Annotated in this window: 21 protein-coding genes (1 of these 21 only partly in view); 5 read left to right on the top strand and 16 right to left on the bottom strand. The window is 69.3% G+C overall.

What is annotated here, in order from left to right:
* Positions 1-67: 67 nt before the first annotated feature.
* On the top strand, positions 68-670 hold the full coding sequence (locus NGK70_RS03095; RefSeq protein WP_251971915.1) for a flavin reductase family protein: 603 nt from the start codon (positions 68-70) through the stop codon (positions 668-670).
* 42 nt (positions 671-712) lie between these two features.
* Here NGK70_RS03095 and NGK70_RS03090 read toward each other — a convergent pair whose 3' ends face one another.
* Entirely contained in the window at positions 713-991 is a 279-nt protein-coding gene (locus NGK70_RS03090; RefSeq protein ID WP_251971914.1) for a hypothetical protein, read from the bottom strand.
* Between the two features lie 198 nt (positions 992-1,189).
* Between NGK70_RS03090 and NGK70_RS03085 the strand changes: the two genes are divergently transcribed.
* Positions 1,190-1,969, top strand: a complete 780-nt coding sequence (locus tag NGK70_RS03085; protein ID WP_251971913.1) for a DUF481 domain-containing protein — start codon at positions 1,190-1,192, stop codon at positions 1,967-1,969.
* 9 nt (positions 1,970-1,978) lie between these two features.
* Here the strand turns inward: NGK70_RS03085 and NGK70_RS03080 are convergent, their stop codons facing one another.
* From NGK70_RS03080 to NGK70_RS03065, 4 genes are all read right to left on the bottom strand, one after another.
* On the bottom strand, positions 1,979-2,419 hold the full coding sequence (locus tag NGK70_RS03080; RefSeq protein ID WP_251971912.1) for an HIT family protein: 441 nt from the start codon (positions 2,417-2,419) through the stop codon (positions 1,979-1,981).
* A gap of 71 nt (positions 2,420-2,490) precedes the next feature.
* Positions 2,491-2,856: a hypothetical protein gene (locus tag NGK70_RS03075; protein WP_251971911.1), complete on the bottom strand. Its 366-nt coding sequence runs from the start codon at positions 2,854-2,856 to the stop codon at positions 2,491-2,493.
* Between the two features lie 70 nt (positions 2,857-2,926).
* Positions 2,927-3,169, bottom strand: a complete 243-nt coding sequence (locus NGK70_RS03070) for a hypothetical protein (RefSeq protein WP_251971910.1) — start codon at positions 3,167-3,169, stop codon at positions 2,927-2,929.
* Positions 3,170-3,344: 175 nt separating this feature from the next.
* On the bottom strand, positions 3,345-3,989 hold the full coding sequence (locus NGK70_RS03065) for a response regulator (protein ID WP_251971909.1): 645 nt from the start codon (positions 3,987-3,989) through the stop codon (positions 3,345-3,347).
* Between the two features lie 260 nt (positions 3,990-4,249).
* On the opposite strand from NGK70_RS03065, the gene NGK70_RS03060 reads away from it, so the two are divergent.
* Positions 4,250-4,816 (top strand): phasin family protein, encoded by a 567-nt coding sequence (locus NGK70_RS03060; RefSeq protein WP_251971908.1) that lies wholly within the window; start codon positions 4,250-4,252, stop codon positions 4,814-4,816.
* 140 nt (positions 4,817-4,956) lie between these two features.
* Here the strand turns inward: NGK70_RS03060 and NGK70_RS03055 are convergent, their stop codons facing one another.
* Positions 4,957-5,511, bottom strand: coding sequence for a peroxiredoxin (locus tag NGK70_RS03055; protein ID WP_251971907.1), 555 nt, complete (start codon positions 5,509-5,511; stop codon positions 4,957-4,959).
* Between the two features lie 154 nt (positions 5,512-5,665).
* On the opposite strand from NGK70_RS03055, the gene NGK70_RS03050 reads away from it, so the two are divergent.
* Positions 5,666-6,952: a DUF445 domain-containing protein gene (locus NGK70_RS03050; protein ID WP_251971906.1), complete on the top strand. Its 1,287-nt coding sequence runs from the start codon at positions 5,666-5,668 to the stop codon at positions 6,950-6,952.
* A 26-nt stretch (positions 6,953-6,978) separates the two neighbouring features.
* Here NGK70_RS03050 and NGK70_RS03045 read toward each other — a convergent pair whose 3' ends face one another.
* The 10 genes from NGK70_RS03045 to NGK70_RS02995 form a co-directional block, all read right to left on the bottom strand.
* A complete protein-coding gene (locus NGK70_RS03045) occupies positions 6,979-8,235 on the bottom strand; it encodes a glycosyltransferase (RefSeq protein ID WP_251971905.1) in 1,257 nt (418 codons plus the stop codon).
* A gap of 31 nt (positions 8,236-8,266) precedes the next feature.
* Complete coding sequence (locus tag NGK70_RS03040) at positions 8,267-9,934, bottom strand: glycosyltransferase family 4 protein (RefSeq protein ID WP_251971904.1); 1,668 nt, start codon at positions 9,932-9,934, stop codon at positions 8,267-8,269.
* Complete coding sequence (locus NGK70_RS03035; RefSeq protein WP_251971903.1) at positions 9,934-11,340, bottom strand: TolC family protein; 1,407 nt, start codon at positions 11,338-11,340, stop codon at positions 9,934-9,936. Before NGK70_RS03035 ends, NGK70_RS03040 begins: the two co-directional genes overlap by 1 nt.
* 40 nt (positions 11,341-11,380) lie before the next feature.
* Entirely contained in the window at positions 11,381-12,679 is a 1,299-nt protein-coding gene (locus NGK70_RS03030; RefSeq protein ID WP_251971902.1) for an HlyD family type I secretion periplasmic adaptor subunit, read from the bottom strand.
* Positions 12,680-12,684: 5 nt separating this feature from the next.
* The gene (locus NGK70_RS03025; RefSeq protein WP_251971901.1) at positions 12,685-14,589 is read right to left on the bottom strand and encodes a peptidase domain-containing ABC transporter; all 1,905 of its coding nucleotides are present in this window, start codon (positions 14,587-14,589) and stop codon (positions 12,685-12,687) included.
* Between the two features lie 5 nt (positions 14,590-14,594).
* Positions 14,595-51,074 carry an Ig-like domain-containing protein gene (locus NGK70_RS03015; RefSeq protein WP_310742575.1) on the bottom strand — a complete coding sequence of 12,160 codons (36,480 nt, stop codon included), beginning with the start codon at positions 51,072-51,074 and terminating at the stop codon, positions 14,595-14,597.
* Positions 51,075-51,471: 397 nt separating this feature from the next.
* Complete coding sequence (locus NGK70_RS03010; RefSeq protein WP_251971900.1) at positions 51,472-52,176, bottom strand: response regulator transcription factor; 705 nt, start codon at positions 52,174-52,176, stop codon at positions 51,472-51,474.
* Positions 52,177-52,191: 15 nt separating this feature from the next.
* The gene (locus NGK70_RS03005; RefSeq protein WP_251971899.1) at positions 52,192-54,237 is read right to left on the bottom strand and encodes a sensor histidine kinase; all 2,046 of its coding nucleotides are present in this window, start codon (positions 54,235-54,237) and stop codon (positions 52,192-52,194) included.
* A gap of 254 nt (positions 54,238-54,491) precedes the next feature.
* Positions 54,492-55,700: an alanine transaminase gene (gene alaC, locus NGK70_RS03000; protein ID WP_251971898.1), complete on the bottom strand. Its 1,209-nt coding sequence runs from the start codon at positions 55,698-55,700 to the stop codon at positions 54,492-54,494.
* A 108-nt stretch (positions 55,701-55,808) separates the two neighbouring features.
* The gene (locus tag NGK70_RS02995) at positions 55,809-56,435 is read right to left on the bottom strand and encodes a hypothetical protein (protein ID WP_251971897.1); all 627 of its coding nucleotides are present in this window, start codon (positions 56,433-56,435) and stop codon (positions 55,809-55,811) included.
* A 248-nt stretch (positions 56,436-56,683) separates the two neighbouring features.
* On the opposite strand from NGK70_RS02995, the gene mgrA reads away from it, so the two are divergent.
* Positions 56,684-57,671: the 5' portion of an L-glyceraldehyde 3-phosphate reductase gene (mgrA, locus tag NGK70_RS02990; RefSeq protein ID WP_251971896.1), read on the top strand. Its footprint extends 62 nt past the window's final position; the window shows 988 of its 1,050 coding nt (coding positions 1-988); its start codon is at positions 56,684-56,686; its stop codon lies off the right edge, out of view.

Here is a 57,671-nt window from a genome sequence, read left to right as displayed (position 1 = left end):
GCCAGCGCCGGTTGAAACACGGCTGAAACCGCCCGACCCGGGGCCCAGCGACGGCATCATCCAGTCCATGAGCCAAGCCGCCATCCAACCGATCGCCCCGATCCGCCCCGTCCCCCTCGACCGCGCCTACCGCCTGCTCAACCACGGGCCGACGGTGCTCGTCAGCGCCGAGCATGACGGCCACGCCAACGTCATGGCCGCCGCCTGGGCGATGCCGCTGGACTTCGCACCGCCCAAGGTGGCGGTGGTGGTCGACAAGGCCACCTTCACCCGCGGGCTGATCGAGGCCAGCAGTCGCTTTGTCCTCAACCTGCCCTGCGCCGCCCAGGCCGCGCTGACGCTGGGCGTTGGCAGCGACAGCGCACGGACCCGGCCGGACAAGCTGGCCGCCCACGGCGTGCAGCTCTTCAGCCCGGCGGATGAGACGCTCCCGCTGGTGGCCGGCTGTGTCGGCTGGCTGGCCTGCCGCGTGCTGCCCGAGCCGCACAACCAGCAGGCCTACGACCTCTTCCTCGGCGAAGTCACTGCCGCCTGGGCCGACGCGCGGGTGTTCTGCGACGGCCGCTGGCACTTCGACGACGCGCCGGCCGAGCTGCGCACGCTGCACTACGTGGCCGGCGGGCAGTTCTATGCGACGGGGGCGTCGGTGGTGGTACCTGGCGCGGCCTGATCCGAACGGGTAGAGCCGTTCCAGCTGCTTCCAAGGGACGAATCAGACCCGCAGGTTCGCCTGACCGGACTGCAACGCCAGGTACTGCGCCCCCAGCCGGTCGGCATGGCGGGCGAACTCGGCGCTGCGCGCCCGGGCATCGCCCAGCGAACGGGCGAGCTGGTCGATCTCGGCCTCTCGGCGGGCCACCTCGGTGCGGCACTCGTCGACCTCGTCGCGCAGGACCTCGCAGTGGTGCCGGCTGACCAGCGCGCCGATCAGGTAGCCCAGGACGGTGGCCAGGGCGAGCCAGGGCAGGGCGTCGAGGAGGAAGGCGAGCATGGCAGGGAACTCCGGTGGGCGGTGCGGTGGCCAAGAAGCCACACCGCCATGCTGGACCGGGCTCGCGCCCCCGGCTTCCGCCGTCGGATGGGGCCAGGCCCATACCATGGTCTGGGATCGTGATAAATATCACGAACAACAATGACGCCAGCCGGTCGCCAAGGCGGCCAGGTTCCATCCCCAACCGGAGAAAGCCCCATGCGTTCCACCCCCTCCTTCGTCCTCATCGGCACCCTCGGCGCCCTGCTCGCCGGCAGCGCCCTGGCGCAAAGCCAGCCTGATGGCGTGCTGCGCGGCTCGCTGGGCCTGGGCGCCAGCCTGGCCAGCGGCAACACCAAGGCCAGCAGCCTATCGCTGAACGCCGACGCGGTACGCGAGACCGCCGGCGACAAGATCACCGCCTACGGCCGCGCGCTGCGCACCAGCGCCAAGAACCAGGCCACGGGCCAGAGCGAGACCACCGGCGACCAGCTGCGCGCTGGCGGCCGCTACGACCTGAACTTCACGCCCACGGTGTTCGGCTTCGGTGGCCTGGACCTGGAACGCAACAAGTTCGCCAACCTGAAGCTGCGCGGCCTGGCCAGCGTGGGCGCGGGCTACCACCTGATCAAGACGCCCTCGCAGAGCCTGGACGTGTTCGGCGGCCTGGCCTACACGGCGGACCGCTACGTCGCCGGCACCGTGGTCGGCGACAGCGCCACCCCACGCACCAGCTACAGCTACGCCTCGCTGCTGCTGGGCGAGGAGTACGCCCAGGCGCTGACGCCCACCACCGCGCTGAAGCAGCGCCTGGTGGTGTTGCCCAACCTGAAGGACCGCGGCGAGTACCGCGCCAACCTGGACCTGGGCCTGGCGGTGGCGATGACGCAGGCACTCAGCCTGAACGTCGGCCTGGGCGTGGCCTACAACTCCGACCCGGGCGCCGGCATCAAGAGCACCGACAGCCTGTTCACCACCGGCGTGACGATGAAGTTCTGACCGTGAAGGTCAGGGCGGCGCCGGCTGCGATCCCGGCTGCGGTTCCATCAGGGGCTGCAGCTGGGCCGCCAGCTCGCGCAGCCGGTCGATGCCGGGCTCCTTGCGCGGCCAGCCCAGCTCGACGCCGTCGCCGGCCCAGCGCGGCAGCACATGCAGGTGCAGGTGCGGCACGGTCTGCCAGCCGGCCGGCCGGTTGGCCTGCAGCACGGTGATGCCCTCGGGCTGGAACACCGCCTGAACGGCACGGGCGATGCGTTGGGCAGCGCGCATCAGCGCCGCGGCCTCGGCCTCGCTGGCGTCCAGCAGGGTTTCGCAGGGGCGGCGGGTGGCGACGATGACGTGGCCATCGTTGACCTGGCCAGCGTCCATGAAGGCGAAGACGAGTTCGTCCTCGTAGACCTTGGCACAGGGCCACTCGCCCGACAGCAGGCGCTCGAACACGGTGGGCATGGGCTTCCTCCACGAGGCGCCGCCGGGTGGCCGCGCCGAGGAGGCGATTCTTGCGCGCCGAGGGCCTGACGTCAGCGCAGCCGCAGCGGGTTGCTGAACAGGCGGCCCGGCACACGCGCAGGGCTGCGGAGCTTGGCGGCGCCTGAGGTGCCCGCCTCACGCAGCGGCACCTGGGCGCGGTAGTCGGTCGATGCATCGAAACCGGCCGGCTGGGTGTCGGGCCAGTCGTCATCGTTGCCGTGGCCCGATCCGGGTGGGGCGCTCTCCAGGCGGAAATCCCCCTGCGCGGCGGCGTCACGCATCAGGCGCACCAGCGCGGCAGCGTCCTCGCTGCTGAGCCACAGGCCGCTCCAGCCATGCTGGCGGTCGGCGATGGAGCGGCCCTCCAGCAGCGTGGCCCACCAACGCAGGCGATCGAAAACCGATTGGCGGATCATGGCAATCGTTCCTCGGGCAAGTACAGGCAGGGTCGGGAAGCAGGGGCGGGGCCGGAACCGTCGCCGAGGCTCAGCGGATGTGGCGGCGCAGCAGGGCGCCAGGCAGGGAGGGCAGGCTCTGCAGCGCACGACAGGCCGGCTCGCGCAGCGCGAACGGCGCCTGGCGGGCGTCGAGCGGGCAGGCCGCCGGGCGCAGCACCGAGGCAGGCAGCGGCTGACGCGCCTGGTCATCCAGCGCCTGGGCCCACAGCGGGCTCGATGCACAGGCCAGCAGGACGGCCAGGATGGCAGCGGGATGGGCAGATGCAGGCACGGCGGAACTCCTCGGGCTGAAAACGGCGCCAGCGACCTTCGTCGACGCAGGGTTTCAGCTTAGGCAACCGTGGTCCGCTGCGCCCGACCCGCCAGTCGGGGTGTGACCCCTACCCAGGTAGGGGGCGCGAGCCCCTGGCCCCGTGCGCGGGGCGCTCGCCGGATGCCCGCCGCCGTCAGCGCGCCGGCACGAGCCGGTGCTTGAGCGCCAGGATCACCGCCTCGGTGCGGTTTTCCACCTGCAGCTTGGCGAGGATGTTGGTGATGTGGAACTTCACCGTCGGCAGTGCGATGGCCAGGCGCTGGCCGATCTCCTGGTTGTTCAGGCCCTCGGCCATCAGCGCCAGCAGCTCGCGCTCGCGCTGGGTCAGGTCACCGCCGGGGGAGCGCTGCTGCTGCGCACCGACCAGGGCGTCGGTGACCTCGGCATCGAGCACGCGCCGCCCGGCATGGACCGCCTGGATGACATGGACCAGCTCATGCGCCGAGGCGTTCTTCATCAGGTAGCCACTGGCCCCGGCGTCGATGGCACGGCGCACTTCAGCGGGGTCGAGCAGGCTGGTCAGGATCACGAAGCGGGTGGCCGGCAGCAGCGGGCGCAGCCGCGCGATCGCGGAGATGCCATCCAGCCGGGGCATCATCAGGTCCATCAGCGCCACGTCGGGCGCGATGGCGGGCATCCGCTGCACCGCCTCCTCGCCATGGGTGGCCTCGCCGACGAAGCTGAAGGCCGCCTCGGCGTCGATCATGGCGCGCAGGCCGGCTCGGATCATCGGGTGGTCGTCGGCGACGAACACGCGGATCGGTGAAGGGTTGCTCATCGCTGGGTCCTGGATGATGCGGTGCGGTGTGGCGCGGGGGAACGGGGCCTGGGTCGGGATGCGGTCGATTGTTACAGATCGGGCCGGCTCCCCGTGCCAACGGGGCGCCGTAGAGTCTCATCCCTAATCAATGCTGCACTGCAGCAAAAGTGCTTGCATTTCGGGTTCGCATCGCCAATACTCCGTTCCATGCTGCAGTGCAGCAAAAGTCTCCCGCAAGGGATCACCACACGGCCGCAAGGCCACACTGGAGTTCTGCCATGACCATCACCCCCGAGCAAATCGCCGCCGCCAACAAGGCCAACCTCGACGCGCTGGTCGGTTTCGCCCAGCAAGCCTTCAAGGGCATCGAGCAGCTGGTCGAGCTGAACATGGCCGCCGCCCGCAGCACGCTGGACGACGCCGCCGAGAAGACCAAGGCCGCCCTGTCCGCCAAGGACCCGCAGGAATTCATGAGCCTGCAAGCCAACCTGCTGCAACCCGCGCAGGAAAAGGCCGTTGCCTACGGCAAGCAGGTCGCCGACATCGCCGCCGCCACCCAAGCTGAAGTGACCAAGTTCGCCGAAGCCCAGGTCGCCCAGGCCCAGGCCCAGTTCCAGTCGATGGTCGAAGCCGCCGCCAAGAACGCCCCGGCCGGCAGCGAAAGCGCCGTCGCCGCCGTCAAGAACGCCATGGCCAACGCCACCAGCGCCTTCGACGCCGTGCAAAAGGCCGCCAAGCAGGCCGCCAGCGTCGCCGAAGCCAACTTCAAGACCCTGAGCGCTTCCGCCGAGTCGACCGCCCAAGCGGCCGCCGACGTGGTCAAGAAGACCACCAAGCGCGCCTGATCGCATTCGGTCGCGGGCCTCGCCCTGCGACCAGCGTCTCTCGTCTCCTAGGTTCCCCTGCCCGGTGGCACGCCGGACGAGGATTCCTTTCAAGCCCGGCCCTCATCAGGTCCGGGCTTTTTTTCGTGCGCGGCGGGCTCTCAGCGCCCGGCCGCGGCCTTCCAGCGCTCGACCGCCTTGAGCGTGTTCTCGACGTGGCCGTTGGCGCTCAGGTTGGCGTAGACGTAGAGCACCTTGCCGTCGGGGCCGATGACGTAGGAGATGCGGTCGGCCGTGTTGGGCATCAGCGTCAGCGTGGCGTCGTAGGCCTTCATCACCTTGGCGCCGGCATCGGCCGCCACCGCGAACTTGTTGCGGCAGGCCTCGACGGAGAACTTCTGCAGGGTGCCAATGTCGTCGTTGGACATGCCCACCACCGTCGCGCCCAGCGCCTTGAAGCGGTCGGCGGCCTCGGCGAACTGGTGCGCCTCCACGGTGCAGCCGCTCGTGAAGGCCTTGGGGTAGAAGTACAGCACCACCGGCCCCTGCGCCAGCGTCTTCGACAGCGAGAAGCTGAAGGTCCGGCCGCCCACCGCCGCCTCGGCGGTGAAGTCCGGGGCCGTCGCCCCCACGGGCAATGCGGCCTGCGCCGCGCCCGCCAAGGCCAGGCCCGCGGGCAGGAGGATGCGGCGTCGAAGGGGGCTCAGGTCGAACATGGTCAGCTCCAGGTCGGTGGGGAAATGATTATCGGCAGCGCCTGATGGCCCTGCCGGGGCAGGGCAGCCCGTGGCCGCACCGGGGCCTGCAGCCGCCGTGCTAAGGTCGATCGAACCCCTTGCGCGCCCCCCGGGCCGCCTGCTGGAGCCGACCATGAACGCCGCCCCCGCCCTCGCCAATCCTGCCGATTCCCCCGAAGCCCGCCTGCGCCGCATGCAGCGCGGCGCCACGGCGCTGCTTGGCGCTGCCGCGGCCCTGCTGGCGGCGTCCCATGTCTGGCGCGACGCCCACCCCGCCTGGGCCTGGCTGGGCGCCTTCGCCGAGGCCGCCCTGGTGGGCGGGCTGGCCGACTGGTTCGCCGTCGTGGCGCTGTTCCGCCGCCCGCTGGGGCTGCCGATCTGGCACACCGCGATCATCCCGGCGCGCAAGGACGACATCGCCCGCAACCTGGGCGAGTTCGTCGAGACCCACCTGCTCACGCCCGAGGCGCTGCGCAAGGAGGTGGCCGAGGGCGACCTGGCCGAGCGCCTGGCCGAGGCACTGCAGCAGCCTGAAACCGCCGACGCCCTGGCCGGCTGGCTGCTGCAGGCCACGCCGCAGCTGCTCGCCTCGCTCGACGACGAGCGCCTCGCCGTCTGGCTGGCCGAGGCGGTGCATGCCGAGCTGATGCGGCTGGACCTGCCCGAGCTGTCCGGTCGGGCGGCCACGCGACTGGCCAACGCCGGCCAGCACCAGCGCGTGCTCGATGCGGTGGCCGGCGCCCTGCAGCGCTACGTCGCGGACCCGGAGCACCTGGGCGCGATCGCGGAGTTCCTGGCGCGCGCGCTGAACCTCGACAACGCGATCTACAAGACGATGATCAAGGCCGCCGCGCCGCGCGCCACGCAGGCGCTGGCGCACATGCTCGGCGAGCTGCGCGCCGCCGAGGAGCACCCCTGGCGCACGCAGCTGGACACCTGGGTACAGGAGTGGGTGCAGGCGCTGCCGCAGTCCGAAGGCTGGCGCGCCCACCTGGGCGAGTGGCAGACCGAGGCGCTAGCAAGCCCCAGCGCCCAGGCCTGGCTGCACGGCCTGTGGCCACGCCTGAAGGCGCGGCTGCTGGCGGCGCAGGGGAATCCGCAGCCCGGCGCGACCTCACCCGCCCCCCTGTCAGCCAGCCTGAGCGGCCTGGTCCGGCAACTGGGCCACCGCCTGCACCAGGACCCCGCCCTGCGCGCCAGCATCAACCAGGCCCTGGCCGACACCCTGGCCGGCCTGGTGCAGCGTCACCGCGGTGCGTCGGCGCGCTTCCTGGAAGCCCAGCTGGCGCGCTGGTCACCCGCGGAGATGAGCGACAAGGTGGAACTGGCCATCGGCCGCGACCTGCAGTTCATCCGCATCAACGGCACGCTGGTGGGCGGGCTGGTGGGGCTGGTGTTGCACGCGCTGCGCCAGCTCTGAGCCAGCAGGGGGCAAAGCCAGGCGGGTCAAAGCGCGGCACCGTCCGGTCGTTCCCCACGGGCGACCGACTGCACCAGCGCCAACTGCGCGGGCAGGCAGACGCTGCGCAGGTCATAGCGCCGGATGGCGTCCTCGCGGGCCGTCGCTCGCAGGGGCAGCTGGCCGGCCGGGTCGGCCAGGCAGGTCAGCATCCGCTCGGCCAGGGCCTCGGCGTCGAAGAAGTCCACCAGCCAACCGTTGCGGCCATGCTCGATGGCCTCGCGCACTGGCGGCGTGTCGGAGGCGATGATCGGCGCCCCCAGGCTCATGGCCTCGATCAGCGACCAGGACAGCACGAACGGGTAGGTCAGGTAGACGTGCGCGCTGCTCACCCGCAGCGCGGCCAGGTAGGTGGCGTAGGGCACCTTACCCAGGAAGTGCACGCGCTGCGCATCGATGCGGCCGGCCACCTCGTCGAGGTAGATCTGCTTCCAACTGCCGGCCGGAGGTGCCGCGCCGTAGGACACGCCGTCACCACCGATCAGCAGCACCCGCACCTGCGGGTCACGCGCCAGCAGGGTCGGCAGCGACCGCATGAAGGCGTGGTAGCCCCGGCTGGGCTCCAGGTTGCGGTTGACGAACGTGACGACCCGGTCGGCGCGCGTCAGGCGCAGCGGCCGCCCCTGGTCGTCCGTCACTTCCAGCACCGCCGCCTCGTCGGGGCAGAGTGCCGCGGTGTCGATGCCGTCGTGGATCACGCTGATGCGACCCTGCTGCGCCGCGGGCAAGGTGGCGCGCTGCCACTGCGTGGGGCTGATGCCCCAGTCCATCAGGCCCAGGTTGAGCAGGTTGTTGGTGTTCTTGATGGACAGCCGGCAGCCGGCCTCGAAGGCGTCGGTGAGCGGAAACTCGGGGTCAAACCCGACATCGCGCCCCTGCGTCCCGTAGAAGAACTCGACGTAGTGCAGCTGCCGCGCCTCCGGCCAGACCTCGCGCAGCAGCAGCGCCTCGCCCCACCCGGGATGAACGCAGATCAGGTCGGGCACGAAGCCGCTCTCCCGCAGCCGCCGTGCCGCCTGGGCACAGGCCTCGCCGCGGATCACCTTGGCCTCGAAGTCCACCACCCAGGGGTGCAGGCCCTTGGTGCTGGCGCGCCGCGTACCGTAGCGCTGGTACTGCACACCAGGCAGGTCCACCCGCTCGGTCATGCCCAGGGCACGGACCTCATGCCCTTGTGCAGCCAGGGCGGGCGCCAGGTGCTTGTACTGGCCGGGGAAGTTCTGGTGGACGAAGAGGAGTTTCATCGGAAAGGGGATCGGATGGGGTCGGGCCGGCTCAGACGCGCCGCACCCAGCCCGTCTTGAGCAGCCACACCAGACCCCGCCGCAGCAGGCGGTCCTGCTCCGGTGTCAGGCCCGCCAGCAGGTCAGCCACCGTGCGCACCGGCGCCTCGCCCCAGCGGCGCCACAGCGGGGCGGCCTGGTCATGGCTGGGCAGCACGCGCCGTGCGAAGCGGTGGCAGGCCAGTTCACGCACCCGGTCGTAGTCGGCGCGCGCGGGCAGGGCCGGCAGGTGCAGCCGGTCGGCATCGCCCAGCACGTGGGTGGCGTAGCCGCCGAACATGCGGAATGGGTCCATGCGATCGGGCGCCTGCGCCATCGGCAATGCACCATGCAGGTCGAGCGCATGCTGGCGCTGCTCGGCCAGCCGGGCCCAGAGGTCACGGTACTGGCGCATCACCACGGTCCAGTCGTACACGCTGCGGGCGCGCTCGCGACCGGCCGCGCCCATGCGCTGGCGCAGGGCGGGGTCGTCCAGCAATTGGGCGAAGGCCCGCTCGGCGGCGTCGACGTCCACCGCCACCAGTTCGCAGACCTGACCGCAGTAAATGTCGTAGTTGTCCTGGCCGCTGTCGTAGCGGGCGGCGAGGTCCACCCCCGCGCCCGCCGGGGGCAGCGTGGTGGGCACGCGAAATCCGTCGATGCCGTCGCGCACGGTGTCCTTGTAGCCATCCCAGTCGCTGACCACGCAGGGCAGGCCGGTGGCCAGGGCCTCGATCGGCGTGAGGCCGAAGGTCTCCTGGATGTTGTCGGACAAGGACGTGAAGACGTCGGCCGCCGCCCAGGCAGTGCGCCAGGCCGTGGCGTCGCCGCCATCGGCATGGTGGTGCTGCACGGCGGGCGCGAGCAGATCCTGCGCGTCCTCGAAGGCGCGGCGGATGGCGTCGTTGGCGTACTGGCCGCACATCACCAAGTGGATGCGCCGCTGCGGCCGGGCCTGCGCGCAGCGCTGCAGCGCCACCAGCAGCGGGTGCGGGTGCGCCTTGGCGTGGAAGGACAGGCGCCCGGCAAACAGCACCACGGGCTCGTCGGCGGCGATCCCCAGCCGCGTCCGCGCCTGGGCCCGCTCGTCGGGCGTGAACCTGAAATCGGCCGTGTGCACGCCCAGCGGAATGACGGGCAGCTGGGGCAGCTCGAAGCGCGTGGCCCCCAGGCGCCAGCGCAGATAGTCGGCCTGCGCCTGCAGCACCTCATTGACGGCGGTACGCCCGGCATGCGAGGTGCAGATCAGCGCATCCCAGGGCCGCACCGGTGCGGTCAGCAGCTCGGTGAGCGAGGTCATCACCGCATGCGTGGCGATGGTGTGCGTGACCCCGCAGACGCTGAAGCGGCGTTCGCCCACGGCGGCCCGGCGCCAGGCCATCTCGGCGAGCCCGGGCATGGGCAGGTACAGGCAGCCGGACTCGGCCACGCGGCCCAGGCCATCCATGCCCAGCAGGTCGACCGGACCGTCGTGGCCCGCCTCGGCCAGCGCAGCACGCGCCGCAGGCGCCTGCGTTGGGCTGGTCAGCAGGGTCTGCACGGGGCCGGCGCCGGCGGACTGGACAAAGGCCCGCAGGAAGCCCGCACCGGCAGACTGCCGGCCCATGAGCTTGGCACCGCGGGTGCTGTAGCCGTCGCTGCTGAACAGGAAGGCAGCCGCCCCCGCAGAGCCCTGCGCCATCAGTGCAAGCCCTGCCCGGCGATCGCCTGCAGGTCCACCTTGAGAGGCTGCACGGGCAACTTGAACCCGTTGCCCAGTCCCACCGCCTCGGGCGTGAGCCCGCCGACGGCGGCCATCAGGCGGTAGGCGCCGATGCGGGTGTCATACATCGCGTTGATCTTGTTGGCAAGCACACCGAAATACTCTACCTCAGCGTCCAGCGCGCTCAGCGCGGTTTCCTTGCCGGCGTCACGCAGACGCTTGCGGTTGAGCATCACGTCACGCGCAATGCCCGCGGCACTGTCGAGCAGCTCCAGGCGCTCGCGGCCGTTGACCAGCTGGTTCCACGACACGCGGATGGCTTCGCGCACCTTGTTGCGCTGCGCGACGTCGCGCTCCATCAGCTCGTCCTTGTCCTTCAGCGCGGCGCTGACACGGTGGTCGTTCTCGTTGCCGGCCGAGAAGCTCCAGTTCAGGCGCAGCAGCATCGAGTAGTCGTCGCGCTTGGCGGTGGCGTTGGCGCCGCGGTCGTAGTTGCGCGCACCCACCAGGTCCACCACCGGACCGCCGCCGGCCCGCGCGGCCAGGATCTGGTCGCCGGCCTTGCTGATCTGCATGGCAGACAACTTCAGCCGCGGACTCTGGTTCAACCCCAGGTTCAGGGCCTCGGGCAGCGAGGCCGGCAGGCCAGCCTGGAAGATGCCCAGGTCCTGCAACTGGGCGATGTCGGGCGCCCGGCCGAAGGTCTGTTCGTAGTTGGCCATCGCGTCACGCAGGGCCTGTTCGTAGAACACGCGGCGCTCCTTCACGATCTGGAGTCGGGTGCGGGCCTGCATCACGTCCACGGCAATGCCGCCGCCGCCCTCGACCCGCTTGCTCTCCAGCTCCAGCTGGTTGCGGGTGGTGTCCTCGTTGAGCCGGCTCAGGCCGATCAGCGTCTGGTAGCGCCCCACCTGCAGGTAGGCCGTGAGGGCCTCCAGCAACAGGTCCTGTGTGAGCGACTGCAGGTTCAGGCCCTGCATGCTCACATCGGCCGTCGCCAGGTCCACGGCGGCACGGTTGCGGCCACCGTCATAGACCACCTGCTCCACCGACACCCCCACCTTGCGGCGGATCAGATCGCTGGAGGTGCCCGGCGTGACAACGCCATCGCTGCCCAGTTCCATGGTCTGGCTGGGCCGGTAGCTGGTGGAGCGGATCGACTCGAGGCCGCCGTCGCCGGTCAGCGACAGGCGGGGAAGGTTGGCCGCCTCCGCGGCACCGACGCGCTCCCTGGCCGCATCGGTGGCGTGCCGGTTGGCGCGGATTAGCGGGTGATCCGTCAGGACGTTCAACAACTCGTCCTGCAGGGGCTTGCCCTGGGTCTGGACACACACCAGGACGGGCAGCAGAGCCGCCCACAGCTTGTTGATCTTCATGATGGCCATGGCTTGTTCTCCGGATGCGGTTCAGTCGCGGTGAGGGGAATCAGACCTCTCGCAAGGCTTCTTGCTTGAGCTTGAGGATGGGGCGCAGCAGCGCCCAGAAGACGGAATTGGTGGCCACGCGCACGTCAACATCGGCCGTCATGCCCGGCGAAATGGGCATCGCCGCGGCGCTGTCGCCAACATAGGCACGGTCGGTCTTGACGACGACGCGGTAGAACTGTTCGTCGTTGCGACCCACATCGGTGTCCGCCGCGATCGACTGCACCTGCCCGGTCAGGCCACCGAAGCGGTAGTAGTCGTAGGCCGAGACCTTCACCAGGGCCGACTGGCCCACCTCGATGAAGCCGCGGTCGGCCGGGTTCAGGCGCAGCTCGATGACGAGCTCGTCCTTCACGGGCACCACCTCCATGATGGGCTCGCCGGCCTTCACCACATTGCCGGCCGCCTGGTACTTGACGTTCTTGACGATGCCGTCGATGGGCGCGCGGATCACGGCGCGCTGCTCCTGGTCCTGCGCCCGGTTGAGCTCCTTGCCCAGGCTGGCGATCTTGCGTTCGAGCTCACCCAGCTCATCGGAGGCCCGGCGGCGGAAGCGCGACTCCTCCTCGCGGCGGCGCGCGAAAGCCTCGTCGGCCTGGGCCTGCGCACCCGGGATCGCCTGGCGCGTGGCTTCCAGATCGCCTTTGATGCGCTCCACCGCACTGCGGCGCTGGAAGTGCTCCAGCTCCGACACCAGTTTGTCCTTGACCAGGTTCTCCGAGATCGCCAGCTCCTGCTGCGCGATGCGCAGGCCGGCTTCCAGCGAGCTCATGCGGGCCCGCAGCTCGGCCACGCGCTGGCGCCCCTGCGCGATCTGGCCGTCCAGCGCGGCCAGCGTATTGGTCAGCTCTTCGCGGCGGGCGCGGAAGGTGGCGACCTCCGCCTCGGCAGAGGCCCTGAGCTGCGGGTCACGCTCGGGCGAGGTGACCAGCAGGGTGCCACGCGCCTCGGCTTCCAGGCGGGCCTTGACGAAGCGGAACGAGCCCATGCGGGCGGACATCTCGTCACCGTTGACCCCGGCGGTGGCCAGGTCCAGCTCAATCAGCGGCTCGCCCGCCTTGACGATCTGGCTCTCGCGCACCAGCAGCTTCTTGACGATGCCCCCCTCCAGGTGCTGGATGACCTTCACCTTGTCGTAGGGCACCACCTTGCCCTGGGTCGTCACCACGCGGTCCACGTGCGCCAGCACCGACCACGCCAGCAGTGCGAACAGCGCCAGCAGAATGCGGAGGTCCCAGAGGCGCCAGCGGGTCTCGCCGACCCGCTCCAGCACCGCGTCCAGGCTCCGGGGAGCAGTCATTTCGGTCATGCGGCCTCCGCTTCACGGGTCTTGTCTTCGTGGTTCACCACCACGGCGGGGCGGGGCGGGGCGTAGCCCAGCCGGGGCAGCACCTCCCGCGCCGGACCGGCGGCGGCCAGGCGGCCACGATCGAGCACCAGGATGCCGTTGCATTGGGTCAGCACCGCCGGGCTGTGGGTCACCGCGATCACGGTGTGGTCCACCGCCAGCGCCTTGAGCGTGGCCACGAAGGCCTGCTCGGCCGCTGCGTCGAGGTCCGAGGTCGGCTCGTCCAGCAGCAGCACGGGCGGGTCGTTCAACAGGGTCTGCGCGATGGCGATGCGCTTGCGCTGCCCGCCGGAGAAGCGCTGCCCGCCCTCGCCCACATCGGTGTCGAAGCCGTCGGGCAGGTTGACGATGAAGTCGTAGGCCCCGGCCAGCCGGGCCGCGTTCAGGATCTGCGCATCGCTGACGCCCTGCGCGCCCAGCACGATGTTGTCGCGGATGCTGCCCGCCACCAGGCGCGGCTGCTGCGGCAGCAGGCCGATCCAGGCGCTCAGGTCGCGCTGGCCGAACTGCTGCAGGTCGGCGCCATCGAGCAGCACCCGGCCGGCCGCTGGCGTGTACAGGCCACGCAGCAGCTTGAGCAGGGTCGACTTGCCGCTGCCGTTGTTGCCCACCACCGCATGCAGGCCGAAGGGACCGAGCTGGCCCGACAGCGCGTGGATCTGGTCCTGCGCCATGCGCGGGTAGCGAAAGTGCAGCGCCTCCATCGTCAGCACACCCCGTGGCCGCGGGAGCGCCACGGGCGACTGCTCACGGTCCAACGGCAGCGCGAACAGGTCGTCGAGCCGCTTGCGCGCCGCCACGAACTGGCCGAACGAGCGCCACTGCGCCACCAGCTGCACCAGCGGCGACACCAGCTTGCCCGACAGGATGTTCACCGCGATCAGCGCGCCCATGCTCATCAGCTGGTTCAGGATGGCCAGTGCGCCCAGGCTGGTCATCGCCACGGTGGACGCCGTGCTCATGCCCTGGGCCACGTCGCGGTAGTGGTCCATCTCCCGGCTGCGCGCCAGCGACTCTTCCATCCAGCGGCCGTAGTGCGACTCCCAGCGCGTGCGCATGCTGTCGGACGGGCCCAGCGTCTTGAGGTGCAGGCGCGAGGCCGACAGGTCCGAGAGCATGGTGTCGCGCGACATCAGGCGCTCCTTCTCCTGCTCGCTGCCCGTCTTGAGCACCCGCTCGGAGCGCCAGGCCAGCAGCACGAAGGCGGCCATCACCCCCAGCGCGACCGGCAACATCGGCCAGGCGATGAAGCCGACCAGCACCAGCGTCAGCACCAGGAACGGCAGGTCGATGACCAGCAGCGCCGCCGCGCCCGCGGTGGTGCCACGCACCAGCTCGATGTCGCGGAACACCGTCTGCCAGAAGGCCGGGGGGCGGCTTTCCAGCTCCAGCGCGGGCAGGCGCGTCAGGCGCTCGTACACGGCACGGGCCACGGCCACCTCGATGCGTGCACCGATGCGCTGCATCAGCGTGGCGCGTCCCCGGCGCAGGCCGTGGTCGAACGCGATGGCCAACCCCATGCCCAGCACCAACGCCACCAGGGTGGTCATGCCGCCCTTGGCGATCACCCGGTCATACACCTGCAGCGAGAACACCGCCGCCAGCAGGCCGAGCAGGTTCACGCCGAAGGCCAGCACGATGACCTGCAGGTAGGCCGGGCGCAGCGGCCTCAGCACCTCGGACAGCCACCCCGCCCCGCTCGGAACCGGTGCGGGCAGCGCCTGCGCCGGCGGCTGATCCGCCGCCTGCAGGAACCGCCAGCCCGACCTGGCCGCCCGCAGGCGCTCCTGCAAGCCCGGTGTACCGGCCCCGTCAGGGTCGGGAACACGTGCCAAGTGCGGCGGGATTTCGTCTTCGTTCACGGCAATCAGCCTCCAATGCTGGGCGTGACCGAGTCGTCCAAGGCCACGTAGATGTTGCTGGTGCCGAAGCGGTACATCGAGAAGGAGCCCGTCCCATCGACCGTCGTGTTGTCGCCGGTGTCGGTCCAGCCCGAGGTGAGCTGCACCGAGTCGGTCCCCGCCGTGCTGTCGATCACCAGCACGTGGCCGGTCTGATAGCCCGCAACGTCAACGGCCAGGTTGGATTCACCGGTCATGTTCAGCACGTCCGCATCGGACAGTGTGATCACCTGATTCCCTGCCCCCAGCTTCAGCACCTCGATGCTACGAACGACGTCATCGCTCAAAGTGCGGAAGTCCACGGTCATTGCCGCCGTCATTTCCAGACTGTCGACACCGGTGCCACCGTCGAGGCGGAAGAAGGTGGTCGTCGAGACACGCAGTTGGTCATTGCCCGCACCACCGTCCATGGTGTCGACGCCACCGCCTGCGATGAGGGTGTCGTTGCCCGAGCCACCGCTGATCGAGTCGTTGCCCCCGGCGCCATCGATCGAGTCGTTGCCCGTGCCGCCCAGCAGGGTGTCGCTGCCTCCGGTGGCAACGATGGTGTCGTTGCCGCTGTAGCCATCGACATAGCCCGACCAGTTGTTGCCCAGCGTCACCGAGTCGTTGCCCTGGCCGCCGATCAGCCCTTCGACGTAGTAGTAGTACTCCGTCTCGCCAAACAGGTTGAAGGTGTTGCCGTTGCCGTTGGTCGCGTAGAAGGTGCCGAAGTTGAGGTCACGCTGCTCGTTGCTGTAGCTCAGGATGTCGACGCCGTTCTCACCGTAGTACTGGTCCTGGCTGCCGTCGACGGAGCCGATCATCAGGTCGTTGCCGTCACCCCCATAGACCGTGTCCTGGCCCGTACCGGCGTCGAGTGTGTCGTTGCCGGCGTTGCCGTAGAGCTGGTCCAGGCCGGCCGCGGCCACCACGCTGTCGTGGCCATTGCCACCCTGCAGGGTGTCGTTGGCAGCGGCACCTATCAGGGTGTCGTCCGACTCGCCACCGATCAACTGCTCGAAGCCGGTGAAGCTGTCGGTCTTGCCGGTGCCCGTGGCGATGCCCGTGGCCAGGTTGATCGTCAGCGCGCTGGCGTAGCCGGCATAGGTCAGCGTGTCGGTCCCGACGCCGCCGTCGAGCGTGTCGTTGCCGGCACTGCCCGTGAGGGTGTCGTTGCCGAGGTTGCCACGCAGCACGTTGGCGTCGACCGAGCCGGTGAGGCTGTCGCTGCCGGAGCCGCCGCTGACGTTCTCGAAACCGCTGATGGTGTCGGTGCCCTCACCCGTCGAAACGCTGGTCTGCAGGTTCACCGTGAGGCTGGCGCTACTGGCGTCAAAGCTCAGGGTGTCGATGCCATCACCCGCAGCCAGGGTGTCGTTGCCGGCACCACCACCGATGATGTCGTCACCGCTGCTGCCGGTGATCTGGTCGGCGCCGGAGCCACCGATCACGCCTTCGAAGTTCGAGACCGTGTCGCTGCCCAGGCCGCTGTAGCTCACCACGCCCTGCCAGCTGCTGCCCAGGTTCAGGTTCAGCACAGCGCTCGTGGCGCTCAGGTCCAGCACGTCGATGCCATCGCCGCCGTCGAGCGTGTCATCACCGGCACCGCCGCTGAGCATGTCGTTGCCGTCGCCACCCAGCAGGGTGTCGCTGCCTGACGCGCCGCGCAGGCTGTCATGGCCCGCTGCGCCTTCCAGCACGGCCGCTGCGCTGCCCGCGGCCAGCGAGAGCTGGTCGTTGCCCAGACCGCCACCCAGGCCTTCGAGGTTGGTGTAGTAGTCGTAGTAGGTGCCCGTACCGACCTGGTACTGCAGGTTGTTCTGGCCTGCCGAGCCGGCGGTGAAGTTGGTGATCGACAGGTCGCTGGTGACGGCGCTGTAGCGCAGCAGGTCGGTGCCGGCCTCGCCTTCGAACAGGTCGCTGTTGTGGGCATCCAGTCCGGCGATGAAGACGTCGTTGCCAGCGCCACCACGCAGCGTGTCGGCACGGCTGCTGCCTTCCAGGGTGTCGTTGCCCGAGCCGGTCTGCACCGACTCGAAGCCGCTCACCAGGTCGAGGCGGCCGGCGGCGTCGGTGACCTGGCCCGTGGCCAGGTTGACGCTCAGCGCGCCGGTTTCAGCCGCGTAGTTCAGCAGGTCGGTACCGGCGCCGCCGTCCAGCGTGTCGTTGCCGGCACTGCCGACGAGGGTGTCGTTGCCATCGTTGCCACGCAGCTCGTTGGCCACCGAGGAACCGGTGATCGAGTCATTGCCGTTGCCGCTGTAGACGTACTCGAAGCCGCTGATGACATCGGTGTAGCCGAAGCCGTCGTTGCTGACCGTCTGCGTCGCCAGGTTGACGGTGACATGGCCGGCCCAGGCAAAGCTCAGGATGTCCACGCCCGCGCCGCCGATCAGGGTGTCGGTGCCGGCACCGCCCCCCATGATGTCGCTGCCCGAGGTGCCGGTGATCGAGTCGGCGTAGTTGCCATTGCTGCCGACCACGCCCTCGAAGTTGCGCACGGTGTCGGTGCCGATGTTGCTGAAGGTCAGCGTGCCCTGCCAGCTGGTGTTCAGGTCGATGGAGACCGCCTGGGTCGCATCCCACAGCACCAGCGCGTCGATGCCGGCGCCGCCGTCCAGGTAGTCGTCACCGTAGCTGCCGGCGATGACGTCGTTGCCGGCGCCGCCCAGCTGGATGTCGGAGCCATAGCTGCCGTACAGGCTGTCGTTGCCATCGCCACCCAGCAGCGAATCGTTGCCGTTGCCGCCGTCGACCGAGTCCTCGCCCACGCCGCCCAGCAGGGTGTCGTTGGCGTTCTGGCCGTACAGGGTGTCGTTGCCGAGGTAGCCGTCCATGTAGGCTGCGACGCCGTGGTTGTTCCTCAGGTAGTCGTTGCCCTGACCGCCGATCAGGCCCTCCACGTTGTTGAAGTACTGGGTCTGGCCGGCGACGGTGAACCACAGGTCACCGCCATAGCCCGCGTAGAAGCCATTGCCGGTCTGGAAGTTGATGTCGACGGTGATGGCCTGGTAGTTCAGGACGTCGAAGCCGGCTTCACCGTAGTACCGGTCCTGGTAGCTGTCGGCTTCGCCGTAGAACACGTCGTCGCCATCGCCGCCCCAGAAGGTGTCCTGGCCCGCGCCGCCGCTGAAGCTGTCTGCGCCGGCACCGCCCTGCAGGTTGTCGTTGCCAGTGCCGCCCTGCAGGCTGTCGACGCCGTCACCGCCCAGCAGCGTGTCGTTGCCAGTGCCGCCGTCCAGGCTGTCGTTGCCCAGGCCGCCGTCGAGCGAGTCGTTGCCATCGAGGCCCAGCAGGATGTCGGAGCCGTCGTTGCCCAGCAGCACGTTGGCGTCGAGTGAGCCCTGCAGCCAGTCGCTGGCCGAGCCGCCGTTGACGTTCTCGAAGCCGACGACGCTGTCGGTCCCGCTCTGGCCGTCGCCAACGCTCACCGCGCTGGTGCGGTTCAGACTCAGGTCCACACTCAGGGAGCGGGTGGCGTTGCTGAAGTCCAGCGTATCCAGCCCCGCACCGCCGGTCAGGCTGTCGTTGCCGACGCCGCCACCAATGATGTCGGCACCGCTGCTGCCGGTGATCGTGTCATTGGCCGAGCCACCGATGATCCCCTCGAAGCCACTGATCGTGTCGGTGCCCAGGGTGGCATCGGTGATCGTGCCGGGCCAGCCGGCCGACATGTCGAAGTTCATCGCCGTGCTGCTGGCCGACATGTCGAGCACGTCGTAGCCGCCATTGCCCACCAGCGAATCGTTGCCGAGCCCGCCGGCGATGGTGTCGTTCTGGCTGCCCCCGTTGATGGTGTCATTGCCCGCGCCACCCTGCAGCAGGTTGCTGCCGCTGGTGCCGTAGATCAGGTCGTTGCCATCGCCACCCTGCACGGTGTCGTTGCCGGCACCGGCGTCCAGGGTGTCGTCACCGGCATCGCCCTGCACCAGGTCGTTGCCATTGCTTCCCTGCAGGCTGTCGTTGTCGCCACCCCCCATCAGGGTGTCGTTGCCGTTGCCGCCATCGAGGGTGTCGTTGCCCAGGCCGCCCAGCAGCAGGTCGCTGCCTTCCTCGCCATAGAGCTGGTCGATGCCGGCATCACCCTGGAGGGTGTCGTTGTCATTGCCACCCCACAGCGAGTCATTGCCGTCGCCGCCCAGCAGGGCATCGGTGCCGTTCTCGCCGTAGAGGCGATCGTCGCCGGCGCCGCCCTGCAGCGTGTCGGCATCGTCGCCACCGTACAGGATGTCGTTGCCGTCACCGCCGTCGACCAGATCGCGGCCCGACTCGCCCATCAGCGAATCGGCACCCGCGCTGCCACCCAGCGTGTCGGAGCCCGCGCCACCCCACAGGGTGTCGTCGGCGGAGCCGCCCATCAGCGAATCGGTGCCCGTACCACCCTGGACCATCTCGAAGCCCGTGAAGGTGTCGGTGCCCAGGCCCGTGTCCTGCGCGGTGCTCAGCGACAGGTCGAGGTGGATCGGCGAGCTGGTGCCCGCAAAGGTCAGCAGGTCGATGCCGAGACCACCGTCCATGACATCGTTGCCCAGGCCACCGGAGACGGTGTCGTTGCCGAGACCCGCCATGATGGTGTCGGCTCCGGCGCCGCCATCCAGGCTGTCTGCCGCAGCGGTGCCGACCATCGAGTCGCTACCCGCGCCGTCGACCACCACCACCACCGTGTTGCAGGCGACATAGATGTTCTCGTCACGGAAGCGGTAGATGGCATAGCTGCTGCCGCCACCCAGCACCGTGGTGCTGTCACCGGTCGCCAACCAGCCCTCGCCGAACAGGCGCAGGCGGTCACTGGTGCTGCTCGCATCCACCACCAGCAGCGCCTTGCCGCTGGCCGCGCCGTAGCTGGCGTTGTCGACCGCCGCATTGCCGGTGGCCGCGAAGGTGCGCACGTTGGTGTTGTCCAGGGCCACCGTCTGGTTGGTGGTGGCCATGCGCAGCATTTCCACATTGGCCAGGCGGACCTGGGTCGTGGCCCGGAAGTCGTAGCTGCCGCCAGCGTTCAGGCTGACTGTGTCGACCCCGTCGCCGCCGTCGATGTCCAGCTCGAAGCTGCCGTTGTCGGTCAGGGCGATCACGTTGAAGAGGTCATCCCCCGCCTCGCCCAGCAGGCGGTCGGATTCCGTGGACTGGTTGAAGACGTCGTTGCCTGCACCGCCGCGGATCAGGTCGGAACCCGAGCCACCGTCCAGCGTATCGGCACCGGCGCCACCCATCAGGGTGTCGTTGCCGTTCTCGCCGTACAGCAGGTCGTTGTCGTCGCCGCCGTCGATCGAGTCCAGGCCCTCACCGCCGTACAGCGAGTCCACGCCGGCACCGCCGAGGACGGTGTCCTGGTCGTTGCCGCCGTAGGCCAGGTCATTGCCCGCGCCGCCATTGATCGAGTCGTTGGCGTTCCCGCCGTCCAGGGTGTCCTGGCCGTCGCCACCGGCAAGCACGTCGCGCCCGGCATTGCCGATCAGGCTGTCGTTGCCGGTGCTGCCGGTCAGGGTGTCGGAGCCACTGCCGCCCCACACCACTTCAATGCCGGTGACCGTGTCGCTGCCTTCGCCAGTGGAGGTGCCCGCGGTCAGGTCCACCACCATGGCGGCAGTGGCCGGCGTCAGGTCCAGCACGTCGGCCGTACCGGCGCCGCCGTCCAGCGCGTCGTTGCCCAGGCCCCCCACCAGGGTGTCGTTGCCGGCACCGCCGAGCAGGGAGTCGTTGCCCACGCCGCCCAGCAGGGAGTCAGCACCGTCGCCACCCGACAGGGTGTCGTGGCCAGCACCGCCGCTCATGGTCTCGTTGACCGCTGTGGCACTGGCACCGACGATGCTGTCATTGCCGCTACCGCCGACATAGGCCTCGAAGTTGCTGATGGTGTCGACATTGCCGGCGCCGCTGTTGGCGCTGCCCGCAGCGACGTCGATGCTGACCGCGGTCGACTGGCGGCTGTAGTCCAGCGTGTCGTTGCCGGAGTGGCCGTCCAGGGTGTCGTTGCCCAGGCCGCCATACAGGCTGTCAGCGCCGGTACTGCCCTTGATGCTGTCTGCAAGTCCGCTGCCGATGAGGCCTTCCACACCGCTCAGGTGGTCGATGCCCGCATCGCCGTCGGCAGTGACCTGGTTGCTGGCCAGCGACAGGTCGGCCGTGATGGCGGCCGCGGCGCCGCTGTAGTCGGCCCAGTCGCTGCCGCCATTGCCGATGAGGGTGTCGTTGCCGGCGCCGCCAATCAGGGTGTCGTCGCCGGTGTTGCCGTCGAGCGAGTCATTGCCGCTGCCGCCGATCAGGGTGTCGCGGCCGTCATGGCCGAGCAGGGTGTCATTGCCGGCCCCACCATCGAGGTAGCCGTCGCGCTCGCCCGGGTTGTAGACGTCCTGGCCACCCGCGTCGATGTAGATGTAGTCGTTGCCGCTGCCGGCGATCATGCCCTCGATGCCGCTGTACCAGTCGTCGTGGCCGTCGTAGAGGCTGGACGTACTGCCGTTCCAGTCGTCGTCACGCCCCTGGCCCGGGTCGTTGCTACCCGGGATGTCGAGCAGGAAGCGCACCCACTCATCGCGGTTGTACAGGCGGAATGCGTCACCGCGCCCCTGCGAATAGCGGATGTCGTAGGTGACGGCCGAGAAGTCGAGGAGGTCGAAGCCGTTGCCGCCGTAGATCGAGTCCATCGCCGCGTCGTCGTTCATCACGAAGACGTCGTTGCCATCACCACCGTACAGGGCGTCATTGCCGTTGCCACCCTCCAGCGTGTCGTTGCCCTCGCTGCCATACAGCACGTTGTTGCTGCTGTTGCCGGTGATGCGGTCATTGTCGAAGCCGGCGACCACGTTCTCCATGTTGCTCAGCGTGTCGGTGCCCTCGCCGGTGGCGACGCCGGTGGCGAGGTTGACGTTGAGGGCGTTGGTCACCGTCGCGTACATGGCGGTGTCGTTGTCGGCGCCGCCGTCGATGGTGTCGTTGCCGGCACCGCCGCTGATCGTCTCGGCGTAGAGGCTGCCGACGATGCTGTCGTTGCCCGAACCGCCCAGCACGGCCTCCATCGACCCCGTCGTGACGGCGTCCGCGCCCGCTTCGCCGTCGGAGCTGATGACCCCGGTGGACAGGTTGACGTTCAGGTTGCCGGAAACACCACGGTAGTCCAGCACGTCGTTGCCGCCACCGGCATTGAAGCTGTCATTGCCCGCGCCGCCGTAGAACCAGTCATTGCCGTTGTTGCCGACCAGGGTGTCGTTGCCGGCACCGCCGATCAGGGTGTCGTCGCCGCTGCCGCCACTCAGCGAGTCGTGACCGCCACGACCATCGAGCGAACCGCTGCCGCTGTAGATGTTGACTGCATCGTTGCCCGAACCGACGATGATGCCGTCCACGTCGTAGAACTGATCCGCCGCGCCAACATCGCTGGTGATCGTGATCGAGCCACCGTACTGGAAGTACACGTTGGCGTTGATCGCCGTGGTCGCGTCGCTGTAGTCGGCGATGTCGGTACCCGTGCCACCGAAGAAGGTGTCGTTGCCAGCACCACCGCGCAGCGTGTCGTTGCCCGCACCGCCCTCGAAGTACTCGGCACCGCTGCCGCCGATGGCCTGGTCGTTGCCGCCACCGCCGGTGACGGTCTCGATGTTGCTGAAGCTGTCGGTGCCTGTGCTGCTGCCCGTGACCGTGCCACCGCCTGCCGCGCCGTAGGTGATGCTCAGGCCGGCACTCACACCGGTGTAGTCGAGCTTGTCGCCGCCAGCCCCGCCGTCGACGGTGTCGTTACCGGCACCGCCGGAGAAGTATTGGGTCCCGGCCGCACCGGTCAGCGAGTCCGCGCCACTGCCACCGATGACCGACTCCACGGAGGTGAAGCTGGCCACGACGCTACCACCCACGGTGCCCGTGCCATCGGCGGTGAAGAGCACCGTGACGCCGCTGCCGTTGGCGCTGTAATCCAGCGTGTCGGTACCCGCACCGCCCTGGACCACCACGGCGCCGTCGGCGTTGACGAAGACGTCGTTGTAGCCGCCGCCGATGACGGTCTCGATGCCGCTGAAGCTGTCGGTGCCCTGGTTGGCCGTGCGCGCCGTGCCCGAGGTAGCCCCCGTGAAGGTGACGACCACCGCCGAGTCGACGCCGCTGTAGTCCAGCGCGTCGTTGCCGCTGCCGCCGACGAAGCTGTCGTTGCCGCCGGCTCCGGCATGCCAGGTCAGCACATCGTCGCCGGCGCTGCCGATGATGGTGTCGGCGCGGTTGGAGCCGTAGACGGTCTCGACCGCCGTGAAGCCGTCGGTGCCGGTCTGCGTGCCGCTGACCGTGCCGGCTCCCGCCGCGCTGTAGGTGATCGCCAGGCCTTCGTTGGCGCTGCGGTAGTCCAGCATGTCGTTGCCGGCGCCGCCGTCCACGCTGTCGTTGCCACGGCCGGCGATGAAGGTGTCGTCGCCGTTGCCGCCACCCAGGGTGTCGTTGCCCAGTCCGCCGACCAGCGAATCGTTGCCGTCATCGCCGGTCACCGCGTCAGCACCTTCGCCGGCGTAGACCGTGTCGTTGCCGGCGTTGGCCGTGACCGTGTCGGCACCCGAGCCGCCGTAGAGCACCTCGCCTGCGGCGGTACCCGCCAGGGCGCCTCCCGCAGTGCCGGTGGTCGGGACCAGGTTGGTGACGACGAAGAGGTTGCCGCCGTTGGCCTGGTAGACCGTGAAGAGGGCAGCGCTGCCCGCCACCGCGGTGGTGACGCCGGTGCTGCTCCAGTCGGCCCCGTTGAGCACCAGGGCGTCGCTGCCTGCGCTGCTGTTGACCACGAGCACGTTGCCGCGCTGGAAGCGGGCATCTGCGACCGTGGTGTTGGTCTGCCCGGTCATGCGCAGCACGTCCGTGGCGCTCAGGGTCAAGGTCTGGTTGCCGCTGCCCAGCTGCACCACCTCGATGTTGGCGACCCGGGTATTGCCCACGGCCGTGAGGTCCAGCGTCATCGAGCCCAGGAGCTCCAGCGTGTCGACGCCGGAACCGCCATCGAGCTGGAAGAAGTGATTGTCGACGACCTGCAGCAGGTCGTTGCCGGCACCACCGTTGAGCACGTCGGCACCGCCGTCGCTGACCAGCGTGTCGTTGCCGGCATTGCCGATCAGGCGGTCCTGGCCGATCAGGGCCACGGTGCTGTTGCCGCGGTGGCCGGTCAGGGTGGCCCCGCTGGTGCCCTGGACCACCTGCACGGTGGTCTGGCCATTGCCCAGGCCGGACCAGGTGGCGTCCTTGTAGGACGACAGCGCGGTTGAACCGTAGAAGATCTGTGCACCCGTGTTGCTCACGAGGGACATGTCGTCGAAGCCGTCGCCGTCCACGTCGCCCAACGCCGTCCACTCGCCGTTGCCGGTTCCCAGCATCTGGATGCCGTAGTCCTGCACCTCCAGCGTGTCGACGTTGCGCCAGGCTGCACTGCCCTGCCCCAGGAAGAGGTAGGACGAACCGGAACCCGAGGTGGCGTTGTTCGCGGCGGCCCCTTCGAGCTCGCCGCTGGACTGGATGATGAAGTCGTCGTAGCCGTCGCCGTTGACGTCGCCAACGCCGGTCCAGCTGGCATTGGTCAACAGGTCACCGTCGATCGCGCCGGTGATGCGGAAGCCCTGGCCGCGGGCAGCCAGGTTGCCCAGGCTGACATTGGCGTCCCAGATGTCGTTGCCGGCCCCGGCCACATTGGCCCCGCCGAACACCACATAGGCGGCGCCGTTGGACTTGGCGTTGTAGTTGTCGGCCGGGTTACCGGCCACCAGCAGGTCGTCATAGCCGTCGCCGTTGATGTCGCCCAGGCGGGTGTAGACCCCTTGCTGGCCGGTGTAGCCGGACTCGGCGTCGATGCGCGCGATGGCCGGGGTCCCCCCATTGGCCGCGAAGGTGCCGTTCAGTGCGCTGTTGGTGTTGAAGGTCGGCACACCCGTCCAGGCGCCGGCCTGGCCGAACACGACGTAGCTGAAGTTGCTGTACCCCAGCACCAGGTCGTCATAGCCGTCGCCGTTGAGGTCGCCAGCGGCGCTGGCGCGGCTGAAGCCACCCAGGTCGATGGTGGACCAGTTGATCGTCTGGTCGATGCCGCTGTCGAGCGGCTGGCCGAAGTGGACGACGCCGCTGCCGGCGCTGTCCATGAAGTCGTCGTAGCCATCGCCGTTGACGTCACCCAGCGCGATCGGGCTCCACGCGGTCTGGCCGGTGGTGGTCAGCGAGGCCGTGGTCGAGTTGGCGGTGAAGGTGTACGTGGTCTGCTGGCCGGCGGTGGCGCCGTTGTCCGGCAGGTCGGACACCAGGTCCACGCCGCCATCCCAGCTGCTGGGCAGTTGGGTGCTGGTGCCCTGCAGGCCGCTGGCGTTGTTGCTGACGGAGGTATCGGTGATCGCACCCGAGACCTGGTCGACCAGCATCTGGTTGCCGCCCAGGAAGAAGTACTGGCGCCCAGCGCGGTTGTAGGCCCAGCTGTCCGCCGTGTACGAGTAGGCCCAGGGCGAGGTGGAAGCGCTGCCCGGGGCCATGTCGGCTTCGGCACCGACCCACCAGCCGTTGTAGGCCGCGTTGACGCCGTTGGCACCGGTCGGGTCGGCCCAGCTCAGCTCACCGCCCTCGGTGAAGGTGTAGCTGCGCGCCGTGTTCCACGCGCTGATGACGAAGTCGGCCTGGCCGTCACCGTCCACGTCGCCCAGGCTGCCCATGCTGTCGGCAAACTCGTCGCCCGGATCGGCGCCGCTGACCAGGCGGATCACATCGGTCTCCTGGCCCGTACCGATCAGGTTGAAATCGGTACTGCCCAAGCCGCCGGCCTGGCCGTAGACGACGTACACCGCGCCGGTGTTGCCGACGTAGGTCCACTCATTGCTTGCGCGGTAGTGGCCGGCGCTCGAGGTGTAGAGCGTCTGGCCGCCGATGAATGGCACTGACGCGTTCGGGTCATCGAAGTAGTAGTACTCCCACTGGCCCGCCTCGCGGTAGACGTAGGGCAGGTTGGTCCCTGCGACGTCGTTGTCCGCCACCGCGAAGTCGGCATAGCCATCGTGGTTGATGTCGCCCAGCGCCTCGACATAGCTGGTCGTGGGCTGCTGGTTGCTGCCGATGCTGAAGTCGACCGCATCGACACGCAGGCCGTCAGGCAGCGCCGAGGCGTTGAAATCGATCGTCGCGCCGCGGTAGGGGATGGTCCAGGTCGGTGTGGCCTGGGTGATGTCCGCATCGACCGCGACGAAGATGCCGTCGAGGGCGTAGTAGTTGTAGGTGTTGTCCGAGTTGATCAGGGACCACGGGCCTTCCAGCGTCACGCGGTCACCGACGTTGCCGTCGATCGTCAGCTGGGTCTGGGTGCCGTAGGCGGTGGAGAGCTCGCGCTCAAGCAGGTAGATCGCCTCGCGGTAGTTCAGCGTGATGGCGTTGTCACCGTCGCCGGTCAGGTCGATGCGCTCGAAGCTGCGCAGGCTGGCCCCCGCATAACCGGTGAGGTCGAGGTCGAAGCCGTGGCCGATGAACTTCAGCGTGTCGGTGCCGGTGCCGCCATCGAGCAGGATGAAGTCGAGATCGGTCAGGCCGATCGTGTCGTTGCCCTGGCCCCCGCGCAGGATGTCGGCGCCGCCCAGGCCGTAGATCTGGTCGTTGCCCTGCTGGCCGGCGAGCCGGTCGGCACCGAAGTCGCCCAGCAACGTGTCGGCCTGATCGGTGCCCACGCTCATCAGCGAGCTGCTGAAGTCGCCCCCGTTGATGACGAAGCCCTCGCCCGAGGCAAAACCGTCGCGGTCGTTGCGGGGCATGCCGAAGAACAGGTCGACGGTGCCGTCGCCGTTGAAGTCGCCGGAAGCGGCCGAGAAGCCGAGCTGCTCCTGCGGCAGGCCGCCGGTGATTTCCAGGCCCTGCTGGCCCAGCTGGGTCACGTTGAGGCTGGAGACCCAGGCCGAGCGGGCCTGGCCATACACCACGAAGGCCGAACCGGCGTCGGTGTCACCATCGTTGCTGGCCAGGTTGTCGCTGTTGGAGAGGTCGGTGTCCGGGGCGTTGCCTCCGGCGGTGATCAGCAGGTCGTCGTAGCCGTCCTTGTTCAGGTCACCGAACTCCACGACCCCCTTGAGCCAGTTGGTATTCGGGCCGTAGAACTGGACCACGCGACCAGCGGCGGCCAGGTTGGCGATGTTGAGCGTCGTGCTGGTGTTGCCGGCCTGGCCGAAGACCAGGTAGTACTTGCCGTAGACGTAGTTGTCGCCGTTGTCGCTGGGGTTGAGCGTCGGATCCCAGACCTTCATCGGGCTGCCGATGATGAAGTCCTGGATACCGTCGCCATCCACGTCACCCGCGGCCGAGACTTCCATCCCGGTCCACTCGCCCGGCTGAAGGTTGTAGTTGGTGGTGCCGTTCGGGAATTGCGCGCTGTAGCCGCTGCCATTCCAGATGTTGCCCACGTAGCTGCCCGCGTTGAGCACCCCGTCAGCGGTGATGGAGGGGGTCTGGACCCAACCCGGGTCGATCTGCGTGCCCGCCTCGGTGGCGAAGTACAGTGGCGAGCCGGAGCCGGACATGCCGGCGCCGGTGTAGTAGCGGGTGCTGGCCGCATTGCCGTCGGCGTTGCCAGCGTCCTCGCTGACGTTCTCATGCGCCGCGCGGATCGCCTGGCTGCTCACCGTCAGGTAGTAGCCCGTGGCATAGGCCAGGGTCTGGCCCGGGTTCAGCGTGACATCCGTGCCCTGGAAGCTCAGGCTGCCGCCGTGGTTGCCAAGGCCGGTCGCCACGTCGAAGCTCTCGATGAGGGTGCCCGAGCGGTTGTAGAGCTGGATGCTCTGGGTGCCGGCACTGTTCGTGCCCGCCTCGACCGACTCCGCGAAGCGGATGACGATGTTGTCGTCCAGGCCGACCGTGGTCGGGTGCTGCACGGCGTTGCCGCTGAGCGTCTGCACCGTGGTGGTCTGGGCGACGGTGGTGAAGTAGTGGCCGGTGTTGGTGTTGAGCACCAGCGCATTGCCCGAGGGGTCGCTCAGGCCGGCGGCAGCGATCGAGTACGCGGTACCGTAGGCCAGGTTCTGGCCCGGGTCGATGCGCACCGTCTGGCCACTGAGGGTCATCGTGCCCCCCAGGCTGCCGGTGAAGGTGTAGGAGCCATCGGCACCGGCCGTGGGCGCACTGCTCCACGAGAAGGTCTCGACGGCAGCGCCGGCGTAGCTGTTGTACAGCTTGATCGACACGCTGCCGCTGGCACCCGGCACGAGCGACTCGGACGCCTTGAAGACGATGTCCGACTCCACCGACACGTTGGTCGCACCATTGCTGGTGCTGTTGGTGAAGGCCGTGGAGGCGCTGCCGAGGTTGTAGGCCACCAGCTGCGGCGCCAGGGTGTCGGCCGCGGAGGTGGTGGTGAAGGTGAAGCTGGCATCGGCCGCGTCGAGGCTGTTGCCCGAGCCGTCCTTGATGCCCACCAGTTCCACCGTGTAGGTGGTGTTGCGGGCGAAGGTGAAGCCGGGGTCGATCTCGAAGCCGGTGCTGTCGGTGGTGGTCGGCGCCGCCGAGGTGGTGTTGATGTCCGGGCGCGACTCGTCGACATTGGTCGGCTTGATGCCGCCGCCCAGGCTGCCACGGCCGGTCTGCAGGTCGAAGCTCTCGACCACCGTGCCATCGGGCCGCCGGATGAGGATCTGGCCGTAGGGGCGCACCGCCTCGTCGAAGGCGAAGTACAGCTTGAAGTCCGCTTCGCTGCGGTAGTCCACCGAGGTGGCGGTGGACGAGATGTCGACGTTGTTGCTGGCGCGCACGTCGCTGGCGTCGAAGGCGTACGGCGCAGAGATGTCGCCGCTGGTCAGCGTGCCATACAGCATGCTGATGTCGCCCTGGTTGGCAGGAGTGCCGTAGTAGGTGGCGTAGGTCGTCGGCTGCGCGTCGTAGGTGGTGTTGCTGTTGGCGAACACCTCCAGATAGGCCGCGCGCAGGTTGGGCGAGCTGCTGTCGCCGTTGCTGCCGGTGGTGAAGCTCCACGCGGTGCTGTCGCTGATGCCGGCGAAGGGGTTGCCGCTCAGGTCGGTGACCGCGCCGGCATCCACCTTGACGTAGTAGTCGGTGCTGGAGGACAGCGGGTTGACCGGGTTGACCACCACGGAGGAGCCGCTGACCCAGGCCCGGCCGCCGAGGTTGCCCATGCCGGTGGCCACGTCGAAGCGCTCGACCAGCACGTCACTGCCCGCACGGTACAGGCCGACGAAGCCGCTGCTGCCGAACTGCACGCCCTCGTTGAAGTTCAGCTGCAGGTTGCTGTTGACCGCCACGCCGCTGGCGTCGTCGCTCGGCGACAGGCTGCTCAGCAGCGGGTTGACATGGTCACGCTGGACCACGGTGGTGTTGGACCAGCCCTGCTCCTTGCCGTAGATGAGGTAGCCACTGCCGCTGTAGTCGGTCTGGCTGGAGCTGCCGGTGGTGACCGAGTTGACATAGCCGGGGCCACCGACGACGAAGTCGGCGAAGCCGTCACCGTTGATGTCGCCCAGGCCGGAGATGTCGACGCCGACGTTGGTGCGGTTGGCACCGTCGGAGCCGATCTTGATCCAGCGGTTGGTCTGTGCTGCGGTCGTGTTGATGTTGTCGGCATGGGTGCCGCCAAACACCAGATAGACCTCGCCCTGGCCGCTGTTGGCAAAGGAGTTGCCCACCGCGAAGTCGGCGTAGCCGTCGCCGTTGACGTCGCCCACCGCCGAGATCGAGGTGTAGCGCTCGTCCGGGAAGCCGGTGAAGGTCATCGTGAAGCCGCTGGACGCGCCCGGCGTGAAGCTCGCCAGGTTGACGTTGTCCCACTCGGTGCGGCCATAGACGACGGTCAGCGAGTTCGGATTGCCGTTGGTGGTGGCCAGGTCGCCGATGCCGTCGCCGTTGATGTCGCCGATGGTGGAGACACCGAAGTTGTACGAGTTCCAGTTGGCGTTCTGGTAGTTCGTGTTGGTGATGTCGTCGAGCGTGACGCCATTGCCTGTGATCTGGAAGCCGCGGGTGCCCAGGTTCGACAGGTCGATCTGGCCAGCCATCGAGTCGGTGCCGAACACCACGTAGGCGCCGTCCACCTTGTTGATGACCAGGTCGTCGAGGCCGTCCTTGTTGATGTCGCCGGCATTGCCGACCTTCCAGCCGGTGTACTGCTCGATGCCGGAGGCCACCAGGTATGCGCCGTCGTCATAGGCGACGGAGAACGCGCTCATCTGCAGGGTCGGGTCGATCTTGGTGACCGTCACCTCCGGCGCGTAGTACAGGCGTGCGCCGTTGTCAGCCACCAGCTCCTTGTAGACGACGCCGTTGTAGGTCACGCTCGGCGCGGTGGCCACGTCGCTCCAGGCGCCGTAGAGGTTGATGCTGTCCTTGTTGCTGCCCGAGACGACCAGCAGGCCGTCCGAGTCGGTCATCTCCAGCACCTTTTCCGGGGTCAGGATCAGGGTATTGGCGTAGGCGTCGTCGTTGGTGGTGGTCGAGTCCTGGCGCAGGTCGATCTCTTCGACGCCCGTCAGCGCCGTCTTGGCCAGCAGCGCGGTGTTGATCGTCGCGTTGGCGTTCAGCTCGAAGTAGGTCTTGTCGTAGCCACGGCCACCGTCCACGCCGACGAAGTTCATGCTCGTCAGGCGGATGACGTCGTCGCCATCCCCCGAGGAGGCACCGTCAGCGAAGTTCGTGACGGTGGTGTCGTCCGCCCCTGAGGTCCCCATGATCACCGCGCCACCCAGCTCGTTGGTGATCGCGACCGTGACCTCCTGGGCCACTGCGACGATGGCGTCGTTCTTCTGGAAGACGGTGTAGATCTTGCCTTCGAGGTCGGACTCGATGCCCAGCGTCGCCCAGTTGCCGTACAGCTTGACGACGTCGTTGAGGTCACCCGTGACGGTGATACGCCCGGAGTCGGACATCGCCATCACCGAGGCCTCGTCCAGACGCACGGTCTGGTTGCCGTGGCCACGCAGGTCGATGGCCTCAAAGCCGTCCACGCGGCCCAGCCCACCGGTGGTCAGCGCCACGCCGGTCAGGTCCACGTCGCCCGAGGCGGTGTTGGTGCGGCTGGCGGTGCTGGCCGCACCACCGTCGACGGTGTCGGCATCGGTGATGACCAGGGTGTCGGTGCCGGTGCCGCCGAAGACACGCAGGTCATTGCGGTCATAGACCACCCGGTCGTCGCCGCTGCCGGCGTAGACGATGTCGGCGCCCGCGCCGGCATCGACGGTGTCGTTGCCGGCGCCGGCCTTGACAGCGTCCTGGCCCGAGGTCCCGCTCAGGCTGTCGGACGCGCTGGTGGCATCACCGTCGTCGGTGATGACCTGCTTGACGGTCGCGCCGGTGACGGTGAAGGTCTGCGCCGCCGGATCACCGTCGACAAAGACGGTGTCATCGCTGCCACCGGTGATCGCCAGGCTGGCGCCGCCCAGTGCCGCCGCGCTGGCGGCATCGAGGATCAGGACGTTGGCACCGCTGCCGTCGATGTCCAGGTTCTCGAAGCTCGACAGCGTGGGCTGCAGCGCGCCGTCGGCCGGACGGCCGGCTTCCTGCAGGTCGATGATCTCGCCCGCGGTCTCCAGGGTCAGCGTGTCGCTGTCCAGGGCACCGGCCGCGTCGTCGGCATTGCCGCCGTGCAGCGCGACATCGGTCGCGTCGAAGACCACGGTGTCGTTGCCGTCGCCGCCATAGACCAGGTCGGCACCACCGGCACCGGACAAGGTGTCGTCACCGCCACGGCCTTCGACCAGGTCCGCGCCGGCACCGCCGGTCAGCGAATCCGCCAGCACCGGATCGCCGACGAGCTGGTCGCCCTTGACCACGCGCAGGCCGGCCAGCACCGTGACGATGGAGCCGTCGCTCGCGTAAGAAATGAACTTGTTGTAGGTGATGCCGGCCACCAGCTCGGAGCCGCGCGCTTCCCAGCCCTCGCCGGCCAGGCGCACCGAGTCCCCGCCGTCGCCCTGGATGATGATGGTGTCGGTATCGGTGGAAAGCGCCTGGACATCGTCCGGGTTCAGCACCACGGTGTTGTTGCCGCTGCCGGTCAGGTCGATGGTCTCGATGCCGGTGATCACGCCATTGGCCACCGTCGTCAGGTCGACGGTGACGCCGCTGCCGCGGATCTGCAGGGTGTCGGAGCCGGCACCGCCCGAGACCACGCCGTCGGCGGCGTCGTACACCAGCACGTCGTCGCCAGCGCCACCCAGCAGGGTGTCGTTGCCGGCGCCGCCGTCCAGGCTGTCGTTGCCGCGCAGGGCATCGAGGGTCTGGTCGCCAGCGCCCGACACCATGATGTCGCGCTCGCTGCTGTCGTGGCCGGTGTAGGTGATGCTCACCGGCACCGCGTTGGCCACGTGGACCGTGGCGGTCTGGCCGTCGGCCGTCACCAGCGTGTAGGTGGTGGCGCTGCCATCATTGGCACCCTTGACCCAGTTGCCCTGCAGGGCCACGGTGTCGCCAGCGCCGCCCAGCACAGTGACCGGATCGCCACCGTTGAGCGCCAGGATGTCACTGGCCCCCGCGTTGAAGGCCACGTTGTTGCCGCTGCTCACCAGATCGATGGTGGCCAGGCTCTGCAGCACGGCGTCATCGACCGTGGTGAGGTTCAGGGTGGACTCGTTGTCCACCAGCAGGGTGTCGTTGCCATCGCCGCCATCGACCACCAGGTCGGCGGCGTCGTAGACCAGCACGTCATCGCCGGCATCGCCGCGCAGCACGTCGGCGCCAGCCAGGCCATCGACGGTGTCGTTACCGGCCAGGCCACGCACCAGGTCGGCGTTGGCCGTGCCACTGACCAGGGTGTCGTCGCCCGGGGTGCCGATCAGGGCAGCCTCCACGGTCACGGCATCGGCCACCAGCAACGTGACGGTGTCGCCCGTGCCGGAGTCCGTGTAGATCCAGGTGGTGTAGCCGCTGGTGCTGTCCGGGTTGACCTCGGTCAGGTTGGTCAGGTAGACCTTGTCGCCCGCGTTGCCGGTGACGGTCAGCGTGCCGGTGCTGCCGACCAGGTCGATCAGCGCCACCTCGTTGAGCACCAGGGTGTTGTTGCCCGTACCGCCGCTGGTACGGCCGGTGATGTCGATGACCTCGACGTTGGCAATGTCCGGGCGGACGCCGCCAGCAGCAGGGCGCGCCACGGCACCCAGGTCGATCACCACGGCATCGGCCGTGCTGCCCAGTGCCAGGGTATCGGTGCCGGCACCGCCGTCGACCGACACGTCGGTGGCGTCGTAGATCAGCAGGTCGTTGCCATCGCCGCCCAGCAGGGTGTCTTCACCGAGGCCGCCCCCCAGGGTGTCGTTGCCGGCGCCACCGCTGACGGTGTCATTGCCGTCGCCGCCGCCCAGCGTGTCGTTGCCGGTCCCGCCGGTGTATTCGATGGCCAGCTCGATGGCCGGGTCGATCAGCACGGTGGCGGTCTGGCCGCTGACCGGATCGACCAGGGTGTACTTCAGGTAGGGCTCGCTGGCGCCACCGGCATAGCTCACCGGTTGGGTGCCCGCGCTCACCCAGTTGCCACTGAGGGTGACCACGTCGCCCACGTCCCCGTGCACCTTCAGGGTGTCGGTGGTGCTGGAGAAGGCGACCACCGAGGCGGCATCCAGGCGGAGGCTCTGCACGCCGTCGCCGCTGAGGTCGATCTCCTCGAAGCCGGCGATCTGGCTGCCGGCCAGCGTGGTCAGGTCCACGGTGGTGGTGCTGGTGATGTCCAGCACGTCCTGGCCTTCGCCAGCATCGACGGTGTCCGCCGCGTCGAAGCGCACGGTGTCGTTGCCCAGGCCGGTGCCGATCTGGTCGCCACCGGCGCCGCCGTCCACGTAGTTGGCCGACCCGCTGCCGGTGATGGTGTCGTTGCCGGCACCGCCGAGCACGTTCTCGAACTCGCTGAAACTGTCGTCGCCGCTGCCGGTCCCGCTGGCCAGGCCGGTGTCGAGATTGACGCTGACACCCGCCGTCTCGGCACGGTAGTCGAGCGTGTCCACGCCGCTGCCACCGGTCAGGGTGTCGTTGCCCGTGCCGCCGATCACGGTGTCGTCGCCGGAGCCGGCCTGCACCACGTCGGCGCCTTCGCCCGCGTCGATGCTGTCATTGCCCGCGCCACCCAGCAGCGTGTCGTCACCACTGCCGCCCGTGATGGTGTCAGCGCCGTCGCCGGCGTCCACGCTGTCACGGCCCGCGCCGGCCGACAGGCTGTCGTTGCCGGTGCCGCCAATCACGGTGTCATCGCCATCGCCAGCGATCACCAGGTCGTCGCCTGCGCCGGCTTCGAGGCTGTCGGCACCGCTGCCGGTCTCGTCATTGGCCTCGCCGCCATACAGGCTGTCGTTGCCGGCTCCGCCGACCAGGCTGTCGCTGCCCGAGCCGCCTTCCAGGCTGTCTTCGCCGGTGCCGCCATCGCCGATGTCGTCGCCCGCGCCGGCCACGAAGGTGTCGTTGCCACCGTTGCCCTGGTATTCGTCGCTGCCCGCCGTGCCGACCGTCAGCTCCGGCAGTTCGCCCGAGCGGAAGATGAAACCAACCGAGACGCCCTGCTGAACCCTCACCGTGGTCACGCCGCCGGCCACGCTGTAGGCATAGACGTTGTAGGTGATGCCGTCCACCGTTTCGGTGCCGGTCGGGGTGGTCGGCCAGTTGGCGCCCACCAGGCGGATGCTGTCGTCCACACCGCCCTTGACGGTCAGGGTGCCGCCGGTCGGGCCGGTGCCGTCGCCGGTCAGGGCGCGGATGTCGGCGTCCGAGAGCTTGATGACCTGGGCACCGCTGGCCGAGATGTCCACGACCTCGAACTGGGTGAAGACCTCGTCGCGGGTCACGGTCAGGTCGAGCAGGCTCAGGCCGCTGGCGATGGACAGGGTGTCGGTGCCCGCACCGCCGGAGACGGCGGCGTCGTTCTCGTCGAACACCACGACATCGTCACCCGCACCGCCATCGATGCTGTCAGCGCCCCCGCCGCCCACGATCAGGTTGCTGCCGCTGCTGCCGGTGATGGTGTCGGCGCCGCCGGAGCCGACCACGTTCTCGATGCCAACCAGGGTGTCGCTGCCCGCCGTGGAGCCAGTGGCACCGACCACGTTGCCGGCGGCCAGGTCGATCGTCAGCGGACCGCTCACGTCGTCGTACACCGCGGTGTCGTTGCCCGCGCCGCCGACCAGACTGTCGTTGCCCGCGCCACCGCGCAGGCTGTCGTCACCGGCACCGCCATCGAGCGTGTCAGCGCCGCCGTTGCCCCACAGCTGGTTGGCCGCGGCGTCACCGGTCAGGCTGTCGGCACCGCTGCCGCCGGCCACGTCCTCGATTTCGACCAGGGCGTCGCTGCCGCTGTCGGCCCCGCTGGCGGTGCCCGCCGACAGGTCGACCGTGGTGGCGCTGGTGCTGGCGCTGAAGTCGGCCAGGTCGCGGCCACTGCCACCGACCAGCGAGTCGGCGCCCGTGCCGCCCACCAGGGTGTCGGCATCCGCACCGCCGCGCAGGGTGTCGTCGCCAGCGTCGCCGACCAGGTGGTCGGCACCAGCGGCGCCATCCAGCAAGTTGGCGTCGCTGCTGCCATAGAGCGCGTCGCCCGCGTTGCCGCCGACCACGGTCTCAAAGCCGCTCAGGGTGTCCACCTCGCTGCCCGAGCGGGCGCTGGAGGCGGCCACCGACAGCGCGTTGTGCGTCAGCGCGGCATTGGTCAGGTTGACCACCACGGCGCTGCTGCTGCCGGCGAAGCTCAGGGTGTCGCTGCCCGCACCGCCCTGCAGGGTGTCGTTGCCCGCACCGCCGCTGATCACGTCGTCACCGGCGTTGCCCTGGATCAGGTTGGCGCCGGCATTGCCGCTGAGCGCGTCATTGCCACTGCCACCGGCGATGTTCTCGAGGTCGGTCAGGGTGTCGGTCGTGCCGCTGCCATCGGTGGCCGTGCCGCCAGCCAAGTCCACGGTGACGGCATTGGACTCGCTGCCATAGTCCGCGGTGTCGTTGCCGCTGCCGCCGTCCAGCGTGTCGTTGCCGGCGCCGCCGCGCAGCTTGTCGTTGCCGCCCTCGCCGCGCAGCAGGTCCGCACCGCTGCCACCGACCAGGGTGTCGGCGTCACCGCCGGCCAGGATCGTGTCGTTGCCGGCACCGCCGTCGAGCAGGTTGAAGCTGTCGTCGCCGGTGATCAGGTCATTGCCGCCACCGCCGACCAGGTTCTCGATGTTGCTGAGGCTGTCGCTGCCGGTGTCGGTGCCCGTGCTGCTGCCCGGGGCACCCAGGCTGACCGTCAGGTCACCTGTCTCGTCGCTGTAGTCGGCCGTGTCGATGCCCACGCCGCCATCGAGCACGTCATTGCCGGCACCACCCATGAGGGTGTCGGAGCCGTCATTGCCATTGAGGGTGTCGTTGCCGCCGTGGCCTTCGATGATGTCCGCCGCCAGACCGCCATTGAGCAGGTTGGCGTTGTCATTGCCGATCTGGGTGATGGCCAGGGTGACCTGGTTCTGGATGTACAGCCGCACCGCGGTCGAACCCGCGTCATTGGCGGTGCTGGCGTACGTCACGTAGCCGGAGACCTGGTTGGCCGGGGTGGTGTCGATCGCCCAGGTGCCCACCAGGTTGACGGTGTCCAGGTCATCGCCGTTGACGTACAGGACGTGCGGCGACGCGGTCATCGCCAGCACGGCATCCTCGGTGAGGTCGATCTGGCTGCCGCTGCTGCCATTCAGCGTGACGATCTCGACGTTGCCCACGTTCAGCGGGCCCGCCGCGGCCAGGGCGCCGAAGTCCACGTTGGCATCGTTGACGATCAGGGTGTCGATGCCTGCACCGCCGTCGATCAGGACATCGGCCGCGTCGTAGACCAGCGTGTCGTTGCCCGCGCCACCCGCCACGCTGTCACTGCCTGTGCCGGCGTCGAGCGAGTCGTTGCCGCCGCTGCCGGTCAGGGTGTCATCACCGGCACCGCCGGTCAGCTGGTTGCTGTCGCTGCCACCGGACTCGCCGGCCACCAGCAGGTCGTTGCCCAGGCCGCCGGTCAACGTGTCGTTGCCGGCACCGCCGCGCAATTCATCGTGGCCCGCACCGCCATCGAGGGTGTCGTCCCCGGCGGAACCCGCCAGCGTGTCGTCACCGTCCTCGCCCGCCAGGCTGTCGTTGCCGTTGCCGCCATCGACCGAGTCGTTGCCGCTGCCCGCGCGCACCGTGTCATTGCCGGCACCGCCGAACACGGTGTCATCGCCAGCGCCGGCGTTGATGCTGTCGTCGTCCGGTGTCAGCGCACCGCCGCTCACCGTGTCGGCCGCATCGCCGCCATGGATCAGGTCGTTGTCGTCGCCGCCGTCCAGGCTGTCGTTGCCGGTACTGCCTTCCAGGCTGTCCGCCCCCGCGCCACCGCCCAGCGTGTCATTGCCCGCGCCACCCAGCAGGGTGTCGTCGCCGGCCTCGCCCTGCAGCGAGTCATTGCCGGCATCGCCGCGGACCGAGTCGTTCCCGTCACCGCCCAGGAGGGTGTCGTGACCATCGTCCCCGGACACCGAATCGTTGCCGGCGCCCGCCAGGACCGAGTCATTGCCCAGACCACCCCCAATGGTGTCGTGTCCCGCGTCGCCCACCAGGGTGTCGTTGCCCGCCGCACCGACGATGGAGTCGTCGCCCGTGGCGCCGACCAGCGAGTCGTGGCCGCTGCCGCCCTCGATGAAGATGGAGGCATTCACCTCGGCCTGCACTTCCACCGTGTAGCCGCCGCTGGTGTAGACGTGGAAGGTCACACCGTCGCGCACCACATCGGCCGCCGTCGACCAGCCGTCCCGGAAGACCAGCGCATCACCCGCCCCGCCGATCACCGTCAGCGTGGTGTTGACGCCATCCAACATGGCGATCACGTCCGCCAGCTTGAGTTGCACCGTCTGCGCCGTCACGGCGGTCAGGTCCAGCACCTCGATGTTGCGCAGCAGCGCATCGCTGACGGCCTGGAGGTCCAGGCTCGCCGCATCGATGCGCAGGGTGTCGACACCCGCGCCCCCATCGATCAGCGCATCGCTGCCATCGAACACCAGGGTGTCATTGCCCGCACCACCGCGCAGCGAATCGGTGCCAGCGCCGCCTTCGAGCAAGTCGTCGCCGTCGTCGCCGCCAAGCGTGTCGTTGCCCGCGCCGCCGTCGAGGTTGTCGTTGCCGGTGCCACCGCCCAGGCTGTCGCTGCCGGCGCCGCCGCCAACGCTGTCGTCACCCGCGCCGCCGTCGAGCGTGTCGCTGCCGGTGTCGTTGGCGTCACCGCCGATCAGGGTGTCGTTGCCCTGGCCGCCGCTGACGGAGTCGTTGCCTTCGCCACCGTCCAGGCTGTCGTCGCCCGTGTCGTTGGCGTCACCGCCCGTCAGGGTGTCGTCCCCCGCACCGCCGGTGGCCGTGTCATTGCCTTCGCCGCCGTCGACGCTGTCGTTGCCCGCGCCGCCGTCGAGGTTGTCGTTGCCCGTGCCACCGCCCAGGCTGTCGTTGCCCGCGCCGCCGCCAACGCTGTCGTCACCTGCGCCACCGTCGAGCGTGTCGCTGCCGGTGTCGTTGGCGTCACCGCCGACCAGGGTGTCGTTGCCCTGGCCACCGCTGACGGAGTCGTTGCCTTCGCCACCGTCCAGGCTGTCGTCGCCCGTGTCGTTGGCGTCACCGCCCGTCAGGGTGTCGTCACCGGCACCGCCGGTGGCCGTGTCGCTGCCTTCGCCGCCGTCGACGCTGTCGTTGCCGGCACCGCCGCCAACGTTGTCGTCACCTGCGCCGCCGTCGAGCGTGTCGCTGCCGGTGTCGTTGGCGTCACCGCCGACCAGGGTGTCGTTGCCCTGGCCGCCGCTGACGGAGTCGTTGCCTTCGCCACCGTCCAGGCTGTCGTCGCCCGTGTCGTTGGCGTCACCGCCCGTCAGGGTGTCGTCCCCCGCACCGCCGGTGGCCTTGTCATTGCCTTCGCCGCCGTCGACGCTGTCGTTGCCCGCGCCGCCGTCGAGGTTGTCGTTGCCCGTGCCACCGCCCAGGCTGTCGTTGCCCGCGCCGCCGCCAACGCTGTCGTCACCTGCGCCACCGTCGAGCGTGTCGCTGCCGGTGTCGTTGGCGTCACCGCCGACCAGGGTGTCGTTGCCCTGGCCACCGCTGACGGAGTCGTTGCCTTCGCCGCCGTCCAGGCTGTCATCGCCCGTGTCGTTGGCGTCACCGCCCGTCAGGGTGTCGTCGCCCGCACCGCCCAGCGCGGTGTCGCTGCCTTCGCCGCCGTCGACGCTGTCGTTGCCCGCGCCGCCGTCGAGGTTGTCGTTGCCCGTGCCACCGCCCAGGCTGTCGTTGCCGGCACCGCCGCCAACGTTGTCGTCACCTGCGCCGCCGTCGAGCGTGTCGCTGCCGGTGTCGTTGGCGTCACCGCCGACCAGGGTGTCGTTGCCCTGGCCGCCGCTGACGGAGTCGTTGCCTTCGCCACCGTCCAGGCTGTCGTCGCCCGTGTCGTTGGCGTCACCGCCCGTCAGGGTGTCGTCCCCCGCACCGCCGGTGGCCGTGTCATTGCCTTCGCCGCCGTCGACGCTGTCGTTGCCCGCGCCGCCGTCGAGGTTGTCGTTGCCCGTGCCACCGCCCAGGCTGTCGTTGCCCGCGCCGCCGCCAACGCTGTCGTCACCTGCGCCACCGTCGAGCGTGTCGCTGCCGGTGTCGTTGGCGTCACCGCCGACCAGGGTGTCGTTGCCCTGGCCACCGCTGACGGAGTCGTTGCCTTCGCCGCCGTCCAGGCTGTCATCGCCCGTGTCGTTGGCGTCACCGCCCGTCAGGGTGTCGTCGCCCGCACCGCCCAGCGCGGTGTCGCTGCCTTCGCCGCCGTCGACGCTGTCGTTGCCCGCGCCGCCGTCGAGGTTGTCGTTGCCCGTGCCACCGCCCAGGCTGTCGTTGCCCGCGCCGCCGCCAACGCTGTCGTCACCTGCGCCACCGTCGAGCGTGTCGCTGCCGGTGTCGTTGGCGTCACCGCCGACCAGGGTGTCGTTGCCCTGGCCACCGCTGACGGAGTCGTTGCCTTCGCCACCGTCCAGGCTGTCGTCGCCCGTGTCGTTGGCGTCACCGCCCGTCAGGGTGTCGTCACCGGCACCGCCGGTGGCCGTGTCGCTGCCTTCGCCGCCGTCGACGCTGTCGTTGCCCGCGCCGCCGTCGAGGTTGTCGTTGCCCGTGCCACCGCCCAGGCTGTCGTTGCCCGCGCCGCCGCCAACGCTGTCGTCACCTGCGCCACCGTCGAGCGTGTCGCTGCCGGTGTCGTTGGCGTCACCGCCGACCAGGGTGTCGTTGCCCTGGCCACCGCTGACGGAGTCGTTGCCTTCGCCGCCGTCCAGGCTGTCATCGCCCGTGTCGTTGGCGTCACCGCCCGTCAGGGTGTCGTCGCCCGCACCGCCCAGCGCGGTGTCGCTGCCTTCGCCGCCGTCGACGCTGTCGTTGCCCGCGCCGCCGTCGAGGTTGTCGTTGCCCGTGCCGCCATCCAGGTTGTCATTGCCGGTGCCACCGTCGAGCGTGTCGTTGCCCGTGCCACCGCCCAGGCTGTCGTTGCCGGCACCGCCGCCAACGCTGTCGTCACCCGCGCCGCCGTCGAGCGTGTCGCTGCCGGTGTCGTTGGCGTCACCGCCGATCAGGGTGTCGTTGCCCTGGCCGCCGCTGACGGAGTCGTTGCCTTCGCCACCGTCCAGGCTGTCGTCGCCCGTGTCGTTGGCGTCACCGCCCGTCAGGGTGTCGTCCCCCGCACCGCCGGTGGCCGTGTCATTGCCTTCGCCGCCGTCGACGCTGTCGTTGCCCGCGCCGCCGTCGAGGTTGTCGTTGCCCGTGCCACCGCCCAGGCTGTCGTTGCCGGCACCGCCGCCAACGCTGTCGTCACCCGCGCCGCCGTCGAGCGTGTCGCTGCCGGTGTCGTTGGCGTCACCGCCGATCAGGGTGTCGTTGCCCTGGCCGCCGCTGACGGAGTCGTTGCCTTCGCCACCGTCCAGGCTGTCGTCGCCCGTGTCGTTGGCGTCACCGCCCGTCAGGGTGTCGTCCCCCGCACCGCCGGTGGCCGTGTCATTGCCTTCGCCGCCGTCGACGCTGTCGTTGCCCGCGCCGCCGTCGAGGTTGTCGTTGCCCGTGCCACCGCCCAGGCTGTCGTTGCCCGCGCCGCCGCCAACGCTGTCGTCACCTGCGCCACCGTCGAGCGTGTCGCTGCCGGTGTCGTTGGCGTCACCGCCGACCAGGGTGTCGTTGCCCTGGCCACCGCTGACGGAGTCGTTGCCTTCGCCACCGTCCAGGCTGTCGTCGCCCGTGTCGTTGGCGTCACCGCCCGTCAGGGTGTCGTCACCGGCACCGCCGGTGGCCGTGTCGCTGCCTTCGCCGCCGTCGACGCTGTCGTTGCCCGCGCCGCCGTCGAGGTTGTCGTTGCCCGTGCCACCGCCCAGGCTGTCGTTGCCCGCGCCGCCGCCAACGCTGTCGTCACCTGCGCCACCGTCGAGCGTGTCGCTGCCGGTGTCGTTGGCGTCACCGCCGACCAGGGTGTCGTTGCCCTGGCCACCGCTGACGGAGTCGTTGCCTTCGCCGCCGTCCAGGCTGTCATCGCCCGTGTCGTTGGCGTCACCGCCCGTCAGGGTGTCGTCGCCCGCACCGCCCAGCGCGGTGTCGCTGCCTTCGCCGCCGTCGACGCTGTCGTTGCCCGCGCCGCCGTCGAGGTTGTCGTTGCCCGTGCCACCGCCCAGGCTGTCGTTGCCGGCACCGCCGCCAACGTTGTCGTCACCTGCGCCGCCGTCGAGCGTGTCGCTGCCGGTGTCGTTGGCGTCACCGCCGACCAGGGTGTCGTTGCCCTGGCCGCCGCTGACGGAGTCGTTGCCTTCGCCACCGTCCAGGCTGTCGTCGCCCGTGTCGTTGGCGTCACCGCCCGTCAGGGTGTCGTCCCCCGCACCGCCGGTGGCCGTGTCATTGCCTTCGCCGCCGTCGACGCTGTCGTTGCCCGCGCCGCCGTCGAGGTTGTCGTTGCCCGTGCCACCGCCCAGGCTGTCGTTGCCCGCGCCGCCGTCCAGGCTGTCGTTGCCGGTACCGCCGTCGAGCGTGTCCGTGCCCGCGCCACCCAGCAGGGTGTCGTTGCCGCCACCACCGCCCAGGCTGTCGTTGCCCTGGCCACCGCTGACGGAGTCGTTGCCTTCGCCACCGTCCAGGCTGTCGTCGCCCGTGTCGTTGGCATCCCCGCCCGTCAGGGTGTCGTCACCCGCACCGCCCAGCGCGGTGTCGCTGCCTTCGCCGCCATCGACGCTGTCGTCGCCCGCGCCGCCGTCCAGGCTGTCGTTGCCGGTACCGCCGTCGAGCGTGTCGTCGCCCGATTCGCCCGACACTGTGTCGTTGCCCTCTCCGCCGTCGACGATGTCGTCTCCCAGGCCGCCGTCCACGCTGTCGTTGCCCGCTGCGCCTTCCACGCTGTCGTCGCCAACGCCCGCGTCGACGGTGTCTTCCCCGTCTCCACCACGCGTCGTGTCGTTGCCTTCTCCGCCGCTGATCACGTCGTTGCCGGTGCCGCCATCGACCGTGTCGTCGCCCGATTCGCCCGACACCGTGTCGTCTCCCGAGCCACCACCCGCGTAGTCGTTGCCTTCTCCGCCCGCAACCGTGTCGTTGCCCTCTCCGCCGTCGACGATGTCGTCTCCCAGGCCGCCGTCCACGCTGTCGTTGCCCGCTGCGCCTTCCACGCTGTCGTCGCCAACGCCCGCGTCGACGGTGTCTTCCCCGTCTCCACCACGCGTCGTGTCGTTGCCTTCTCCGCCGCTGATCACGTCGTTGCCGGTGCCGCCATCGACCGTGTCGTCGCCCGATTCGCCCGACACCGTGTCGTCTCCCGAGCCACCACCCGCGTAGTCGTTGCCTTCTCCGCCCGCAACCGTGTCGTTGCCCTCTCCGCCGTCGACGATGTCGTCTCCCAGGCCGCCGTCCACGCTGTCGTTGCCCGCTGCGCCTTCCACGCTGTCGTCGCCAACGCCCGCGTCGACGGTGTCTTCCCCGTCTCCACCACGCGTCGTGTCGTTGCCTTCTCCGCCGCTGATCACGTCGTTGCCGGTGCCGCCATCGACCGTGTCGTCGCCCGATTCGCCCGACACCGTGTCGTCTCCCGAGCCACCACCCGCGTAGTCGTTGCCTTCTCCGCCCGCAACCGTGTCGTTGCCCTCTCCGCCGTCGACGATGTCGTCTCCCAGGCCGCCGTCCACGCTGTCGTTGCCCGCTGCGCCTTCCACGCTGTCGTCGCCAACGCCCGCGTCGACGGTGTCTTCCCCGTCTCCACCACGCGTCGTGTCGTTGCCTTCTCCGCCGCTGATCACGTCGTTGCCGGTGCCGCCATCGACCGTGTCGTCGCCCGATTCGCCCGACACCGTGTCGTCTCCCGAGCCACCACCCGCGTAGTCGTTGCCTTCTCCGCCCGCAACCGTGTCGTTGCCCTCTCCGCCGTCGACCGAGTCGTTGCCTTCACCGCCCCCCAGGGAGTCGTTGTCGGATCCGCTTACCAGCGTGTCGTCGCCTGCGCCGCCTTCGGCGACCGTGCTCAGTTGCATGTGCGCCGCGACGCGAATGGTGAGTCCGTCACGCTCGAAGACCCTGAAACTGACACCGTCAACAACCTGAGCGGTCATTTCGACCCAGGTGTCGGCAAAGGTCAGCGCATCTTCGGCATCGCCAAGCACGGTCAGCGTGCCGCTCGCTCCAGCCAGTGCCAGCACGTCGCTGACACCAAGCGTCACCATATTGCTTCCGCTCACACCGCTCGACGCACGCAGGTCCAGTTGCTCAATGCCGACCACCGTCGCGTCGTCGATAGTGGCGAAGTCCACCACGGCGTCTCGAATGATCAGACGGTCGTTGCCCGCACCGCCGTCGATCAGTGCGTCTGCAGCGTCGTAGTGATCGATGACATCGTCGCCTTCACCGCCGCTGATCTCGTCTGCACCGTCTCCGCCCTGAAGCGTGTCATCCCCCGCACCGCCATCGAGCGTGTCGTTGCCAGAACCACCTTGCACGGTGTCGTCGCCGCTGCCGCCGGAGACGCTGTCGTCACCAGCACCGCCGTCGACGTTGTCGTCGCCTGAGCCACCCTGGGCCGTGTCGTTGCCCGCGCCACCCGAGACGCTGTCGTTGCCTTCGCCGCCGTCCAGATCATCCGACCCGGTGTCGGTCTGGTCGTCGCCACCAGTGACGGTGTCGTTGCCAGAACCACCTTGCACGGTGTCGTTGCCGGTGCCTCCACCAACGCTGTCGTCACCGGCACCGCCGTCGACGTTGTCGTCGCCTGACCCACCTTGGGCCGTGTCGTTGCCCGCGCCGCCGCTGACCGAGTCGTTGCCTTCGCCGCCGTCCAGGTCGTCCGAGCCGGTGTCGCTGTCGTCATCGCCACCGGTGACGGTGTCGTTGCCCGAACCACCTTGCACGGTGTCGTTGCCGCTGCCGCCGGAGACGCTGTCGTCACCGGCGCCGCCGTCGACGTTGTCGTTGCCCGACCCACCCTGGGCCGTGTCGTTGCCAGCACCGCCGGAAACGCTGTCGTCACCGGCACCGCCGTCAACGTTGTCGTCGCCTGACCCACCTTGGGCCGTGTCGTTGCCGGCGCCACCCGAGACGCTGTCGTTGCCTTCGCCACCGTCCAGATTGTCCGCGCCGGTGTCGGTCTGGTCGTCGCCGCCGGTCACGGTGTCGTTGCCCGTGCCACCTTGCACGGTGTCGTCACCGGTGCCACCACCGACGCTGTCGTCACCTTCGCCGCCGTCAACGTTGTCGTTGCCCGACCCACCTTGGGCCGTGTCGTTGCCCGCGCCGCCGCTGACTGAGTCGTTGCCTTCGCCGCCGTCCAGGTCGTCCGAGCCGGTGTCGCTGTCGTCATCGCCACCGGTGACGGTGTCGTTGCCCGAACCACCTTGCACGGTGTCGTTGCCGCTGCCGCCGGAGACGCTGTCATCACCGGCGCCGCCGTCGACGTTGTCGTTGCCCGACCCACCTTGGGCCGTGTCGTTGCCCGCGCCGCCGCTGACCGAGTCGTTGCCTTCGCCGCCGTCCAGGTCGTCCGACCCGGTGTCGCTGTCGTCGTCGCCACCGGTGACGGTGTCGTTGCCCGTGCCACCTTGCACCGTGTCGTTGCCCGTGCCGCCGGAGACGCTGTCGTCACCGGCACCGCCGTCGACGTTGTCGTCGCCTGACCCACCTTGGGCCGTGTCGTTGCCGGCTCCGCCGCTGACCGAGTCGTTGCCTTCGCCGCCGTCCAGGTCGTCCGAGCCGGTGTCGGTCTGGTCGTCGCCACCGGTCACGGTGTCGTTGCCGCTACCACCTGAGACGCTGTCGTCACCGGCACCGCCGTCGACGCTGTCGTTGCCCGACCCACCCTGGGCCGTGTCGTTGCCCGCGCCACCAGTGACGGTGTCGTTGCCAGAACCACCTTGCACGGTGTCGTTGCCGCTACCACCTGAGACGCTGTCGTCACCGGCACCGCCGTCGACGTTGTCGTCGCCTGAGCCACCCTGGGCCGTGTCGTTGCCCGCGCCACCCGAGACGCTGTCGTTGCCTTCGCCGCCGTCCAGATCATCCGACCCGGTGTCGCTGTCGTCGTCGCCACCTTGCACGGTGTCGTTGCCGCTACCACCTGAGACGCTGTCGTCACCGGCACCGCCGTCGACGTTGTCGTCGCCCGACCCACCCTGGGCCGTGTCGTTGCCCGCGCCGCCGCTGACCGAGTCGTTACCGGCGCCACCCGAGACGCTGTCGTTGCCTTCGCCGCCGTCCAGGTTGTCCGCGCCGGTGTCGCTGTCGTCGTCGCCACCGGTGACGGTGTCGTTGCCCGTGCCACCTTGCACGGTGTCATCGCCGCTACCACCTGAAACGCTGTCGTCACCGGCACCGCCGTCGACGTTGTCGTCGCCTGAGCCACCCTGGGCCGTGTCGTTGCCCGCGCCACCCGAGACGCTGTCGTTGCCTTCGCCGCCGTCCAGGTCGTCCGACCCGGTGTCGCTGTCGTCGTCGCCACCGGTGACGGTGTCGTTGCCCGTGCCACCTTGCACGGTGTCATCGCCGCTACCACCTGAGACGCTGTCGTCACCGGCACCGCCGTCGACGTTGTCGTCGCCCGACCCACCCTGGGCCGTGTCGTTGCCCGCGCCACCCGAGACGCTGTCGTTGCCAGAACCACCTTGCACGGTGTCGTTGCCCGTGCCACCGGAGACGCTGTCATCACCGGCACCGCCGTCGACGTTGTCGTTGCCTGAGCCACCTTGAGCCGTGTCGTTGCCCGCGCCACCCGAGACGCTGTCGTTGCCTTCGCCGCCGTCCAGGTCGTCCGCGCCGGTGTCGCTGTCGTCGTCGCCACCGGTGACGGTGTCGTTGCCAGAACCACCCTGCACGGTGTCATCGCCGCTGCCACCGGAGACGCTGTCGTCACCGGCACCGCCGTCGACGTTGTCGTCGCCCGACCCACCCTGGGCCGTGTCGTTGCCCGCGCCACCCGAGACGCTGTCGTTGCCTTCGCCACCGTCCAGGTTGTCCGCGCCGGTGTCGCTGTCGTCGTCGCCACCGGTGACGGTGTCGTTGCCAGAACCACCCTGCACGGTGTCATCGCCGCTGCCACCGGAGACGCTGTCGTCACCGGCACCGCCGTCGACGTTGTCGTCACCCGTGCCGCCCTGGGCCGTGTCGTTGCCGGCGCCACCCGAGACGCTGTCGTTGCCTTCGCCGCCGTCCAGGTTGTCCGCGCCGGTGTCGCTGTCGTCGTCGCCACCGGTGACGGTGTCGTTGCCCGTGCCACCTTGCACCGTGTCGTTGCCGCTACCACCTGAGACGCTGTCGTCACCGGCACCGCCGTCGACGTTGTCGTCGCCCGACCCACCCTGGGCCGTGTCGTTGCCCGCGCCACCCGAGACGCTGTCGTTGCCTTCGCCACCGTCCAGGTTGTCCGCGCCGGTGTCGCTGTCGTCGTCGCCACCGGTGACGGTGTCGTTGCCAGAACCACCCTGCACGGTGTCATCGCCGCTGCCACCGGAGACGCTGTCGTCACCGGCACCGCCGTCGACGTTGTCGTCGCCTGACCCACCTTGGGCCGTGTCGTTGCCCGCGCCACCCGAGACGCTGTCGTTGCCTTCGCCGCCGTCCAGGTCGTCCGCGCCGGTGTCGCTGTCGTCGTCGCCACCGGTGACGGTGTCGTTGCCCGTGCCACCTTGCACCGTGTCGTTGCCGCTACCACCTGAGACGCTGTCGTCACCGGCACCGCCGTCGACGCTGTCGTTGCCTGAGCCACCTTGAGCCGTGTCGTTGCCCGCGCCACCCGAGACGCTGTCGTTGCCTTCGCCACCGTCCAGATCATCCGACCCGGTGTCGGTCTGGTCGTCGCCACCCGTCACGGTGTCGTTGCCAAAACCACCTTGCACGGTGTCATCGCCGCTGCCGCCGGAGACGCTGTCGTCACCGGCACCGCCGTCGACGTTGTCGTTGCCTGAGCCACCTTGAGCCGTGTCGTTGCCCGCGCCACCCGAGACGCTGTCGTTGCCTTCGCCGCCGTCCAGGTTGTCCGCGCCGGTGTCGCTGTCGTCGTCGCCACCGGTCACGGTGTCGTTGCCCGTGCCACCCAGCACGGTGTCGTTGCCGGTGCCACCACCGACGCTGTCGTCACCCTCACCGCCGTCAACGTTGTCGTCGCCCGACCCACCTTGGGCCGTGTCGTTGCCGGCGCCACCGCTGACCGAGTCGCTGCCTTCGCCACCGTCCAGGTCGTCGGAGCCGGCGTCGTCACCGCCGGTGACGGTGTCATTGCCCGCGCCACCCTGCACGGTGTCGTTGCCGGCGCCACCACCGACGCTGTCGTCACCCTCGCCGCCGTCGACGTTGTCGTCGCCCGTGCCGCCCTGGGCCGTGTCGTTCCCTGCGCCGCCGCTGACCGAGTCGTTGCCTTCGCCACCGTCCAGGTCGTCGGAGCCGGCGTCGTCGCCGCCGGTCACCGTGTCGTTACCCGTGCCGCCTTGCACGGTGTCGTTGCCGGTGCCGCCACCGACGCTGTCGTCACCCTCGCCGCCGTCAACGTTGTCGTCGCCCGACCCACCTTGGGCCGTGTCGTTGCCAGCTCCGCCGGAAACGCTGTCGTTGCCTTCGCCGCCATCCAGGTCATCGGACCCGCTGTCGTCGCCGCCGGTGACGGTGTCGTTGCCGGTGCCACCACCGACGCTGTCATCCCCTTCGCCGCCGTCGACGTTGTCGTCGCCCGTGCCGCCCTGGGCCGTGTCGTTCCCTGCGCCGCCGCTGACCGAGTCGTTGCCTTCGCCACCGTCCAGGTCGTCGGAGCCGGCGTCGTCGCCGCCGGTCACCGTGTCGTTACCCGTGCCGCCTTGCACGGTGTCGTTGCCGGTGCCGCCACCGACACTGTCGTCACCCTCGCCGCCGTCAACGTTGTCGTCGCCCGTGCCGCCTGCAGCCGTGTCGTTGCCGGCACCACCGCTGACTGAGTCGTTGCCTTCGCCACCGTCCAGGTCGTCGGAGCCGGCGTCGTCACCGCCCGTCACGGTGTCGTTGCCCGATCCGCCTTGAACGGTGTCGTCGCCGGTGCCACCACCGACGCTGTCATCCCCCTCGCCGCCGTCGACGTTGTCGTCGCCCGTGCCGCCCTGGGCCGTGTCGTTCCCTGCGCCGCCGCTGACCGAGTCGTTGCCTTCGCCGCCGTCCAGGTCGTCCGCGCCGGTGTCGCTGTCGTCGTCGCCACCGGTGACGGTGTCGTTGCCCGCGCCACCTTGCACGGTGTCATCGCCGCTGCCGCCGGAGACGCTGTCGTCACCGGCACCGCCGTCGACGTTGTCGTTGCCCGACCCACCCTGGGCCGTGTCGTTGCCCGCGCCACCCGAGACGCTGTCGTTGCCTGTGCCACCTTGCACGGTGTCGTTGCCGGCGCCACCACCGACGCTGTCGTCACCCTCGCCGCCGTCAACGTTGTCGTCGCCCGTGCCGCCTGCAGCCGTGTCGTTGCCAGCTCCGCCGGAAACGCTGTCGTTGCCTTCGCCGCCGTCCACATCGTCGGAGCCGCTGTCGTCACCGCCGGTCACCGTGTCGTTACCCGTGCCGCCATGCACGGTGTCGTTGCCAGTGCCACCACCGACACTGTCGTCACCCTCGCCGCCGTCAACGCTGTCGTCTCCGGTGCCGCCTGCAGCCGTGTCGTTGCCAGCTCCGCCGGCAACGCTGTCGCTGCCTTCGCCGCCGTCCACATCGTCGGAGCCGCTGTCGTCGCCACCCGTCACGGAGTCGTTGCCCGTGCCGCCTTGCACGGTGTCGTTGCCGGTGCCACCACCGACGCTGTCGTCACCCTCGCCGCCGTCAACGTTGTCGTCGCCTGAGCCACCTTGAGCCGTGTCGTTGCCAGCTCCGCCGGAAACGCTGTCGTTGCCTTCGCCGCCATCCAGGTCGTCAGAGCCGGCATCGTCGCCACCCGTCACGGTGTCGTTACCCGTGCCGCCCTGCACGGTGTCGTTGCCAGTGCCGCCACCAACGCTGTCGTCACCCTCGCCGCCGTCAACGTTGTCGTCTCCGGTGCCGCCTGCAGCCGTGTCGTTGCCAGCTCCGCCGGAAACGCTGTCGCTGCCTTCGCCGCCATCCAGGTCATCAGACCCGCTGTCGTCGCCACCGGTCACGGTGTCGTTGCCCGTGCCACCTTGCACGGTGTCATCGCCGCTGCCGCCGGAGACGCTGTCGTCACCGGCACCGCCGTCGACGTTGTCGTCGCCCGACCCACCCTGGGCCGTGTCGTTGCCCGCGCCACCCGAGACGCTGTCGTCGCCTTCGCCGCCGTCCAGATCATCCGACCCGGTGTCGTCGCCGCCGGTCACGGTGTCATTGCCCGTGCCACCCTGCACGGTGTCGTGGCCAGCGCCACCACCGACACTGTCGTCACCCTCGCCGCCGTCGACGTTGTCGTCGCCCGACCCACCTTGGGCCGTGTCGTTGCCGGCTCCACCCGAGACGCTGTCGTTGCCTTCGCCACCGTCGACACTGTCATCACCCAATCCACCGTCGACCGAGTCACCACCGGTACCACCGACAACAGAGTCACTGGAGCTGCCCCCTGCGATGGGCAGGTTGTCCACCAGGTCTACGGTGACGCTGCCCACCCCAACAGTGCCGTTGAGGACATCCACGATCGTGACCTGGACCGGGGCCGAGACATCACGCACCGTGTCGGGCCGCAGCGGCACGTCGAAGCTCACTTCCGTCGTGCCGGGTTGGACCACCACTTGGTAGGTTCCGTCAGCCACACGCCCGGCAGCGGCGCCAGAGTCGACCCTCAATGTGACGGTCACTGGCTGGGTCGTGGCCGCGGAAAGGCGCAGGACGTAGTGAATCGGGCCGACCTGTTCGTCCACGGACGCTGTCAGGGCGACGAGCGTTACCGCCGGAATCACTGCTGGCGTGTTCTCGGCAGCTGACGTGCCCCGCCCGCCGGCAGACGTGCCGCCCGCACTGCCGGTTCCGCCATCGCCGGATATGCCTGCATTCGAGCCAGCAGAGGGGTTCCCTGAGGATGGGGAAGTTCCGCCGCTCGACCCACTGGAGGCCTGCGACGATCCGGAGAAGGCGCCCTGACTCAGGCTCGGCGTCGCACCGCCATCCGTGCCGGACAGCGCAGCACCCACCGCCGGTGTGCCGCTGAACCCGCTGTTGGAGGAGGGGCTCGCAGGACTGGGCGTGTTCGAGGAGCTGGGTGAACCGGCGGCTTCTGCGCCGGAAGCCGCCCCGGCCGGGCCGGAGCCGAGCAGACTGGCGATGGGCTGCGTCTGCTCGCTGCGCGCGACGACCGCACCGGCATCTCCGGTGCTGCTGCCGGACGCGTTGTTCAGTACGACACCGTCGCGCGGAACGGCGAGGTTGGTGGTCGTACCAGCCGCGTCCTGAAAGGAGACGGTCCCGGCAGCGGCCGGAGCGGCGGCATTGCCGGCTGTGCCCAGCACGACGACGGTGGTTTCGCCGGACTGCGGCGCCACATTGATGCCCACCCCAGCGCCTTGGGAGGCCAACTTGCCTGCAGGCGTGTCGATGATCACGCGGGACATGGCATCAGACGCACCATCCACGGTCAGTGCGCCCCCCGAAACCTTGACGAACATGGTTTCGCCGGAACCGCCCGTGCCGGAGTCGGATGTGAGCGTGACGGAGGCCTTCTCGCCGAGAGCCAGTGCCACGCTCTTGCCATCACGGGTCTGGAGTTGCAGCTTCACCCCCGCGGTTTCGGTCTGAACTTCATCACCAGCCAGAAGGGTGTCGCCGGCGCGCAATTGCAGGCGCTGACCGGCCCGCACCACCGTCACGCCTCCCGCGGCTTCCTGGATCCGCCCCACAGCGGTTTCGGCACGGGCATCCGTCGCAGCCGGGTCTGCTGGCTGGGCAGGATCTGCTTGAGCCAACACCGCCGGCGCCCCTTGTGCCTGCAGCAGGAGTTCCAGCTGGGCCCGCACCTCAGGGCTGAGCTGAGCCTGCAACTGCTCCAGCAGCGTGGCCTCGTTCAAGGCACCGTCCAGACGCAGCGTGCTCCCATCTGCCAGAGTCAGCAGCAGATCCGGGCCACTGGCAGACACACTCGCCGCCTGCCCCCACTCGGATTCGAGTCCCGGCCTGCCTGACTCGTTGATGGGGAGCACGTCTTGCTGACTCGTTTCGCCTTGAGCCTTGCTGCTGCGTTTCGCCATGATTGCCTCTGCCATTCCGGTCGCTGTGGGGGACGTGACGCACCCGCGGGCGCATAGACACGTTCTGTTGCTTCGGATGCTAGGAATCCGTGGCTGGCAAAGGCTGGCAAATGCTGACATTTGCACCATCGTGGTGCGCGCCGGATCTCTTTTCCGGAACGGCCGTGACGGCAGTCACTGCCGCGGAGACCATGCGGGCGCTGCTGTCGCTAGAACGCAGCACCAGCTTCGCGACAAATGTCACGAAGTTGTCTTCTGATGTAATGAATGGGTCGCCAGAGGCGACTCAAGGGGTCCAGATGCGAATCGTCGCCACGAAGGCATAACCCACACTTCGCACGCTGCGCAGCGGTGGCGCTTCACCCGCACGGTGCTCCAGCTTCTTGCGCAGTCGGCTCATCGCCGTTTCCAGGCGACGGTGGTCGAAGTCGTGGTCCCGGTACCCGAGTGCCTCGACCAGTTGCGCCCGCTTCACCCCTTCAGGAGCGCTTTCGGCCAGCACCCGCATCAACTTGAACTCGGTGGACGTGAGAAGCACCTTTTCTCCGCCGGGTGCCAACAATTCCAGGGTCTGCCCATCCAGCTGCCAGTAATCCTGGCGTGCGGGACGAACCAGGCGGTGGGCGCGGCGGTACAGGCTTTCCACCACGACCGACAACTCGCGCAGATCAGCCGGCTTGACAAGGTAGATGTCCGCCCCGCTGTCGAAGCCGGCCACGCGGTCGTCGACTTCGCCACGGGCCGTGAGCATCACGATGCCCAGCGCCGGATGGTCGGCCCGCAGTCGCGCGGCGATCGCCAGCCCGCTTTCGCCAGGCAGGCCCACGTCCAGCACCAGCACGTCAGGCAAGTTGTCGCGCAACCAGGCGTCCAGCTGGGAGCTGTCCGCAAAGCCGGCCACCTCATGCCCCAGCCGACGCAAGTGGAAGGTCAGTTCATCACGCAGGTCGGCGTTGTCTTCAACCAGGGCGATGCGGATCGGGGTGGTCATGGTCGATCAGCGCGTTCAGCGCGGCGAGGATGCACCGAGCGGCAGCCAGCACTCGATGCAGGCCCCCCGCTGGTCATGGACAGGCAGGACGCGCACGGTGCCGCGGTGGCGTGACACGATCTGGCGCACGAGGTACAGGCCCAGGCCCATGCCGGCGATCTGGGCCGTCTCACCTGCACGGAAGTACTTGTCGAACACCCGCTCTGCGTCGACTTCACGGATGCCGATGCCCTGGTCACGCACACACCACCGCAGGCCAGGCGTGCCTGCGGCATCCGACGCGACGGCCATGTCCACGACCACCGGGCAGTCCGGCGGCGAGTACTTGAGCGCGTTGTCGACGAGGTTCAACAAGGCATAGCGCAGCATCCGAGCGTCCGCTCGCAGCTTCGGGAGGTCCTCGGGCGCATGGACCTGCACCCGTGACTGGGCAACAGGCCCCAGAGAATCCAACGCCTCGTGGGTCATCGCCACAAGGTCGGTCGGCAACTGGGACTCGCTCCACTGCGCCACGTCGAGCCGGTCCCGAGCCATCGCCAGATCCACCAGTTGCGTCAGGCGGTTCAGCGCCCGGCCGATGCGGTCGTGTCGCAGGGCCCGTTCGGGCGTGGGCTGCTCGTCGAGCATCTGCAGGGACTGCAGCGCGGCGTCGATCACCGCCACCGGGGTGCGGATCTCATGCGCCAGCATCGCGATCAGGTTGGCGTTGTCCTCCCGCGCCTCGGCCTCCAGCCGCTGCCGCAGTTCAGCCGCCAGCGCCCGCTTTTCCGACTCGGTGGCGGCATGGCGGGCCGCCCGCGTCTGGCGGAACAGGAACCAGATCAGGACGGTCAGGTGCATCACATGGGCGAACGGGCCCGCCGCCAGCGCCAGGCCGGACGGTTTGACCACCCCGAAGGTGAGGAGGGTGTTCACAGTGGTCAGCAGCGCCAGGCACAGCACCGGCAGCGCCAGCATGCGCTCCCCTGCCGCCATGCGTGGCCATTGCCGGAACACGATGATGACGACCAGGACCTGCAACGCCGTGAGCAGGACCAGGACCCAGGGCGTCCAGTGGCTGTTCCAGCCCAGCCACGGGAGTATGGCTGCAGCGGCAAGCAAGAGTGCGCCCGCCTGCGACAACCGGAAGGCGCGCCGCGAAAGATCCGCGAGAGCCAGCAACCGGACATACAGGTAAGGGCCGACGGACGCCGACAGGGCGATCGCGCTGGCGGTCATGCGGTCCGACCAGGGCGGCTGCAGGTCGAACCAGAGCAGGTGCGCAAAGCCGGAAATGCCGACCCAGGTCAGCGAGTTGGCCAGCACGAAGACGGCGTAGAGCACATACAGCCGGTCGCGCAACCAGACCGCGGCACCACAAGCCACCGCGAACATGATGAACGATGCCCCCAGCAGCATGCTGATCAGCAGCAGCTCCTGCGGCAGGCTGCGCTCTGCCGCGGGCTGGCCCATCAGGGACACGGGGATCAATGCCGACGATGCCGTGTGCACACGCAGGTAGACCTCGTGCACGCCCGGTGCGGTGAGGTCCAGCGCAAAGGTGGGAGCCGGCAGTTCCTGGGCGCCCTGGAGCTCGACCAGGTCACCCGCGCGCCGAAGCCCACCGATCAACCGCCCGTCCGGCCCGAAATGCCACAGCTGAACGTCATCCAGGTAGGCACTGTGCAGGCGCAGCCACCAGATGAGCGTGGTGGAGTCCGATGCATCCAGCTGCAGCCGGAACCAGAACGCCCGGTCACGCCGGTAGCCCCCCGAGAAGACCTCCTCCAGCAGCTGGAAGGCCTGCGGCTGTGCCCGGGCGTCATCAATGCGCCATCGGGCGCCATGGTCCACGTGGCTGCCCAGAAAGGGCAGCAGGGCCCTGGGCGAGTACGCCTCGACAGTCGACAACGCCAGGATGGGCGGGCCGACCGGGGCCGCCTGGGCCGACCGGGTCAGGACACCCGCTAGCGCGAGCACCAACGCCAGCGCCAGCACCGATGTCGACGCCCAGCCGGAGCACCAACGGGCCAGCCTGGGGCGTCGAGACGGAGGCAACGGAACAAGGACGGCAAGACGCATCTGAGGGAGTCTGGTCCCGCCACGGCTGGGCCGCCCGACGTGGGCGCGCTCCCTGACACACGGCGAAAAACGGCCTGTGAAGACAGGCCAGGAATTCATGTTGCCGTGAAGTAAAGCAGAAATCAGCGTCTGGATACACCAAAGTCCGCTCGGTCGTGACATGTCCGTCAGAGCCGGCGACCAGCGACAGCCAGCCGCCCGGCCCGGATGAAGCCACCGCATCACCCCCTTTTCAGCGCAGGCGCGCGCCAGGCTCAGCCGCCGACGCCGTCGGCCTTGAACATCGCCTTGATGCCACGCACGGCCTGGCGGATGCGGCCCTCGTTCTCGATCAGGGCAAAGCGCACATGGTCATCCCCGTGGTCGCCGAAACCGATGCCCGGGCTGACACAGACCTTGGCCTTCTCCAGCAGCTGGCGGGCGAACTCCAGCGAACCCAGCGCGGCATAGTGCGGCGGGATCTTGGCCCAGATGTACATCGACGCCTTGGGGCAGTCCACCGGCCAGCCCGCCTCGGTCAGGCCCTTGTAGAGCACGTCGCGGCGCTTCTGGTAGGTCGCGGCGATGTCCTTGACGCACTGCTGGTCGCCCTCGAGTGCGGCGATGGCCGCCACCTGCAGCGGCGTGAAGGTGCCGTAGTCGTGGTAGCTCTTGATGCGAGCCAGCGCGGCCACCAGGTCCGGGTTGCCGACCATGAAGCCGATGCGCCAGCCGGCCATGTTGTAGCTCTTGCTGAGGGTGAAGAACTCAACCGCGATGTCCTTTGCCCCCGGCACCTGCATGATGCTGGGCGCGCGCCAGCCGTCGAAACAGATGTCGGCGTAGGCCAGGTCGTGCACCACCAGGATGTCGTGCTTCTTCGCCAGCGCGATCACGCGCTCGAAGAAGCCCAGCTCCACGCACTGCGCCGTCGGGTTGCTCGGGAAGCCCAGGATCATCATCTTGGGCTTGGGGTAGCTGCCGCGGATGGTCCGCTCCAGCTCGGCGAAGAAGTCCACCCCGGGCACCATCGGGATGGAGCGGATGTCCGCACCCGCGATCACCGCACCGTAGATGTGGATGGGGTAGCTCGGGTCGGGCACCAGCACCGTGTCGCCCCGGTCCAGCGTGGCGAGCATCAGGTGCGCCAGGCCCTCCTTGGAGCCGATGGTGACGATGGCCTCGCTGTCCGGGTTGATCTCGACGCCGAAGCGGTCCTGGTACCAGTGGCTGATCGCACGGCGCAGCCGCGGGATGCCCTTGCTGGCCGAGTAGCCGTGCGTGTCGGGGCGCTGCGCCACCTCGCAGAGCTTGGCAACGATGTGCGGCGGCGTGGCCCCGTCGGGGTTGCCCATCGACAGGTCGATGATGTCCTCGCCACGCCGGCGGGCGGCAAGCTTGAGCTCGGCCGTGATGTTGAAGACGTAGGGGGGAAGGCGATCGATGCGCGCAAAGCGGCGCTTGCCGGAGACGGCAGACGACATGGTGCTGACTTTCACGTGAGCGCCCGGAACCGTCCGAGCGACGTGACCGCAGGGAGCGGCCGGGCACCATCTTAGGCGATCACACAGGCCGGCCGGCCCATTGGCGCCTCATCGACCGGCCGCCGCCCCGCCCTGCTCGCGCAGCACCCGGTGCTTCAGGCCCTGCAGCTGCATTCGAAGGCGCAGCGCCTCGTTCTCCTGCGCTCGCCAGGCCTCCCAGCTCACCAGGCCCTGCGCATGCAGCTCCCGGTAGCGCAGGCGCATCGCCTCGGCGACCTCCCACTCGTGCGCCAGCATGGCGATCTGCCGGTGCCATCCACCGGCAGCGAGATTCGGGTGGGCTGGCGTGCGCGGCGGGCGCAGTTCGGAGCGGACCGATGCGCCGGCGCTGGGCACATCCGCGGGCGCAGAAGCCGCCACCAGCGGCTCGACCCTGACACCAACCTCGACCGCAGCCGCGGCCTGGCCCTCTGGCGCAGTCCCGGCCCGGCCCGAGCCGGCTGGTGCGGCCTCCGCGGGGCGCGACGCCACGGCGGTGACGTCACCGGCACCCGGTGGTGGCCAGTCACCATCGAGGGCCAGACCGCCCAGCAGCGCGAGCGCCAGCGCTCCGCCAACCACTGGCCCGACGCGGCGGCGGGCGGCCCCTCGCGCCGCTGCCACCGGGGGGCGTACCGGTGGCCGCAGCAGCACCGCCGGGCGGTCCAGCGGACCGGGTACCAGCACAGGGATCACGATGGTGTCCGCGAACGCGGGGTCAACGGCCGAAGGGCCGCGACTGCGCCCCAGGGCGCCGAAGCTGGGCATGGTGGGTGGAGAAAACGGCACGGAACAGGCATTGACCCGAGCAGCGGGATCCAATGGTTACATTCTCTGACATCTTGATCACAGCGGCCGCGATCGACCCCGCGTGTACCCAGGTCGTACCCCAGGGATGGGCGGGCTGCGACATCATCACGCTCCCCACCTGGAACCGCCACGCCATGAAGCCCACCTACGCCGCCGCCGCGAACCGCTACGAGTCGATGCCCTACCGCCGCTGTGGCGCCAGCGGGCTGAAGCTGCCCGCCCTCTCGCTGGGGCTGTGGCACAACTTCGGCGACCACACGCCGCTGGCGGTGCAGCGGGAGATGGTGACCACCGCCTTTGACCTCGGCATCACCCACTTCGACCTGGCCAACAACTACGGCCCGCCGTACGGATCGGCGGAGATCAACTTCGGCCGCCTGCTGCGCGAGGAGCTGCGGCCCTACCGCGACGAGCTGATCATCTCCACCAAGGCCGGCTGGGACATGTGGCCCGGCCCCTACGGCCAGGGCGGCGGCTCGCGCAAGTACGTGCTGGCCAGCCTGGACCAGAGCCTGCAGCGCCTGGGGCTGGACTACGTGGACATCTTCTACTCGCACCGCTTTGACGCCGAGACCCCGCTGGCCGAAACCGCTGGCGCACTGGCGCATGCGGTGCGGCAGGGCAAGGCGCTGTACGTGGGGATCTCGTCCTACTCGCCGGGCAAGACGGCGGAAATGGCCCGGCTGCTGGCCGCCGAGGGCGTGCCGCTGCTGATCCACCAGCCCAGCTACAACCTGCTCAACCGCGTCATCGAGCGCGGCCTGCTGGACACGCTGGCACAGGTCGGTGCGGGCTGCATCCCCTTCACCGCGCTGGCGCAGGGGCTGCTGTCGGACAAGTACCTGGACGGCATCCCGGCCGATGCGCGGGTGAACCGCCCCGGCGGCGGCTCGCTGCAGCGCGAGCACCTGTCCGACGCCAACCTGGCGCGGGTGCGCGCGCTGGACGGCATCGCCCGCCAGCGCGGCCAGAGCCTGGCGCAGATGGCGCTGGCCTGGGTGCTGCGCGATGCGCGCGTGACCACCACGCTGATCGGCGCCAGCAGCGCCGCGCAGATCCGCGAGAACGTCGGCGCGCTGGGCAACCTGGCCTTCAGCGCCGAGGAGCTGGCCGAGATCGACC

The organism is Sphaerotilus microaerophilus (genome assembly GCF_023734135.1).
Classification (GTDB): Bacteria; Pseudomonadota; Gammaproteobacteria; order Burkholderiales; family Burkholderiaceae_C; genus Sphaerotilus; species Sphaerotilus microaerophilus.
The sequence above is the reverse complement of the archived record's forward strand: the minus strand, read 5'-3'. Positions and strand labels throughout refer to the sequence as shown.

Excerpts from the sequence above, each read along its gene's own strand:
- NGK70_RS03095 (WP_251971915.1), top strand. The coding sequence starts at position 68 with ATGAGCCAAGCCGCCATCCAACCGATCGCCCCGATCCGCCCCGTCCCC.
- NGK70_RS03090 (WP_251971914.1), bottom strand. The coding sequence starts at position 991 with ATGCTCGCCTTCCTCCTCGACGCCCTGCCCTGGCTCGCCCTGGCCACC.
- NGK70_RS03085 (WP_251971913.1), top strand. The coding sequence starts at position 1,190 with ATGCGTTCCACCCCCTCCTTCGTCCTCATCGGCACCCTCGGCGCCCTG.
- NGK70_RS03080 (WP_251971912.1), bottom strand. The coding sequence starts at position 2,419 with ATGCCCACCGTGTTCGAGCGCCTGCTGTCGGGCGAGTGGCCCTGTGCC.
- NGK70_RS03075 (WP_251971911.1), bottom strand. The coding sequence starts at position 2,856 with ATGATCCGCCAATCGGTTTTCGATCGCCTGCGTTGGTGGGCCACGCTG.
- NGK70_RS03065 (WP_251971909.1), bottom strand. The coding sequence starts at position 3,989 with ATGAGCAACCCTTCACCGATCCGCGTGTTCGTCGCCGACGACCACCCG.
- NGK70_RS03060 (WP_251971908.1), top strand. The coding sequence starts at position 4,250 with ATGACCATCACCCCCGAGCAAATCGCCGCCGCCAACAAGGCCAACCTC.
- NGK70_RS03055 (WP_251971907.1), bottom strand. The coding sequence starts at position 5,511 with ATGTTCGACCTGAGCCCCCTTCGACGCCGCATCCTCCTGCCCGCGGGC.
- NGK70_RS03050 (WP_251971906.1), top strand. The coding sequence starts at position 5,666 with ATGAACGCCGCCCCCGCCCTCGCCAATCCTGCCGATTCCCCCGAAGCC.
- NGK70_RS03045 (WP_251971905.1), bottom strand. The coding sequence starts at position 8,235 with ATGAAACTCCTCTTCGTCCACCAGAACTTCCCCGGCCAGTACAAGCAC.
- NGK70_RS03040 (WP_251971904.1), bottom strand. The coding sequence starts at position 9,934 with ATGGCGCAGGGCTCTGCGGGGGCGGCTGCCTTCCTGTTCAGCAGCGAC.
- NGK70_RS03035 (WP_251971903.1), bottom strand. The coding sequence starts at position 11,340 with ATGGCCATCATGAAGATCAACAAGCTGTGGGCGGCTCTGCTGCCCGTC.
- NGK70_RS03030 (WP_251971902.1), bottom strand. The coding sequence starts at position 12,679 with ATGACTGCTCCCCGGAGCCTGGACGCGGTGCTGGAGCGGGTCGGCGAG.
- NGK70_RS03010 (WP_251971900.1), bottom strand. The coding sequence starts at position 52,176 with ATGACCACCCCGATCCGCATCGCCCTGGTTGAAGACAACGCCGACCTG.
- NGK70_RS03005 (WP_251971899.1), bottom strand. The coding sequence starts at position 54,237 with ATGCGTCTTGCCGTCCTTGTTCCGTTGCCTCCGTCTCGACGCCCCAGG.
- alaC (WP_251971898.1), bottom strand. The coding sequence starts at position 55,700 with ATGTCGTCTGCCGTCTCCGGCAAGCGCCGCTTTGCGCGCATCGATCGC.